The 53234-nt window shown below is 71.0% G+C and carries 69 protein-coding genes and 4 pseudogenes (2 of these 73 only partly in view); 55 read left to right on the top strand and 18 right to left on the bottom strand.

The genetic code is table 11. From position 1 onward, the window contains the following. From ACFO3J_RS24380 to bldG, 3 genes are all read right to left on the bottom strand, one after another. Positions 1-2053, bottom strand: partial view of a sodium-translocating pyrophosphatase gene (locus ACFO3J_RS24380; protein ID WP_386432952.1) — the 5' portion only. The gene continues 341 nt to the left of window position 1, outside the view; the window shows 2053 of its 2394 coding nt (coding positions 1-2053); its start codon is at positions 2051-2053; its stop codon lies beyond the left edge, outside the window. Positions 2054-2247: 194 nt separating this feature from the next. After that, positions 2248-2661, bottom strand: a complete 414-nt coding sequence (locus ACFO3J_RS24375) for an ATP-binding protein (protein ID WP_386432949.1) — start codon at positions 2659-2661, stop codon at positions 2248-2250. A gap of 84 nt (positions 2662-2745) precedes the next feature. Then, the gene (bldG, locus tag ACFO3J_RS24370) at positions 2746-3087 is read right to left on the bottom strand and encodes an anti-sigma factor antagonist BldG (RefSeq protein WP_031520166.1); all 342 of its coding nucleotides are present in this window, start codon (positions 3085-3087) and stop codon (positions 2746-2748) included. A gap of 185 nt (positions 3088-3272) precedes the next feature. Here bldG and ACFO3J_RS24365 point away from each other — a divergent pair, with 185 nt between their 5' ends. Then, a complete protein-coding gene (locus ACFO3J_RS24365; protein WP_386432946.1) occupies positions 3273-5840 on the top strand; it encodes a DEAD/DEAH box helicase in 2568 nt (855 codons plus the stop codon). 72 nt (positions 5841-5912) lie between these two features. On the opposite strand, the pseudogene ACFO3J_RS24360 reads toward ACFO3J_RS24365, so the two are convergent. From ACFO3J_RS24360 to ACFO3J_RS24335, 6 genes and pseudogenes are all read right to left on the bottom strand, one after another. Beyond that, positions 5913-6131, bottom strand: a pseudogene (locus tag ACFO3J_RS24360) (Rv3654c family TadE-like protein); the annotation flags it as partial. A gap of 65 nt (positions 6132-6196) precedes the next feature. Then, positions 6197-6583 carry a TadE family type IV pilus minor pilin gene (locus ACFO3J_RS24355; RefSeq protein ID WP_386432944.1) on the bottom strand — a complete coding sequence of 129 codons (387 nt, stop codon included), beginning with the start codon at positions 6581-6583 and terminating at the stop codon, positions 6197-6199. After that, positions 6570-6761 carry a DUF4244 domain-containing protein gene (locus ACFO3J_RS24350; protein ID WP_386433087.1) on the bottom strand — a complete coding sequence of 64 codons (192 nt, stop codon included), beginning with the start codon at positions 6759-6761 and terminating at the stop codon, positions 6570-6572. The genes ACFO3J_RS24355 and ACFO3J_RS24350 overlap by 14 nt, the downstream gene beginning before the upstream one ends. 269 nt (positions 6762-7030) lie before the next feature. Further along, on the bottom strand, positions 7031-7834 hold the full coding sequence (locus ACFO3J_RS24345) for a type II secretion system F family protein (protein WP_386432941.1): 804 nt from the start codon (positions 7832-7834) through the stop codon (positions 7031-7033). Beyond that, positions 7831-8700, bottom strand: coding sequence for a type II secretion system F family protein (locus tag ACFO3J_RS24340; protein WP_386432938.1), 870 nt, complete (start codon positions 8698-8700; stop codon positions 7831-7833). Before ACFO3J_RS24340 ends, ACFO3J_RS24345 begins: the two co-directional genes overlap by 4 nt. A 113-nt stretch (positions 8701-8813) precedes the next feature. Next, a pseudogene (locus tag ACFO3J_RS24335) lies at positions 8814-9404 on the bottom strand (CpaF family protein); the annotation flags it as partial. A 29-nt stretch (positions 9405-9433) separates the two neighbouring features. On the opposite strand from ACFO3J_RS24335, the gene ACFO3J_RS24330 reads away from it, so the two are divergent. Beyond that, entirely contained in the window at positions 9434-10939 is a 1506-nt protein-coding gene (locus ACFO3J_RS24330) for a recombinase family protein (protein ID WP_386432935.1), read from the top strand. A 6-nt stretch (positions 10940-10945) separates the two neighbouring features. On the opposite strand, the gene ACFO3J_RS24325 is transcribed toward ACFO3J_RS24330, so the two are convergent. Further along, on the bottom strand, positions 10946-11482 hold the full coding sequence (locus ACFO3J_RS24325; protein ID WP_386433096.1) for a helix-turn-helix domain-containing protein: 537 nt from the start codon (positions 11480-11482) through the stop codon (positions 10946-10948). A 303-nt stretch (positions 11483-11785) separates the two neighbouring features. Continuing rightward, positions 11786-11941, bottom strand: a pseudogene (locus ACFO3J_RS24320) (helix-turn-helix domain-containing protein); the annotation flags it as partial. 168 nt (positions 11942-12109) lie between these two features. Between ACFO3J_RS24320 and ACFO3J_RS24315 the strand changes: the two are divergent. From ACFO3J_RS24315 to ACFO3J_RS24210, 22 genes are all read left to right on the top strand, one after another. Next, the gene (locus ACFO3J_RS24315) at positions 12110-12373 is read left to right on the top strand and encodes a helix-turn-helix domain-containing protein (protein WP_386432932.1); all 264 of its coding nucleotides are present in this window, start codon (positions 12110-12112) and stop codon (positions 12371-12373) included. Between the two features lie 17 nt (positions 12374-12390). Continuing rightward, the gene (locus ACFO3J_RS24310) at positions 12391-13149 is read left to right on the top strand and encodes a hypothetical protein (protein ID WP_386432929.1); all 759 of its coding nucleotides are present in this window, start codon (positions 12391-12393) and stop codon (positions 13147-13149) included. After that, positions 13146-13334 carry a hypothetical protein gene (locus tag ACFO3J_RS24305; RefSeq protein ID WP_386432926.1) on the top strand — a complete coding sequence of 63 codons (189 nt, stop codon included), beginning with the start codon at positions 13146-13148 and terminating at the stop codon, positions 13332-13334. The genes ACFO3J_RS24310 and ACFO3J_RS24305 overlap by 4 nt, the downstream gene beginning before the upstream one ends. Then, positions 13334-13669 (top strand): hypothetical protein, encoded by a 336-nt coding sequence (locus ACFO3J_RS24300; RefSeq protein WP_386432923.1) that lies wholly within the window; start codon positions 13334-13336, stop codon positions 13667-13669. The genes ACFO3J_RS24305 and ACFO3J_RS24300 overlap by 1 nt, the downstream gene beginning before the upstream one ends. 96 nt (positions 13670-13765) lie before the next feature. Beyond that, positions 13766-14092 (top strand): hypothetical protein, encoded by a 327-nt coding sequence (locus ACFO3J_RS24295; RefSeq protein ID WP_386432920.1) that lies wholly within the window; start codon positions 13766-13768, stop codon positions 14090-14092. Next, entirely contained in the window at positions 14089-16647 is a 2559-nt protein-coding gene (locus ACFO3J_RS24290) for a DUF3987 domain-containing protein (RefSeq protein WP_386432917.1), read from the top strand. The genes ACFO3J_RS24295 and ACFO3J_RS24290 overlap by 4 nt, the downstream gene beginning before the upstream one ends. 226 nt (positions 16648-16873) lie before the next feature. Next, a complete protein-coding gene (locus tag ACFO3J_RS24285; protein WP_386432914.1) occupies positions 16874-17242 on the top strand; it encodes a hypothetical protein in 369 nt (122 codons plus the stop codon). Continuing rightward, positions 17239-17886 (top strand): hypothetical protein, encoded by a 648-nt coding sequence (locus ACFO3J_RS24280; RefSeq protein ID WP_386432911.1) that lies wholly within the window; start codon positions 17239-17241, stop codon positions 17884-17886. Before ACFO3J_RS24285 ends, ACFO3J_RS24280 begins: the two co-directional genes overlap by 4 nt. A gap of 61 nt (positions 17887-17947) precedes the next feature. Beyond that, positions 17948-18262 (top strand): hypothetical protein, encoded by a 315-nt coding sequence (locus ACFO3J_RS24275; protein WP_386432908.1) that lies wholly within the window; start codon positions 17948-17950, stop codon positions 18260-18262. A gap of 67 nt (positions 18263-18329) precedes the next feature. After that, positions 18330-18878, top strand: a complete 549-nt coding sequence (locus tag ACFO3J_RS24270; RefSeq protein ID WP_386432905.1) for a hypothetical protein — start codon at positions 18330-18332, stop codon at positions 18876-18878. Beyond that, positions 18875-19081: a hypothetical protein gene (locus tag ACFO3J_RS24265; RefSeq protein ID WP_386432903.1), complete on the top strand. Its 207-nt coding sequence runs from the start codon at positions 18875-18877 to the stop codon at positions 19079-19081. The genes ACFO3J_RS24270 and ACFO3J_RS24265 overlap by 4 nt, the downstream gene beginning before the upstream one ends. Then, positions 19078-19770, top strand: a complete 693-nt coding sequence (locus ACFO3J_RS24260; RefSeq protein WP_386432900.1) for a hypothetical protein — start codon at positions 19078-19080, stop codon at positions 19768-19770. The genes ACFO3J_RS24265 and ACFO3J_RS24260 overlap by 4 nt, the downstream gene beginning before the upstream one ends. Positions 19771-19783: 13 nt before the next feature. Further along, on the top strand, positions 19784-20026 hold the full coding sequence (locus ACFO3J_RS24255; RefSeq protein WP_386432897.1) for a hypothetical protein: 243 nt from the start codon (positions 19784-19786) through the stop codon (positions 20024-20026). 105 nt (positions 20027-20131) lie between these two features. Next, positions 20132-20281: a hypothetical protein gene (locus ACFO3J_RS24250; protein ID WP_386432894.1), complete on the top strand. Its 150-nt coding sequence runs from the start codon at positions 20132-20134 to the stop codon at positions 20279-20281. Continuing rightward, a complete protein-coding gene (locus ACFO3J_RS24245) occupies positions 20281-20745 on the top strand; it encodes a hypothetical protein (RefSeq protein WP_386432891.1) in 465 nt (154 codons plus the stop codon). Before ACFO3J_RS24250 ends, ACFO3J_RS24245 begins: the two co-directional genes overlap by 1 nt. Continuing rightward, positions 20742-21203: a DUF6907 domain-containing protein gene (locus tag ACFO3J_RS24240; RefSeq protein ID WP_386432888.1), complete on the top strand. Its 462-nt coding sequence runs from the start codon at positions 20742-20744 to the stop codon at positions 21201-21203. The genes ACFO3J_RS24245 and ACFO3J_RS24240 overlap by 4 nt, the downstream gene beginning before the upstream one ends. Continuing rightward, complete coding sequence (locus ACFO3J_RS24235; protein ID WP_386432885.1) at positions 21200-22054, top strand: DUF2637 domain-containing protein; 855 nt, start codon at positions 21200-21202, stop codon at positions 22052-22054. Before ACFO3J_RS24240 ends, ACFO3J_RS24235 begins: the two co-directional genes overlap by 4 nt. Further along, on the top strand, positions 22051-22206 hold the full coding sequence (locus ACFO3J_RS24230) for a hypothetical protein (protein WP_386432882.1): 156 nt from the start codon (positions 22051-22053) through the stop codon (positions 22204-22206). The genes ACFO3J_RS24235 and ACFO3J_RS24230 overlap by 4 nt, the downstream gene beginning before the upstream one ends. Before the next feature lie 9 nt (positions 22207-22215). Beyond that, positions 22216-22725, top strand: a complete 510-nt coding sequence (locus tag ACFO3J_RS24225) for a hypothetical protein (RefSeq protein ID WP_386432879.1) — start codon at positions 22216-22218, stop codon at positions 22723-22725. Beyond that, on the top strand, positions 22722-23387 hold the full coding sequence (locus tag ACFO3J_RS24220) for a hypothetical protein (protein WP_386432876.1): 666 nt from the start codon (positions 22722-22724) through the stop codon (positions 23385-23387). Before ACFO3J_RS24225 ends, ACFO3J_RS24220 begins: the two co-directional genes overlap by 4 nt. Positions 23388-23577: 190 nt before the next feature. Further along, positions 23578-23769, top strand: a complete 192-nt coding sequence (locus tag ACFO3J_RS24215; protein WP_386432873.1) for a hypothetical protein — start codon at positions 23578-23580, stop codon at positions 23767-23769. A 66-nt stretch (positions 23770-23835) separates the two neighbouring features. After that, positions 23836-24027: a hypothetical protein gene (locus ACFO3J_RS24210; protein ID WP_386432870.1), complete on the top strand. Its 192-nt coding sequence runs from the start codon at positions 23836-23838 to the stop codon at positions 24025-24027. A gap of 223 nt (positions 24028-24250) precedes the next feature. Here the strand turns inward: ACFO3J_RS24210 and ACFO3J_RS24205 are convergent, their stop codons facing one another. Next, the gene (locus tag ACFO3J_RS24205) at positions 24251-24583 is read right to left on the bottom strand and encodes a DUF732 domain-containing protein (protein ID WP_386432867.1); all 333 of its coding nucleotides are present in this window, start codon (positions 24581-24583) and stop codon (positions 24251-24253) included. A gap of 77 nt (positions 24584-24660) precedes the next feature. On the opposite strand from ACFO3J_RS24205, the gene ACFO3J_RS24200 reads away from it, so the two are divergent. From ACFO3J_RS24200 to ACFO3J_RS24065, 28 genes are all read left to right on the top strand, one after another. After that, complete coding sequence (locus ACFO3J_RS24200) at positions 24661-25053, top strand: holin (RefSeq protein WP_386432864.1); 393 nt, start codon at positions 24661-24663, stop codon at positions 25051-25053. Next, a complete protein-coding gene (locus tag ACFO3J_RS24195) occupies positions 25050-25328 on the top strand; it encodes a hypothetical protein (RefSeq protein ID WP_386432862.1) in 279 nt (92 codons plus the stop codon). Before ACFO3J_RS24200 ends, ACFO3J_RS24195 begins: the two co-directional genes overlap by 4 nt. After that, on the top strand, positions 25325-25576 hold the full coding sequence (locus ACFO3J_RS24190) for a hypothetical protein (RefSeq protein ID WP_386432859.1): 252 nt from the start codon (positions 25325-25327) through the stop codon (positions 25574-25576). The genes ACFO3J_RS24195 and ACFO3J_RS24190 overlap by 4 nt, the downstream gene beginning before the upstream one ends. Positions 25577-25749: 173 nt before the next feature. Then, positions 25750-26214 (top strand): phage terminase small subunit, encoded by a 465-nt coding sequence (locus tag ACFO3J_RS24185; RefSeq protein WP_386432857.1) that lies wholly within the window; start codon positions 25750-25752, stop codon positions 26212-26214. Next, on the top strand, positions 26201-27835 hold the full coding sequence (locus tag ACFO3J_RS24180; protein WP_386432854.1) for a hypothetical protein: 1635 nt from the start codon (positions 26201-26203) through the stop codon (positions 27833-27835). Before ACFO3J_RS24185 ends, ACFO3J_RS24180 begins: the two co-directional genes overlap by 14 nt. Positions 27836-27847: 12 nt before the next feature. Beyond that, positions 27848-29311 carry a phage portal protein gene (locus ACFO3J_RS24175; protein ID WP_386432851.1) on the top strand — a complete coding sequence of 488 codons (1464 nt, stop codon included), beginning with the start codon at positions 27848-27850 and terminating at the stop codon, positions 29309-29311. Beyond that, positions 29308-30294 carry a hypothetical protein gene (locus ACFO3J_RS24170; protein WP_386432848.1) on the top strand — a complete coding sequence of 329 codons (987 nt, stop codon included), beginning with the start codon at positions 29308-29310 and terminating at the stop codon, positions 30292-30294. Before ACFO3J_RS24175 ends, ACFO3J_RS24170 begins: the two co-directional genes overlap by 4 nt. A 45-nt stretch (positions 30295-30339) precedes the next feature. Beyond that, positions 30340-31080 (top strand): hypothetical protein, encoded by a 741-nt coding sequence (locus ACFO3J_RS24165; RefSeq protein WP_386432845.1) that lies wholly within the window; start codon positions 30340-30342, stop codon positions 31078-31080. A 19-nt stretch (positions 31081-31099) separates the two neighbouring features. Beyond that, a complete protein-coding gene (locus ACFO3J_RS24160; protein WP_386432842.1) occupies positions 31100-31954 on the top strand; it encodes a P22 phage major capsid protein family protein in 855 nt (284 codons plus the stop codon). A gap of 16 nt (positions 31955-31970) precedes the next feature. Next, positions 31971-32336 (top strand): hypothetical protein, encoded by a 366-nt coding sequence (locus tag ACFO3J_RS24155; protein ID WP_386432839.1) that lies wholly within the window; start codon positions 31971-31973, stop codon positions 32334-32336. Further along, positions 32336-32662: a hypothetical protein gene (locus ACFO3J_RS24150; protein ID WP_386432836.1), complete on the top strand. Its 327-nt coding sequence runs from the start codon at positions 32336-32338 to the stop codon at positions 32660-32662. The genes ACFO3J_RS24155 and ACFO3J_RS24150 overlap by 1 nt, the downstream gene beginning before the upstream one ends. Positions 32663-32672: 10 nt before the next feature. After that, positions 32673-33260 (top strand): hypothetical protein, encoded by a 588-nt coding sequence (locus ACFO3J_RS24145; RefSeq protein ID WP_386432833.1) that lies wholly within the window; start codon positions 32673-32675, stop codon positions 33258-33260. Next, positions 33253-33678: a DUF6093 family protein gene (locus ACFO3J_RS24140; protein WP_386432830.1), complete on the top strand. Its 426-nt coding sequence runs from the start codon at positions 33253-33255 to the stop codon at positions 33676-33678. The genes ACFO3J_RS24145 and ACFO3J_RS24140 overlap by 8 nt, the downstream gene beginning before the upstream one ends. Beyond that, positions 33678-34067: a hypothetical protein gene (locus tag ACFO3J_RS24135; RefSeq protein ID WP_386432827.1), complete on the top strand. Its 390-nt coding sequence runs from the start codon at positions 33678-33680 to the stop codon at positions 34065-34067. The genes ACFO3J_RS24140 and ACFO3J_RS24135 overlap by 1 nt, the downstream gene beginning before the upstream one ends. Beyond that, entirely contained in the window at positions 34064-34486 is a 423-nt protein-coding gene (locus ACFO3J_RS24130; RefSeq protein WP_386432824.1) for a hypothetical protein, read from the top strand. Before ACFO3J_RS24135 ends, ACFO3J_RS24130 begins: the two co-directional genes overlap by 4 nt. A gap of 13 nt (positions 34487-34499) precedes the next feature. After that, positions 34500-34829 carry a hypothetical protein gene (locus ACFO3J_RS24125; RefSeq protein WP_386432821.1) on the top strand — a complete coding sequence of 110 codons (330 nt, stop codon included), beginning with the start codon at positions 34500-34502 and terminating at the stop codon, positions 34827-34829. Positions 34830-34897: 68 nt separating this feature from the next. Beyond that, the gene (locus tag ACFO3J_RS24120; RefSeq protein WP_386432818.1) at positions 34898-35380 is read left to right on the top strand and encodes a phage tail tube protein; all 483 of its coding nucleotides are present in this window, start codon (positions 34898-34900) and stop codon (positions 35378-35380) included. After that, positions 35380-35925, top strand: coding sequence for a hypothetical protein (locus ACFO3J_RS24115; protein WP_386432815.1), 546 nt, complete (start codon positions 35380-35382; stop codon positions 35923-35925). The genes ACFO3J_RS24120 and ACFO3J_RS24115 overlap by 1 nt, the downstream gene beginning before the upstream one ends. Positions 35926-35945: 20 nt before the next feature. After that, positions 35946-36236 (top strand): hypothetical protein, encoded by a 291-nt coding sequence (locus tag ACFO3J_RS24110; RefSeq protein ID WP_386432812.1) that lies wholly within the window; start codon positions 35946-35948, stop codon positions 36234-36236. Positions 36237-36255: 19 nt separating this feature from the next. Beyond that, the gene (locus ACFO3J_RS24105; protein WP_386432809.1) at positions 36256-41028 is read left to right on the top strand and encodes a phage tail tape measure protein; all 4773 of its coding nucleotides are present in this window, start codon (positions 36256-36258) and stop codon (positions 41026-41028) included. A 13-nt stretch (positions 41029-41041) separates the two neighbouring features. Beyond that, on the top strand, positions 41042-41905 hold the full coding sequence (locus ACFO3J_RS24100; RefSeq protein ID WP_386432806.1) for a hypothetical protein: 864 nt from the start codon (positions 41042-41044) through the stop codon (positions 41903-41905). A gap of 9 nt (positions 41906-41914) precedes the next feature. After that, positions 41915-42958, top strand: a complete 1044-nt coding sequence (locus ACFO3J_RS24095) for a hypothetical protein (RefSeq protein ID WP_386432803.1) — start codon at positions 41915-41917, stop codon at positions 42956-42958. After that, positions 42958-44040 (top strand): hypothetical protein, encoded by a 1083-nt coding sequence (locus ACFO3J_RS24090; RefSeq protein ID WP_386432800.1) that lies wholly within the window; start codon positions 42958-42960, stop codon positions 44038-44040. The genes ACFO3J_RS24095 and ACFO3J_RS24090 overlap by 1 nt, the downstream gene beginning before the upstream one ends. Next, positions 44040-44480, top strand: a complete 441-nt coding sequence (locus tag ACFO3J_RS24085; protein WP_386432797.1) for a hypothetical protein — start codon at positions 44040-44042, stop codon at positions 44478-44480. The genes ACFO3J_RS24090 and ACFO3J_RS24085 overlap by 1 nt, the downstream gene beginning before the upstream one ends. 43 nt (positions 44481-44523) lie before the next feature. Next, positions 44524-45726, top strand: a complete 1203-nt coding sequence (locus ACFO3J_RS24080; protein WP_386432794.1) for a sialidase family protein — start codon at positions 44524-44526, stop codon at positions 45724-45726. Positions 45727-45799: 73 nt separating this feature from the next. Further along, entirely contained in the window at positions 45800-46699 is a 900-nt protein-coding gene (locus tag ACFO3J_RS24075) for a glycoside hydrolase domain-containing protein (protein WP_386432791.1), read from the top strand. 51 nt (positions 46700-46750) lie between these two features. Continuing rightward, complete coding sequence (locus tag ACFO3J_RS24070) at positions 46751-47017, top strand: hypothetical protein (protein WP_386432788.1); 267 nt, start codon at positions 46751-46753, stop codon at positions 47015-47017. A 1-nt stretch (position 47018) separates the two neighbouring features. Continuing rightward, positions 47019-47279 (top strand): hypothetical protein, encoded by a 261-nt coding sequence (locus ACFO3J_RS24065; protein WP_386432785.1) that lies wholly within the window; start codon positions 47019-47021, stop codon positions 47277-47279. Positions 47280-47459: 180 nt separating this feature from the next. Here the strand turns inward: ACFO3J_RS24065 and ACFO3J_RS24060 are convergent, their stop codons facing one another. Genes ACFO3J_RS24060 through ACFO3J_RS24050 form a run of 3 tightly spaced genes read right to left on the bottom strand, consistent with a single transcriptional unit; the run spans position 47460 to position 49069 of the window. Continuing rightward, on the bottom strand, positions 47460-48311 hold the full coding sequence (locus ACFO3J_RS24060; RefSeq protein ID WP_386432782.1) for a helix-turn-helix domain-containing protein: 852 nt from the start codon (positions 48309-48311) through the stop codon (positions 47460-47462). 19 nt (positions 48312-48330) lie between these two features. Continuing rightward, positions 48331-48855 (bottom strand): DUF6879 family protein, encoded by a 525-nt coding sequence (locus ACFO3J_RS24055; protein ID WP_386432779.1) that lies wholly within the window; start codon positions 48853-48855, stop codon positions 48331-48333. Further along, complete coding sequence (locus tag ACFO3J_RS24050) at positions 48821-49069, bottom strand: hypothetical protein (protein ID WP_386432776.1); 249 nt, start codon at positions 49067-49069, stop codon at positions 48821-48823. Before ACFO3J_RS24050 ends, ACFO3J_RS24055 begins: the two co-directional genes overlap by 35 nt. Positions 49070-49337: 268 nt before the next feature. Between ACFO3J_RS24050 and ACFO3J_RS24045 the strand changes: the two genes are divergently transcribed. Together ACFO3J_RS24045 and ACFO3J_RS24040 are read left to right on the top strand one after the other, a co-directional pair. Continuing rightward, positions 49338-49652, top strand: a complete 315-nt coding sequence (locus ACFO3J_RS24045; protein WP_386432773.1) for a hypothetical protein — start codon at positions 49338-49340, stop codon at positions 49650-49652. Between the two features lie 107 nt (positions 49653-49759). Next, entirely contained in the window at positions 49760-49963 is a 204-nt protein-coding gene (locus tag ACFO3J_RS24040; RefSeq protein WP_386432770.1) for a hypothetical protein, read from the top strand. A gap of 294 nt (positions 49964-50257) precedes the next feature. Here the strand turns inward: ACFO3J_RS24040 and ACFO3J_RS24035 are convergent, their stop codons facing one another. The 3 genes and pseudogenes from ACFO3J_RS24035 to ssd form a co-directional block, all read right to left on the bottom strand. Then, entirely contained in the window at positions 50258-50437 is a 180-nt protein-coding gene (locus tag ACFO3J_RS24035) for a hypothetical protein (protein ID WP_386432767.1), read from the bottom strand. Positions 50438-50762: 325 nt separating this feature from the next. Beyond that, positions 50763-51350: pseudogene (locus tag ACFO3J_RS24030) on the bottom strand (ATPase, T2SS/T4P/T4SS family); the annotation flags it as partial. Then, positions 51347-52456 carry a septum site-determining protein Ssd gene (gene ssd, locus ACFO3J_RS24025; protein ID WP_386432764.1) on the bottom strand — a complete coding sequence of 370 codons (1110 nt, stop codon included), beginning with the start codon at positions 52454-52456 and terminating at the stop codon, positions 51347-51349. The gene ssd and the pseudogene ACFO3J_RS24030, both read right to left, overlap by 4 nt. Positions 52457-52895: 439 nt before the next feature. Between ssd and ACFO3J_RS24020 the strand changes: the two genes are divergently transcribed. Then, a protein-coding gene (locus tag ACFO3J_RS24020; protein WP_386432762.1) for an HAD family hydrolase crosses the window boundary here: on the top strand, positions 52896-53234 show its 5' portion. 507 nt of this gene lie beyond the right edge of the window; only the first 339 of its 846 coding nucleotides appear in the window; it begins with the start codon at positions 52896-52898; its stop codon lies beyond the right edge, outside the window.

Here is a 53234-nt window from a genome sequence, read left to right as displayed (position 1 = left end):
CGTCCTCCACCAGCTTCTTGGCGTTGTCCCAGGCGCCGCCGGAGTTGGCCAGGAACACCGCCATGAGGGTGCCGGCGCCGATCGCTCCGGCCAGATACGACGCCAGCGAGCCGACGCCGAGTGAGAAGCCGACCGCGACGGGCGCCAGGACGGCGAGCAGACCCGGGGTGGCCAGCTCGCGCAGCGCGTCCTTGGTGCAGATGTCCACCACTCGGCCGTATTCCGGCAGCTCGGTGCCGTCCATGATCCCGGGATGTTCGCGGAACTGCCGCCGCACCTCGTAGACCACCGCGCCCGCCGAGCGCGAGACGGCGCTGATGGCCAGCCCGGAGAAGAGGAAGACCACGGCCGCACCGAACAGCAGCCCGACCAGGTTGCTGGGCTGCGAGATGTCCAGCGAGAGCCAGCGCGCGTCGGAGGTGGACGGGTGCGCCTTGGTCACCGCGGTGTCGACCGCCTCCTTGAAGGAGCCGAACAGGGCGGTGGCGGCCAGCACGGCGGTGGCGATGGCGATGCCCTTGGTGATGGCCTTGGTGGTGTTGCCGACCGCGTCCAGGTCGGTGAGCACCTGGGCGCCCTCGCCGTGCACATCGCCGGACATCTCGGCGATGCCCTGCGCGTTGTCGGAGACCGGGCCGAAGGTGTCCATGGCGACGATGACGCCGACCGTGGTGAGCAGCCCGGTGCCCGCCAGCGCCACCGCGAACAGCGCCAGCCAGACGGAGGTGCCGCCGAGCAGGAAGGCCCCGTAGACGGACAGGCCGATCAGCACCGCCGAATACACCGCGGACTCCAGGCCGAGCGAGATGCCGGAGAGCACCACGGTGGCCGGTCCGGTCAGCGAGGACTTGCCGATGTCGCGCACCGGACGCCGGCTGGTCTCGGTGAAGTAGCCGGTGAGCTGCTGGATCACCGCGGCCAGCACGATGCCGATGGCCACCGCGACCAGGGCCAGCACCCGCGGGTCGCCGTGGTGGGTGGAGATGTCGGCGCCGACGCCCTTGAGGTCGGCGTAGGACGACGGCAGGTAGGCGTAGACGGCGACGGCCACGCCCACCAGGGAGATCACCGCGGATATGAAGAAGCCGCGGTTGATGGCCGTCATGCCGCTGCGGTCGGAACGGCGCGGGGACACCGCGAAGACGCCGACCATGGCGGTGATCACCCCGATCGCCGGGATCAGCAGCGGGAACGCCAGCCCGGAGTCACCGAAGGTGACCTTGCCGAGGATGAGTGCGGCCACCAGGGTGACGGCGTAGGACTCGAACAGGTCGGCGGCCATGCCGGCGCAGTCGCCGACGTTGTCGCCCACGTTGTCCGCGATGGTCGCGGCGTTGCGCGGGTCGTCCTCCGGGATGCCCTTTTCCACCTTGCCGACCAGGTCGGCGCCCACATCGGCCGCTTTGGTGAAGATGCCGCCGCCGACCCGCATGAACATGGCGAGCAGCGCCGCCCCGAAACCGAATCCCTCCAGCACCTTCGGCGCGTCCGCCCGGTAGATCAGGACGACGGCGGAGGCGCCCAGCAGTCCGAGCCCGACGGTGAACATACCGACCACGCCACCGGTCCTGAACGCGATCCTCATCGCCCGGTGCGAAACGGTGGTCAGGTCGGCGGCGGGTTCACCGGGCGCCGGTGTCGCCGCCCTGGCCGCGGCGGCCACCCGCACATTGCTGCGGACGGCGAGCCACATTCCGATATAGCCGGTGACCGCGGAGAAGATCGCGCCCACCAGAAAGAAGATCGACCGGCCGATTCGCTGCGACAAACTGTCGGCCGGCAGCAGCATGAGCAGGAAGAATGCCGCGACCGCGAAGATCCCCAGGGTACGGAACTGCCGTGCGAGGTAGGCATTCGCGCCTTCCTGCACGGCAGCGGCGATCTTCTTCATGCTGTCGGTGCCTTCGTCCGCCGCGAGTACTTGGCGTACCAGCACCGCGGCGAGCCCCAGAGCGGCCAGGGCGACGGCCGCGATGATCCATACGAGCACCTGATTACCGCTGGTCAATACCGGCTCGGCGGCAAGCGTTCGGTGCGTGAGTGGCCCCGCCATACGTCCTCCTTGACGTTTGGCGCATGGGCGTGCGGCTCCTACGGCTCACAAGCCGCCACGCTCAGGCGAGCTGAGCAAGATGGACGGGATTGTAGGGAGGAGCCAAAGATCAGAAAAGGGGCCGGTAAAGAATTCCCACGCAATGCGCGGGAATCCCGTGGTAAATGAAGGCCGGGAATCCGGATGATCGGCGTTCAGGCGGAGACGGTGGGCCAGCTCATGCGAATGGTGCCGCCGGTGTCCCCCTCGATCACCTCGACGTCGTCGACCAGGCCGCTGATGACGGCGAGGCCCATCTCACCCTCGTCGTCCGCGGCCGTGTCGTCACCGGTGTCGGGGGCCGAACCGGTGGCGTTGCCGGGCACCTCGTCGACCACCTCGATGGAGAATTTCTTCTCCTCCTCGTTGAGCAGCACCCGCACCGGCTCCTGCACGCCATTGCTGCGGTGCAGGCCGACAGCCCGACTGCAGGCCTCGCCCACGGCAAGCCGCACCTCGTCGAGAGCCGCCTCGTCCACCCCCGCCCGGCGCGCCACTTGTGCCGCTACGAGCCGTGCGGTCCGCACGTGCTCGGGCTGGGCGCTGAAGAGCAGTTCTACGGTGGGCATGGCCTGGCCTCCCCCTCGGTCCTATGGGTGGGCATCACGGGGGCCCGGACGGCGACCCCGCCCGGTGCCCCTCTCGGCGAAAGGTCAGTCGGTCGCCGCGACAGCCTCGTCGACCGAGGTGTGGATGGGGAACACCTTGGTCAGACCGGTGATACGAAAAATCTTGAGGATGCGCTCCTGGTTGCACACCAGACGCAACGATCCTTCATGAGCACGCACCCGCTTGAGGCCGCCGACGAGCACACCCAGGCCGGTGGAGTCGAGGAAGTCGACCCCCTCCATGTCCACGACCAGGTGGTAACTGCCGTCGTTCACGAGCTCCACCAGCTGCTCACGCAGCTTGGGCGCGGTGTACACATCAATCTCGCCGCCGACCTCGACGATCGTTCGATCGCCGACGGTTCGGGTCGACAGGGACAGGTCCACGGATCCTCCAGCACCTTGCATCGACGCGGCTCCCCCCAGAGCCCCTCCCACCGAACGGTAGTAGGGGCCTCCCCACCGAAGGTAGGGGATGGTTGGCAGCCGCGATGGCATTCAATCACTTCGCGGTGGGCGAGCACGACGCCTTACTGCGATTGTCGGTCACACCGGTGACACACTGAGTGCCGATGGCCCAGGAACATCTTCCGCAGTCGGCGCACGGTCGCCCGTCCCCCCGGACCGCTTTGGAGCGGCTCGCCGAGGGGGCGGACCGCGCCGTACGCATCACCCATACGGAGCACGTGCCCGCGCGGGTCGGTCGCCATGCATCCTGGCCGGCGGCCATCCGGCCCGAGGTCATCGAGGCGATACGGGCGGCCGGGATCGACCACCCCTGGGAACACCAGGCCCTCGCCGCGGCCCACGCGGCCCGCGGTGAATCGGTGGTCGTCTCCACCGGCACCGCCTCCGGGAAGTCGCTGGCCTACCTCGCGCCGGTGCTCAGCGCCCTGCTGGACGGCGCGGACGCCGGTCCCCGGGGCGCGACCGCGCTCTACCTGTCGCCCACCAAGGCGCTGGCCGCCGACCAGCGGCGCGCGGTGAGCGCGCTGGCCGCCCCGCTGGGCACCGCGGTCCGCCCGGCCGTCTACGACGGCGACACGCCCTTCGAGGAGCGGGAGTGGGTCCGCCAGTACGCCACCTATGTGCTCACCAACCCCGACATGCTGCACCGGGGCATCCTTCCCGGCCACGCCCGCTGGGCCTCCTTCCTGCGCGGACTGCGCTATGTGGTGATCGACGAGTGCCACACCTACCGCGGGGTCTTCGGCTCCCACGTCGCCCAGGTGCTGCGCCGGCTGCGGCGGGTGTGCGCCCGCTACGGCGCCGACCCGGTCTTCCTGCTGGCCTCCGCGACCTCCGCCGACCCGGGCCGGGCGGCCGGGCGACTGACCGGGGTGCCGGTCGCCGAGGTCACCGAGGACACCTCGCCGCGCGGCGAACTGGCCTTCGCCCTGTGGGAGCCGCCGCTGACCGAGCTGTCCGGCGAGCACGGCGCCCCGGTCCGCCGCACCGCCACCGCGGAGGCCGCGGAACTCCTCACCGACCTCGTCCTCCAGGGCGTGCGCACCGTCGCCTTCGTCCGCTCCCGGCGCGGCGCGGAACTCATCGCCCTGATCGCCCAGGAACGCCTCGCCGCGATCGACCCCTCGCTCCCCGGCCGGGTCGCCGCCTACCGGGGCGGCTATCTCGCCGAGGAACGCCGGCGCCTCGAACGCGATCTGCACTCCGGCCGCCTGCTCGGCCTGGCCTCCACCTCCGCCCTGGAACTCGGCGTCGACATCTCCGGCCTCGACGCGGTGCTGCTGGTCGGCTACCCCGGCACCCGCGCCTCGCTGTGGCAGCAGGCGGGCCGCGCGGGACGCTCCGGCCAGGGCGCCCTCGCCGTCATGGTCGGCCGCGACGACCCGCTGGACACCTACCTCGTCCACCACCCCGAGGCGATCTTCGAGCAGCCGGTCGAGTCCACCGTCCTCGACCCGGACAACCCCTACGTGCTCGCCCCGCACCTGTGCGCCGCCGCCGCCGAGCTGCCGCTCACCGACACCGACCTCGCCCTCTTCGGCCCTGAGGCCCCCTCCCTGGTGACGCAGCTCGTCACCCGCGGGCTCCTGCGCCGCCGGGCCGGCGGCTGGTACTGGACCCGGCGGGAGCGGGCCGCCGATCTCACCGACATCCGCGGCGAGGGCGGTACGCCCATCCAGGTCGTGGAGTCCGCCACCGGGCGGCTGCTCGGCACGGTGGACGCCGGCGCGGCCCACACCACCGTCCACGACGGCGCCGTCCACCTCCACCAGGGCCGCACCTATGTCGTACGGCGGCTGGACCTGGACGACCACGTGGCCCTCGTCGAGCGGGCCGAACCGCCCTATTCCACGATGGCCCGCGACACCACGGAGATCAGCGTCCTGTCCGACGAGCTGGAGGAGCCCTGGGGCGAGGCCCGCATCCACTTCGGCTCGGTCGAGGTCACCCACCAGGTGGTGTCCTTCCTGCGCCGCCGGCTGCTGACCGGCGAGGTGCTGGGCGAGACCAAGCTCGACCTGCCGCCGCGCACCCTGCGCACCCGGGCCGTGTGGTGGACCGTGACCGACAGCCAGTTGGACGCGGCCGGCATCCACCCCGAGGAGCTGCCCGGCGCCCTGCACGCGGCAGAACACGCCTCCATCGGCCTGCTGCCCCTTTTCGCCACCTGCGACCGCTGGGACATCGGCGGCGTCTCGATACCGCTGCACGGCGACACCGGTCTGCCCACCGTCTTCGTCTACGACGGCCACCCGGGCGGTGCGGGCTTCGCCGAACGCGCCTACCGCACGGCCCGCAGCTGGCTGGCCGCCACCCGCGAGGCCATCGCCGCCTGCGAGTGCGACTTCGGCTGCCCCTCCTGTGTCCAGTCCCCCAAATGCGGCAACGGCAACGACCCCCTCGACAAGGCCGCCGCCGTCCGCCTGCTGGACTGCCTCCTCTCGGCCGCCCCGGACGACAAACCCGGTGAGGTCGGCGGCATTGGCGAAGTCGATGACACCGACGACACCGACAACATCGGCGAGGTCAGCGGTGCCGATGAGGCGTCCCGGGGTGCCAGGACCCACGGGGGCGTCGCGGCCGAGGGCACCGCCGACCCGGGAACAGGGCCCTGGGCGGCCCCGCAGGACGACCCGGACCCCGGACGCCTGGTGGACCCCGCCGGCGCGTAGGAGGTCGTCTGCGGCCCTCCCGGCGGCGAGCGACGGTCCCGCCCGCGAAGCGACCCGCGCTCCTCCGACCTCGGCCACGACATCCGCCACTTCCCCGGTCAGCCGGCAACCGCTCAGCGATGCTCCCTGGGCCGTGGCCACCCGGGCGGCGAGCCCGCAGGCCGTCTCCTCGCCGTCCAGGGCATGATCGGCGGCGGCCAGGGCCGCCAGGTCGGCCGCCCCGCCCGCGCGGTGCCGGGCGATCACCACCCGGTCCAACTGGAGCAGGGTGCCGAAGAGCGCGAGGAGCACCCCCACCAGCCCGAGCGACCACACGGTCGCCGAGCCCCGGTCCGTCCGCCGCACGGCACGGTTCCTCACGGCCCGCCACCTCCGCCCGCGCGCTCGACGGCGCTCTCGTCCAGCGCGGCCGCCTCGGCGGCCAGCGCGACCGGGAAGCGCGGCATCGGCACCGCCACCTTGACCCGCACCAGATCCCCGTCCCGGCCGACGCTCACCTCGGCGCCGGCGGGGGCGGCGGCCCGAGCCACCCGCAGCACATCCGCCGCGGTCTCGGACCGGGCCGCCGCCCGCGCCCCCGCCCGGGCCGCGTCCACGCACCGCAGCTGCGCGGCCCCCGCCATCAGGCCCCACACCAGGAACGCCGCCAACGCCACCAGCGTCGGAATCACCACCGCCGCCTCCGCCGTGACATACCCGTCCTCGCCGCGGCCGGGCGGCCCGGCCCGCTCAGAACGGCACATGGAGGGCCTTCTCGATCACCCCGGTGAGCGCGGTCCGTACCAGCCCACTCGTCACGATCTTGTAGAGCACCGCCGCGAAACCGCACGCCGCGATGGTGCCGACCGCGTACTCCGCCGTACTCATCCCGGCCTCCGCCGCCCGGCACCGCCGCACCCGCCGCGCCAAGCGGGGGGTCAGCGCCCCGCCTCCCGTCGCCCGCTTCGACGCGCCAGCCGGGCGCGTCGTGTTCACCGTGTTCGCGGTGCTCGTCGTCCTGATTGTCTTGTCGGTGCTGGTCGTCCTGGTCGTGTTCATCGTGTTCGTCATCGGGGTCCTCCCGTTGTGTCGGTTCTCCGGCTCGGCTGCCGGATCGAAGGTTCTGGTCGAGAAATGGGCAGGCCGGAACTCGGGGTGGCCTGCTGGGTGGATTGCTGCAGAGGTGCGCGATGCGAGATGCGGTCGGCCGGTCAGCTCATCGGTGCTCCCAGGACTGTCCCGGCCAGGCCCATCACCACCGGGGCCACGCCGACCAGCAGGAAGGCGGGGAGGAAGCAGACGCCCAGCGGCGCGGTGGCAAGTACCGCCGCACGCCTGGCCCTGGCCAGGGCCGAACGGGCCCGCAGAGCCCGGCAGTCGGCAGCCAGCCGGGCCATCTCCGCGACCGGAGCGCTGCCGGTGGTGGCCGCCCTCGCCAGGCAGCGGCCCATCTCCCCGGCCGCCGGCAGCCGACCGAACCGGTCCCAGCACTCCGACGGTTCCGCCCCGAGCCGCAACTCGGCCCGTGCCTGTATCAGCGCCTCCCCCAACGGCCCGCCCAGACAGCGGCCCACGGCTCCCGCCGCCTCCCCCGGCGTGGCCCCGGCCGCCAGGCAGGCAGCCATCAGGTCGGCGCACAGGGGGAGTTCGGCATCCTCACCCTCCCGGTCTCCCCCGAGCCGCTCAGCCGCCGCCTGTCGCCGCCTGAGCCACCTTCTGGCCCCGAGCCCCGCCCCGGCTCCTGCCAGGGCGCCCAGCGGCCCGCCGATCAGCACGGCGAGCCCGACCCCGGTCGCCACCACCGGGCCCCACTCCCCCAGCCGCCTTCGCAGCCGTCGGAACCGGTCCGTCGTCACCCGCGCCCGGCGCCCGGCTCCCAGGGCCTTCCGCAGCCGCCGGGCACCGCGGACCCGCCGCTGCACTTCGCCCAAGGCGAGCAGCCCCGCGGCCACGGCCGCCGAAACAGCTCCGGCTGTCCCCAGGCTGTGGACAGCCCAGCCCGCTCCGCCGTTCATGACGGCCCCCTCCCGGTCAGTACCACCACCGAGCCGCCGACCGCCTCTCCCCGGTCCTCGCGTTCCTTCGGCGTTCCCCCGCCCGGGCCGTCCTCGGCTGCTCGGATGATCCGCGCCGTCCAAGCGAGCCCCGCCCATTCCAGGGCCGCACCCGCCAGCAGGCAGGCCGTCCCGGCCGGGGTGTGCAGCAGCATCGCCGAGGGGTGCGCGCCGAGCCCCGTCCCCAGGACGAGTCCGAACAGCGGCAGCAGGGCGAGCAGTACCGCGGTCGAACGCGGGCCCGCCAGTTGGGCGCGCAGGTCCTCCCGTTGGTCCGCCTCGGCGCGCAGCGCGGCGGCCACCCGGTCCAACGCGGCGGCCAGCCCCGCGCCGCCGTCCACCGCCACTTGCCAGCAGGCGCCGACCGCAGCGAGACCGCGGGTACCTTCCTGGAGCCGAGAGGCCGCGCGCAGGGCCCGCGGGACGTCCCCGCCGAAGCGCGCGGCCGACAGCAACAGCGCGGCTGACCCGGCGAGTTCCGGCGTCCGGGCCCAGCCCGCCGACTCCACGGCATCGGCCAGCGCCGCATGCGGCGGTCGCCCGGCCCGCAGATCCCCGGCCACTCTTGAGCACAGGGCGCCCACCGCGACGGCCCCGCGCTCCGCCGCGGCCCGGTCGGAACGCCTTCTCAACGCCCGCGCTGCCAAGGGCGCGCCGATCGCACCGGCAGCCAACGGCAGCGGAGACCGGGTCACCAACCCCAGCACCAGCCCTGCCGCCACACACAGCGCGCCGGGGCGCTCGGTCGCTGATCGGCGCAGCCGCTCGGCCGGCTCCCGCAGCCGCTCGCCCACCGGTCGGCTGACCCGGTGCTCCGCCTCACCCACCAGCCGCAGAGCCCGGCGGCGAACCGACGCTCGCGGGCGCGGTGCCCGAAGGAGGAGCGCCGCGACGCACAGAGCAGCGGCCCAGCCGAGAGTCATCGGGGTGGGTCCGGGGTTCATCGCGCACCTGCCGCACACAGGTCGGTCAGCCGCTGCCAGCCGGGGCCGCGGTCGATCCGGCCCTGTCCGTCGCGGACGAGGGCGGGAACGGTGGTGACCAGCCCGTCGGATCCGCGCCGCAGGACGTGGACCTCGGCCAGGCGGCGACGCCCCGATCCGTCCCTCACCAGATGGACGACAACCGACAGAGCGGCCGCCAACTGGCTGTGCAGGGCGGCCTGGTCCAGGCCCGCGGTCGCACCGAGCGCTTCCAGCCGGGCCGGCACATCCGCCGCCGCGTTGGCGTGCACGGTCCCGCAGCCGCCCTCGTGCCCGGTGTTCAAGGCTCCCAGCAGATCCAGGACCTCGCTGCCGCGCACCTCGCCGACGACCAGTCGGTCCGGACGCATCCGCAGTGCCTGCCGCACCAGATCCCGCAAGGTGACCTCGCCGGCGCCCTCCTGGTTGGCGGGCCTGGTCTCCAGCCGCACCACATGCGGGTGGTCGGGGCGCAGTTCGGCCGAGTCCTCGGCGAGCACGATGCGCGCCGCCGGATCGACCAGTCCGAGCAGGCAGCTCAGCAGCGTCGTCTTCCCGAAACCGAGACCGGGGCACATCTGAGTGTCATGCTGGGGGCATGAGCCCAACTCTCCGGTCCGCGATTGGTGTTGCCGCAGGCGTCCCGACCCGCGCGGTCATCTACGTCCGGATCTCGCAGGACCGGACCGGCGCAGGCCTCGGCGTCGAGCGGCAGCGCGAGGACTGCGAGGCCCTCGCCGTCCGGAACGGCTGGGAAGTCGTCGAGGTGTACGTCGACAACGACATCTCCGCCTTCAGCGGGAAGAAGCGCCCGCGGTACCGGCAGATGCTCGCCGACCTCGACGCGGGCACCGCCACCATCGTCATCTCCTGGCACACCGACCGGCTCCACCGCTCGCCGACCGAGCTGGAGGAGTACATCGCCCTGTCCGAGAAGCGGGGCGTGGCGACCCATACCTGCCAGGCCGGGATCATCGACCTGTCCACGCCGTCCGGCCGGATGACCGCTCGCATCCTCGGCGCGGTCGCCCGCCAGGAGTCGGAGCACAAGGGCGAGCGCGTCGCCCGCGCCCGGCTCCAGAAGGCCCAGGCCGGCGAGTGGGCCGGCGGCATCCGCCCGTTCGGCTGGGGCCTGCCCACCGGGGAGACCCGGAAGCTCACCGACGCCGAGAGCGGCGAAGAGTACGAGGTGCCGATCCTCGACTACGACAAGGCCGTCCCCGACGAGGCCGCCCTGGTGCTCCAGTCCAGCGAGGACATCGTCGCGGGCAAGTCACTGCGCGGCTGGGTGCAGCTGCTCGCCGACAAGGGCGTGCTCTCCACGATGGGCAACCCGATCGGCGCGATCGAGTGGCGGGACATCCTCCTGCGGCCCCGGAACGCGGGCATCGCCGTCTACAAGGGCCAGGAGATCGGCGAGGGCAAGTGGGACAGGATCGTGCCCGTCCCGACGTTCCGGGCGGCGGTGGTGGTCCTCAACGACCCAGCGAGGCGGACGACCCCAGGCAACCAGCCGCGCTGGCTGGGCAGCCTGCTCTACCAGTGCGGCAAGGAGGGCTGCCTCTGCCCCGGGCCGATGAAGGTCTCCGGCACCGGCAACAGGGACCACCGGCCGGCGTACCGGTGCCAGCTCGGGCAGGTCACCCGAAGGGCTGACGTCCTGGACGCCTTCGTCCGTGACGTGGTCCTGGAGCGGCTGTCCCGGCCGGATGCGGCGGGGCTGCTGCTGCCCCTGGCCGACGAGACCGCGGTCGCGGAGTTGCAGCGGCAGCATGTGCTGCTGCGGCAGCGGCTCACTGATCTCGCCGCGGAGTTCGGCGCCGGCCGGGTCGACGCGTCGCAGCTCGCCACGGGCTCCGACGTGATCAACGCCCAGTTGCGGACGACCCTCGCGAAGCTGGCCGCCGCCGCGTCCAGGGACCCGCTGGTGGACCTGGTGGGCGCGGCCGACCCGTGGGCAGCCTGGGAGGGCATGGAGCTGGAGCAGCGCCGCAACGTGCTGCGCTCCCTGGTCACCGTGCGGGTCAGGCCCGGCCGCAAGGGCCGCATGCCCGACGGGTCGTACCAGGATCTGGAGAGCATCGACTTCGAGTGGAAGCGGTAAGCATCTTTATTTTTTATCCCTGAATTCCAAAGTTTCAATCCGCTCACCCCGAGCCGCCCGCATTGTGTCAATACGCCCAAGCAGATAATGATACTCGCGTTCCAGCTCAATCTTCTCGGTATCAAATTGATGAAACATTGCTTTGGCCATTTGCTCAGACCGATGCGCATCCTCGACCTGACGGCGGGCAGCTTTTAGCATTTGATTTGCACTATTTAGACTGCTGCCGACCTCAAGGATCCGTCGCTCGATAGCCTTAGCTTCCGCTTCTAGTTCAGATTCATTCGGGGGCGCCAGTAGCGCAGGATCGCTGTCTGGCCGGAAGGCGGAGGACAACAACCACTCAACGGTGACGTCGAGCGCTCGGGCGATAAGCTTGCCGTCAGCCATCCGCAGGGCCCGCGTGCCGTTCTCCAGGCGAATGATGTCGTCTTCCACAAGGCTTCCACCCTGTTCGACAACGCGCTTGGCCAGCTCTCCAGCAGATACACCCTTCAGTTTGCGATATCTATGCATTTGTTGCACGAACAAATTCTCGGCCATACGCCCCGAGTGGGCTGGATCAAAATCCTCCGGACTCAAAAGCCCTGGGATTGGCTTAAATTCGAAAGTTGACCCCCGATCATTCTCCGAACTCCCCCGCCTGACAGGGGGAAGTGTTCCTGGAATTCTCTTATCATCTTCCTCGAAGAGATATACCTGGTCGTCAAGGCCAGCAATTCCGCCACCTGCCTCAATATTAGTCCGGCGGCGTAGTGAGGAATCCAAGATTTGCCTAGCGTTGCCTTCCGCCCACCCCAGCGACCTCTCGATGGGCGCAAGGGACCCGGGCCAGCGGGACGGCACTCGACCTTCCTCTGTGATCTGGATGCTCTTCTCGGAGACCCCGGAAACCTCAGCCATTTTTCGCCGACTCCATCCCCGAGCCTCCCGGGCAGCCCTGATCCGGCGGCCTAGGTTCACCCAGTCCTCGGGCGAGAACTCCGTGCCTGCCGACGCCATGGCAACTCCTGTCAATGATTGGCAACGTTCCCCCAACCATAGGGACGGGGTGCCTGGCAGGCAATGACCTGGCTTCGGCTGGTCGCATCTGACTCAAATCTGGCTACCTTTGGTAGTTACCGATGAGTATTGCTTGGCCATTGCCAGATGATGCCATAGCCTCTGGTCATGAAGACGAACGGACCTCTGATCCGGCGTCGTCGGGTAGCACTCGGCCACGGCATGAACCGCTTCGCGGAGATCGCCGGAATCAGCGGCCCGGCCTTGAGTCGGATCGAGAACGGCCAGCGCAACCCGAGGCCGGAAACGCTCAAGAAGATCACTGACGCGCTCGGCTGCCAGATCACAGACGTGGCAGCCGACGCAGACGGCGATGCCGGGGTTGCAGCCCCGGCATCTGTCGAGCGCACCACCGCACCTACCGCTAAGTAACGGGACGGAACACGCTCATGTCCAATCTTCCCACGGCGCAGCCAGCGCCGCTCAGCCCTACACCGCAGCAGGTCGCCGACGCCGCCGAGATCACCCGCATCGTGATGGAGTCCGCCGACCCGGCGGCCACTGCGGCCCGGGTGCTCGACCTGATCGCGGCCGAGAAGAACCAGCCCCTCGTCGGTCACGCCGCGATGAGGTGCGGCGTCCTCGCCTGGTGCGTCCAGACCGGCGACCACGAATGGCACGAGTCCGCCCACGTCCAGGTCGCCCAGGAGTGCGGCTACGAGAGCAGCGGGCACGACCACGCCGCCAATCCGTACATCGACGTCAAGCTGATCGCCGAGGACGACCGAGAGACCGGCGTGCGAGGCGCGGGCGCCACCGTGGCTCTCGGCGACTGCGACCTGACCGCTGACGGCCTGCGGCGCGAGGCCGCCAAGATCCTCGCTGCAGTCCCCCGCCTGCTGGCCATGGCCGCCATGCTCGATGGGAAGCCCGCGTACGTCCCGCCGACCACCTGGATCGACGCGGCCGAAGTGCGCACGGCCGGCGCGAACGGTCCGGTGTTCTCCGCGTACCTGCACACCCCGACCGAGCACGAGACGGGTACGGCGGACAACGCGACCAGCCTGGTCGTCGTCCCTGGGGCGACCATGGACGCGGAACTCGACGTGGACGGCGGGCGGGACCTGCGCGAGCAGCTGGTGACGTTCCTCCCCCGCCTGGACGCGATGATCGCTGTCCTCGCCGCGAAGGCGCGGGTGAGCGCGTGACGGCCGCCACTGCGACCCAGGCGCGTCGCGGTCCGTCCACCTGCCGCCCGGCCCGGCCCGGCGGCGCCGCGTACTGGGAACGTGTCGAGGCCATCGTTGACCAGGCCCCGCCGCTCACGGACGAGCAGCGCCTCGCCATCCGCCTCGCCATCTGGGGCGGCGTCACGCGGAAGGCTGCCGCCTGATGGCCACCGCCGACGGCGCCGCATCGATCCGGCCCGGCGGCCCGCTCCTGCGTGGCGTGGTCACCATGCGGCTGCCCAATGACCACGGCAGCGTCACCACCCCGCAGCCCACCATGGAATACGGCGGCCTGCCGTACTGCCCGGTCGGCTCCATCGTCCGCATCGACATCGGCGACGCTCAGCGCTGCCTCTCCTGGGACGCCGACAAGGTGGCCGGCGCAGTCCGCGACGCCGCCGAGGTCGAGATCACCGGCACCGACTGGCAAGGCGTCGCCGAGATGCGCACCGAACTCGCCGCCGCCCTCGACCGCCTCCAGCGGCGCCGCCCCGGATAGGGCCCGCGAACGCGCGGGGCCCGGTACGCCACCCGGCGCCGGGCCCCGCGCGCACCACGAACCATCACCGGCGCGGACAGAAAAGAGCCACCGTTCGTGAAAAGCACCACCGCGGGGAAGCTCTCCCTCTTCACCATCGGCGAAGAGCGCGCCGAGAGCCCCACACCGACCGCCGGGCCCGAGCCCGAGCGCACCCCGCTGGGCATCCTGGCCGCCACCGCGCGCCTCGTCGCCACCACCAGTCCGGACCGGCTCGACCGGCAGCAGCGCCCGCTCGTGCTGCTCGTCATCGACTGCCCGTTCTGCGAGCACCGCCACGTCCACCCAGCCGGACACGCCGACCGGCCCCGGCTGTGCCCGCGCCGCTCCCGCTGCGTCGGCCGGCCCGGCGGGACGTACTACTTCCCCGAGGTGCAGCGGTGACGGACACCTCACCCGGCGCACCGCCGGTACGAGTCCGGAAGATCGCCGAGGCGCAGAAGTACGCCGTCCGCGGCTGGCGGGTTCTGCCCCTGCACCACATCGCCAACGAGCGCTGCACCTGCGGCAACCCGAAGGAGATCGCCGATCACGACTACCGCCAGGGCGGCAAGCACCCCGTGCACGCCAGTTGGCAGAAGGACGCCACCACCGACTGGGCGCAGGTGGCCAGCTGGTGGCAGAAGCGCCCCGAGGCGAACGTCGGCATCGCCACCGGAGAAGCCTCCGGGATCTTCGTCCTCGACGTCGACCCGGACAGCGGCGGCCTGGACAGCCTGACCGAGCTGGAGAACGAGCATGGTCCCATGCCCGCGACGTGGCGGGTGGAGACCGGCTCCGGCGGCATCCACTTCTACTTCGCCTGGCCCGGCTTCAACCCCCGCAACTCCGCCGGGAAGCTCGGCGCGGGCCTCGATGTCCGGGCAGACGGCGGCCAGGTCGTGGCGCCCCCTTCGGTGTCCGCCAAGGGCCCATACACCGTGCGGGACGACACGCCCCCCGCACCGGCGCCACCCTGGCTGGTTGACATGCTCCGGCCGCCCCCGGCCGCCGCACCGCGTCCGGCCGGTTCCTTCACTCCCGCGGCCGGTAACCAGGACGCGTACACCCGCAAGGCTGTCCAGGCCGAGTGCGACGCGATCGTCGGCGCGCTCGACGGCATGCAGAACGACACGATCAACCGGGCCGCGTTCAACCTCGGCACCCTTGTAGGTGCCGGCGCGCTCAGCGAGAGCGAGGCCCGCGAGACGCTGCTCTCCGCGGCGATCGCCGGGAACCACCCGGAAGGGCGTGCCCGCCCGACGATCGAGTCCGGGCTGCGCAAGGGCATCATGCAGCCGCGGCACCCCTGGCCCCCGGTGAGCCGACGCGACGAGGCGGCCGAGCTGCGGGCGCCCATCGTCCCGGACGACGCTCCGCCCGTCGACTGGAGCGATATCGGCCAGCCCGCCGACGCGACAAGCGAGCAGCATCCAGACTGGTCGTCCGGCATCCACGCCGAGGACAGGCTGGGATGGGACGAACCCGTCCCCCTTGCGCCACCGGCACCGCTGCCGCTCGATTCTGCGCGGCTGCGCGGCATCGGGGTCATGGCGCAGGCGGTATCGACCAGTCTCCAGGTCCCCGTCGATCTCCCGGCCTGGCTCGGGATGTCGACTGCGTCCACAGCGATCGGCGGCCGGCGAGCGGTCAGCCCGAAGCCTGACTGGACTGAGCCGGTCACCCTGTACACGATGCCTGTCGCCGCCCCGGGAGAGATGAAGTCGCCAGCCCTGAGCCTCATGGGCAAGCCGATCTACGCAGAGGAGAAGCGGCGCCGAGAGGCCGACAAGGTCGCCGTGGTCAAGGACCGGCGAAACCGGAAGATGGTGGAGTCCGCCGTCACGGAAGCCGAGAACCGCGTGATCAAGGCGAGGGATTCATCCGCCCGCGCCAAGGCCAAGCAGGACCTGGACGCCGTCTACTCGGAACTGGAGGAGCTCGGCGACCCTCTGGTGCACACACAGCTAGTGGCCGACGACACTACAGCCGAGGCGGCCGTCGAGCTCATCGCGCAACAGGGCGAACGCCTCGCGGTGCTGTCCACCGAGGGGTCCTTCCTCGGAAACGTCGGAGGCCGCTACTCCAAGCAAGCCAACCCCGAGATCGTCCTGAAGGCATGGAGCCACGAGACGCACTCGGTCAACCGTAAGAGCGGCCCGCCCATACTTCTCGAACGCCCGAACCTTAGCCTCGGCCTGGCCGTCCAGCCCGGCTTCCTGACTGGTATGGGAGAGACCGGCGACGTCTTCGAGGCCCGCGGACTCATGGCCCGGTTCATCTTCGCCATGCCGACCAGCCGCGTCGGCGACCGGTCCTACGACAGCGAGCCCATCCCGCTAGAGGTGAGCGCCGCCTACAACCACGCCATCATCCGCATGATGCAGGCCATCCACGATGACCCCGAGTACCGAGTGATGAGCCTGGACCCGGCGGCGCAGGCCCTATTCCGCGCCTTCTGGGAGGCCCTGGAGCCACGGCACAAGGCACATGGCGACCTTGCCGCAGTCGAGGGCTGGGCGAAGAAGCTGCCGGGGCAGGTGCTGCGGATTGCCGCAGTCCTGGCGCTGTTCGAGGAGCCGACGACGCTGATCGTGAGCGGCGGGGTGATGGACGACGCGATCTCCCTCGTCCCGTACCTCATTCAGCACGCACGCCTGGTCGCTGACCTGATGTCGGAGGAACGACAGTCCAAGCTCGGCCCTGCTCGCGCTGTCCTGGACTGGGTACGCCGAGCCGACCAGCGCGGCCGGTTCGCGGCGAAGGATGTCGAGAAGGCTGTGCGGGGCCAGAAGTGGTGTACGGCGATGGACGACGTGGACGCGGCGCTCGGTGTGTTGGAGCACGCGGGGTGGGTCCGCAGGATCGACCCGCCGCCGAGGCCGGAAGGTGCCCGAGGAAGGCCGCCGAAGGCCCGTTTCGTCGCACACCCCGAGGCGTTCAGGGCGAAGAGCAGTTGACTTCTTTCCATTAATTCCATGTCTCGGAGGGCGCCCAGAACCGCCGTTGATTACTTACAGGTCTCATAAAAAGCCATTTCTAGACTAATTATTACTCTCTGTAATTAAATGAAGGAGTGATCATGCACGGTCCGTGGACGGAGGCTGGAGCGAACGCACTCCTCTGCCCCGCACGGCATGGAAAAAAGGGAAACAACCCGCCCCGCTGCTCCGAGAGGAACCCTTCGTGATCGAGTACGTAGCCCGCTCTGGGCCGCCCGAGGCCATGAACTGCCCCGCCTTCATCTGCGACACCTGCCGCAACCAGGTCGTCGCCGAAGGGATCGTCACCTGGGCCACCACAATCGGCCGCGACGGCGACCGGGGCCCACACCAGCAGACGCCCGTCTACGTCGCCCACAAGGGCCGCTGCGGCCGTGGCCTGGAGCTGTGGATCGAGCAGCACTACCCGGCGGCGGACGGCTGGATAGACCTCTGGGACGACCTGGAGGACTTCGTCTGCCAGCTCACCCACAACCTCACCAACGCCTTCGCCGACGACACCGAAGGCACCTACCACCCGCACCGCCTCGTGCACCCGAAGGAGCGCCGATGACCAAGCAGCTCACCACCCAGAACGCCACCATCACCACCGCGAGCGTCGAGGTGAAGACCCTCACCATCAGCGGCAAGCAAGTCACCCTCGCCGTCTTCCGCCAGCTCCGCGAAGAAAACGTGCTGCACCCGCTCAACGCCACAGTCGACGGGGACCTATGGGGCACCGTGAACTACCACCCCGACCGCTGCGCCGATGCGCCCGAGCACCTGCACGTCGTCTGGCAGAAAGGCAGCGAACTCCGGCGGGCACACATCCCAGCCCCCAGCCACGCAGCCTTCCGGCACCTGTACGCAGGTCTTCACGTCGAAGCACTCATTGCAGACGGTCTCGGGCCCGGCGACATCCGTACCAAGGCCGGACCCCAGTGCATCCAGGTAGTGGGCAACAACCGCCCAGGCACAACGGGCTTCGCTCGCTTCACCCACCGCGGCGTGCACTTCCACGGCCCCGTCCGCAGCGAGTTCATCGATGCCTACTACCGCAGGGAGAAACTCCCCACGGATGAATTGTGGGGACGGATCCGCCATGTTGCGGGCCCCGAGGCGACGGCGGAGACCATCGCCGACAAGCTTCCGGCCTTTGCCTACACCGAGGCGTGGAGGCAACTCCGCGCCCTGCCCCAGCTGTTCATCGCAGTCTGATCGCCGGCCCCGTCCGAACCGGGGCCGGCAGCCACCAGCATCACATCGAACGGAGCCCGACATGCCGCTGCCCGACGCCTGCGATCTCGAACTCAGCCCCGGCGACTTCTGCAACCAGCCCGTCACCCACATCGCCCTGTCCGCCACGGCCCCGGAGATGTGGCTCGGCCGCGAGGACGCCAACGCCTGCCTCGCCGGCTTCTGCTCCCCCGAGCACGCCAACGCCGAGCCCCGCCCCACGCTCGCCGCCGCCAAGCACGCCCACGCCACGGTCGCCGACATGTGCGACGAACAGCCCGTACTCGACGCCTGGCAGCGCGCCATCGTCGCCTACCCGGCGCCGGTCGAGCTGCACGAGAACGCCCCAGCGAACTGACGGCGCCGGCCCGGCCGTCACCGCGGCGGCCGGGCCCGCGTAGCTACACCCACGAACGGAGACCCAGGTGCCCTCGCGCATCTACCGCAACCTCATCCCCGGCGAGCAGTGCATCCATGTCGAGCTGACCGCCCACGACATCCTCGACATCCTCGACGACGACCTGCGCGCCCCGCGCTTCGCCGCCGGCCGCCAGCTGCTGCGGATCCTCAACGAGACCGCGGACGTCTTCGGCGTGGCCGCCACCGGCACGGCGCCGGGAGGCTGCCCCGGTCATGAGGACTGCCCCCGCTGCGACGTGACGGACCCGTGCCCGTGCTGCGGGCTCCACTACGTCGGCGCGGGCCGCTGGGCTCCGGCACTGAAGCTGTGCGGTGCGCAGCACATTCGCTGGCCCGAGACCGTGTGCACCGAGCAGGCAGGGCACGGTGCGGGGGCGCCTCACGCCGGACCGATCGTGGCCGACGGACGGCGGATCGACGGCGGGGTGGCCTGGGGCGGCCCGGTCGCACCCACACCGGACCGGACAGAAACCGGTACGACAATCCACAACCCGCAGGTCAGCCATCCCGGATCTGTGGACAACCCGGCGGACACCGAGAAGGCGGAGGCATGACCGACGACTTCCTGCCGCTGATCCGCGGCATCTGCGCCCGGCTCGGCATCGAGACCCCCATCGTCACCGACGCGTTCGGCCTGCCCACCGCCCTCATCGACCGGGTGGGTATGGAGAAGATCCGCGACACCGCCCGCGCGACGGGCTTCCCCGACCTCGCCGACGGGATCCAGCAGATGCTCGACAAGGGGGGCCGCCAGTGAACCAGTGCGAGCTGTGCTCTGCGGAGATCGAGGGGTACCTGCTGTGCTCCGGGTGCGCACGGGCGACGCTGGAGCGGCTGCACGACATGCCGAGCCTGTACCGGGCGCTGGCGATGCTGCTCCCGCCGGCCAGCCGCGCGCAGGGCCACGGCGGCACGCACTCGGCTGAGGCCCCGATGCCCATAGCCGAGTCGGTGCTGACGATGCGCGGTCCCGGCGGGATCGTCGGTGTGCTGGAGGACTGGTACGCCGCACTGGCGGAAGACCTGGAGGACCGGCGCGGCCTGCCGACCGCTGGCCGGCCGGTGGCCCTGGGCAGCATCGAGTCGCGGATCAGCTTCGCCGTGGGGAAGCTGGTGGCCAATCTGGAGTTCATCGCGGCGTCCTGGCCGGCGGCCGGGGAGTTCGCCCGGGGGATCCGGGACCTGGAGCGCGATGTGCTGACGATGATCAGCCCGCCGGAGCGGCCCGCGGTGCGGATGGGCAAGTGCCCTGCGACGCCCGGTGGCGTGCTCTGCGGCGCGATGCTGAGCCTCTCCGCGGGGGAGACGGTCCTACGCTGCGCTTGGTGCCGAGCCACCTATCCGACGGGCACCTGGGCGGCGCTCCGGCAGGAACAGCGGGCGGTCAGGCGGTCGGAGGTGGAAGACGATGCAGCGCGAAGCCCTGCTATCACACCCTCTGTGTGATACTCTCGTTCCGATGGACACGAAGCCCTGGCGGGACCGTGTACGCGAGGAAGACGCGCTGCTGGAACAGCTCCAAACCCTCACGTCACAGTCCGCCGCACGCCGCGCCGCCGCCCTCATCGAGGGCGTCGCGGAACTCGGCAGCGTCTACGCCGTCGCGAAGGACGTCGGCAAGAGCTGGACCGCCGTGGACAACGCGATCAAACGCAACAAGAAGAAGGGGCCCACCAAGGCGGACCCCACCACAACCGCATAGCAGCGAGGGCCGGACAGCAGCTCCCGGGGACTGGAATCCCCAGGGCGCGCGCGCCGCCCGACCCTCTGACCAAGCACTTCCTGACCTAACCAGGAGGACTCGGCCATGCCGAATCTTATGCCGTACGACACAAGTCGTCCGCCCGGCCGTCGCCTCGTCGCGGCCGGCATCATCCGCCGCGCTGGCGGTCGCACCACCCGGGGCACCATCACCCAGGCCGGCGTCACCGGCAGCATCCGCCCGGCCGGTGCCTGATGACCGACCCTGCACCCCTGACCCCGCGCCAGCGGCTGACCGAGCTCTACGCGCTGGCCGGGTACGGCCGCCGTTCCGAGCAGCTCGCCGCCGACCTGCTCGCCGAGCACGAAGCCGAGACCGCCGCCGCGAAGGTCAGCCCTGCCGGGGCCGAGGCCACGTTGTCCAGCGACGTCCTGGCGTTCCTCACCGCAGTGCGCGATGCCCTCACCGTCCCCCATGCCGCCCGGGCCGCCGACCTCATGGAGACCCTGGAACGCCGGCAGCGCCGCGACGAGCTGGTCGCCGACCGGGCCGCCACGGTCCGCATCGCCGCCAACGTGGCCATCGACCTCGCGGGCCGCCCCGCCGACGGCGACCTCCTCTGCTACCTCACCCAGACGATCCGGGACGGCATCGCCGCTTTCCCTGTCGACTACCAGGTGCGGCAGGACAAGCAGCCCGCCGGGGGTGAGCAGGCATGACCGAGCCCCGCCTCATCGAGATCGACACCCGGGACCACGGCATCGTCGTCCTGCCGGAGCCCGAGTGGTGCACCGGAGTCATGCATGAGACGTTCCAGCCCGAACCCCTGCGCGGATGGCGGCGCCTGCGGGCCCGCCTGCGCCGCACCCCCGCCGTGGACTACCGCCCGCGCCGTAGCGAGATCGTCCACCAGGGCCCCGGCATCGACATCACCGTGGACACCGGGGACGGGCCGCAGCGGCTGATGGAACTCACCCTGTGGCAGGACCCCTTCCCCGAGCCGACGTGGGAGCAGGGCACCGACGTCTACATCAACGCGTACATGCTCGACGACGGCAGCGCCGACTACGACGTCGACGGCCTTCAGCGTCTGGTCACCGGGCTGCTGGAAGCCGCCGGGCAGGTCCGCCTGGTCGCCCGCCAGCTCGCCGACGAGCGCCGCCGCGGTGGCCGGTGAAGCCCCAGCAGTGGGCCGCGGCCGGTGCGGCCACCGCCACGGTGCTGCTCACCGGCTTCGCGTTCTGGCTGTCCTACGAGCACCTGCACGACGTGTCCGCCGGCAACGGCCTGAGCGGTGCCCGCGCCTGGGCCTGGCCCGCGTGCCTCGACCTGTTCATCGTCATCGGCGAGCTGCTCATGCTCCGCGCGTCCCTGCTCCGCAGCGGCATGGACTGGTGGGCGGTCGCCCTGATGGTGACCGGCTCCGGCGGCTCGATCGCCCTCAACGTCGCCGGGGTCGGCTCGGGTGCGCCGAAGCTCACCTACGTCGTGGCCGCCGTGCCACCCGTGGCCGCACTGCTGGCCTTCGGCGCCCTCATGCGGCAGGTCCACGACCACCTCGCCGTCGAGCCGGAACCGGCCGTGTCTGGAGTTCCAGACACTTCGGAACTGATCGAGGTTCCGGCGGGACCGGCACCGGAACCGGTGGTGATCGAGCGGGTCACGGAGACCGAGGACGCTGGTGCCAGATTTGCACCAGCGCTCACCCTCGGCCCGCTCGTCCCGGTGGCGGAACTGCTCGCCGGAACCGGCCGTGAGCAGGGCGATAGGGGTTCGTTCGCCGGTACGAACCCCTACGCGGAACCGGTGGAACCATCCGCAGCACGGACGGAACCCGAGCCCGTGGCTCCGGAACCCGAGGCGAAACCGCAGACCAGTTCCGGCGGAGTTCCAGCCGAGCGCATCAGGGCCGCCCGCGAGTGGCTGGCCGCCGAGCCGGAACTGACCGGAACCGAGATCGGCCGGCGCCTCGGAACCAGCGACAGCTACGGCCGCCGCGTCCGCACCGCCGCCCTGGCCGCCGGGTGAACGCCGCAGCGCTCGCCGTCTTCCTGCTGCTGATGCTCGGCGCGTTCCTCGGCCTCGCCCGAGTCGACCGCCGCGCCCTTCCGCCCGCTCTGGGCACCGCCGCGCTGCTGATCGTCGCCGCGGCCTACGTCGCCTTCCTCTTCGCGCTCTAAGGACTTCCCGTGCCCCTGCCCTACGCCGTATCCCTCGGCGGTGTCACCGTCGGCGCCGCCATCTTGATCCTGTTCCTGCTGCGCTGGTGGTTCCGCGAGAAGCACCGGCCCGCCGCCCTCGTCCCGTTCCTGCTGTCCCTCGCCTACGGGATGCTGATCATCCTGTCCGCTGGCAGCGCCCTCAGCCTGCTCGGCGTCGGCGGCTGGGTGGTCCTCTGGGCCGGCAACCTGGCCGGATACGCCGGGCTCGTCTACGGCGTCGGCGGCACCTCTCCATCCGTCACCCGCCACCACGCCATCGCACTGAGCGAAGGCGGCCACGTCGTGGTTCTCCTGCTCACCGTCGTCCTGGTCGGCCTGTGGGTCTGGGCCAAGAAGGTCCCCAACGGGAAGATCGCAGCCGGGATCTCCAGCGGCATCTGCCTCGCCCTGTCCGGCACCCTCGCCGGGATCGCCGCCGTCCCCCTCGGCTCCGGTGCCAACCTCCTGGGCCTCGGCTTCACCCGGAGGTTCTCGTGAGCGACGACGAACTCACCGCCTGGGAAACCCGGATCGGTGCCGGCTGCTCCAAGCTCGGCCGCTCGTGCACCGCATGGCTGGCAGCGGGGGAGTACGAAGGCCGCAAGCGCGCCGGCGCCGTCCTGGGGCGTGCCGCCGGGGGAGCGGTCACGACCTGGTTCGTCGGCGGCATCGCTTACGCGGTCGGCCCTTGGGGCTGGGCGGTCGAGGGCGCGCTGCTCGCCGTCTCCGTCTGGGGCGCTGGGCGCCCCGGTGCGGACGACGAGGAAGAGCCGCTGGAAGAGGAAGGGATCGACGTGGACACCTTCCTGGAGCTGGTGCACGACGTCGCCCAGGGCGGCAATGTCCACCTGTCCGCGATCCGCGCGCAGCTCGCCGAGGAGTTCCCCGGTACCGACTGGCACGGCCCCGCAACGACCGCGCTCTGTGAAGCCGCCGGCATCCCCCTGCGGAAGGGAGTGCGCGTCGCCGGCGCCAACCCGCCGGTCACCACCGGCATCCACTGGGCGGACCTGCCCCCACTCCCCCAACTCCTCTCGGAAGGGGCTGTTGACGATGTTGCCGCAGGCCACGGCGACAACAACAACACCAACACCCCGACCGGGCAGCAGTCGGAGGCGGTCACGATCGTGCCCGACATGATGCTGAAGGCAACCCGGTGATCCGCCGCCTGGCCCGCCTCGCCAACACCTACTGTGCCAAGTGCGGATGGTGGGTCACCGGCTGCAAGCATCAGCAGTAGACCGCCCCACGCCGGCCCCGGGCCGCATCACTCGCCTTCAGCGCGTAGGTCCCAACGCTGAGTTGTCAGCGCCGGCAGTAGCGTGGCGAGAACAGCCATACCCACCAGCAATGCGAGTTAGGACCACCATGACCGACCAGCAGCCCGACCCCGAGAACGAAGCCCGCGACGAGGTCTTCAGGCAGATCGCCGCCACCGCAAAGAGCACGGAGGACTTCACCAACCAGGCGAGCCGGGCCGAAGCGCTGAAGAACCTTGCGGAGGCGTGGGCGTTCCTCGTGTCGCCGAGCAACTCGCACTGACCGAACTGCCACCAGCGCCCCGTCAGCCCACCGGCCGGCGGGGCGCAGCGCTGCCACACTGAGCCAATGGAACCGCTCATCCTGCCGCCCGGCTACATGACCGCCCACCAGACCGCCCGGACCCTCGACATCACCCTGTCCGGCGTCCGCGACCTCGTCCACCGCAGCAAGCTGAAGCGCGCCGGCGGATCACCCCGGCAGCCCTGGTACGACAGCGAAGCGGTCCTCGCCCTGCGGGACGCCCGCCAGCCTGCTTGACGGCAGGTCACAGCGGGTGCGACGATCTCTCCGCAGACGTATGTCCGGACAAAGGACAGCAGGCCCCGGCTCAGTGAGCACGGGGCCTTCGTCGTCGGCCACAGTTGTCCCGCACCGGCGTCCGGCTCTCCTGCCATGTGGTGCACCCGGGCGCGCGGCGGGATGCGGTATCCGAGAGGACCGTGGCGGCGCCCCGTCCTAGGCAACGGGGCGCCGATCAGCCTCAGTGGAGATAGCCGACAGTCGACTGGAACCGCGGGCAGTACAGCACGGCGGACGCCTTCGTGAAGTAGTCCGCATCCGACATACCGACCGTTGCTCGATCCATCTCCGCACGCCATACGTCAGCCAGCGACCTGTGCGCTGCCAGATCGGCGCACACCGCCTTCGCCTGAGCAACGGCGCCCGCCTCGGTAACTGCCGCCCACCCGGAACCGCCGCCACCGTTCAGCGGATCAGCCAGCCCCTGCATCAGCAACGCGCCCCGCGTGTCGGCTGGCGACGGTACCGACTCCGGTGTCCTCACTGTCGAACCACAGCCGGTCAGCAGTAACACCGCTGCCACGGCAAGACCTATGCGCATGTCCACCCCTCACTTAGACCCATCACCGTAGGGCTGACGAGGTGACCACCGTGGCAAGACGAACAGGTTGGCGGGTGTGCTCCGTACCCGGGTGCCCCGAGTTCACCCAGACCGGCAGGTGCGACGAGCACCGCCGTGAGGCAGAGCAGCGCCGCGGCACCGCCCGCCAGCGCGGCTACGGCCAGCAGCACGAGCAGCGGTTCCGGCCGGGCGTCCTGCGGCGCGACCCCGTCTGCACCTGCCCCGGGTGCGCGAGCTGCCTGCGCACGGGCAGCGGGCGCTGCAACCGCGAGAGTCTCCACGCCGACCACTGGCCCCTGAGCAGACGCGAGTTGGTCGCCGCTGGCGATGACCCCGACGATCCTAAGCACGGCCGCGGACTGTGCGGCCCGTGCCACAGCAGCCACACCGCGAGCGAGCAGCCAGGAGGCTGGCACCAGTGAGCGAACCCACAGCACCCCGCACCCACAAGGTCAGCGTCCAGGGCACCGGGCCATTTCACCACCGGGTGATCGTTGACGGTGTCGACCTCAGCCGTGGCCTCACCGGCCTCAGCCTCCGGATCGGCATCGGGAGCGTTCCCGAGTTGACCTTGGACGTCCAGCTGATCGACATCAGCGAGCTGAAGGACATCGAGGCCAAGGTGCTGATCGCCCCGGCCACCCACGACGCCCTCGTGACCCTCGGCTGGACACCGCCCGAGGAGACGTCAGCGTGACCGAAGACGACTCCGCTGCGCCGATCGGCCAGGTGCTCGACAGCCTCGGCATCGTCGCCACCGTCGGCCCTGACGACCTGGTGGCCGGCGCGGTCGTGCTGCTGAAGGTCATCGAGACTGACGGCTCCGAACGGCTGTCCCTGGCCGTGAGTGAGGGCCTGGGCTGGATCGAGAAGCTGGGCATGATCCAGGTCGCCAGCACGGTGGAGAACGCGGCCTGCGCCGACCGGCGGGCTGACGGCTCCTGACGATCACGGATCGTCACCACCCCTGGGGGGTGACCCCCAAGATCAAAAAGACGGCGGACCGCCGGGGAGGGCGCCGCCCGGTCTGTCGGGTTCAAAGGCTTGTTGATCAAGGTCGCCGTCACGCAATGTGAGGGCGGATTCGGCCGCGCAACGCGGCAGTTGGAGTGATCGCTATGCCGAAGGGCGGAGCGCGTACCCGGTCCGGACCGGCCCCTGACCCGACCGCCCTGCGGCGTGAGCGGGACGCCGGCGAGTGGACCATCCTGCCCGCCGAGGGCCGCCAGGGCGCAACGCCCGACTGGCCCCTGACGGACTCGAACCTTCGCGAAGGCGAGTTCTGGGAGCGCCTGTGGTCCAAGCCGCAGGCCCTGATGTGGGAGCGGTACGACCAGGGTCTCGAAGTGGCCTTGTACGTCCGGCGGTTGTGTGAGGCGGAGAAGCACGACGCGTCGGTGGGGCTGTCCACACTGCTGCGGCAGATGGCCGACAGCCTGGGCCTGACGACGCCCGGCATGAGGGCGAACCGGTGGAAGATCGACCGGTCCGAGGACGAGGCGGAAGAGGCCGGCGCGGCGCCGCTGGTCGAGCCGAACTCGGCGCGGGCCCGCTTGAGGGCGGTGCCCGGTGGTAGCGGCTGACGACGGCACCTGGCCGCTGGACTTCCCGACGCTCTACGTGGTGCCAGACTGGATCGCACGGCACTGCCGGATCAAGTCAGTCGGCGGACTGGTCACCGAGCCGCAGCCGTTCGAGATGTACGACTGGCAGCTGCGGTGCACTGCCCAGTTCTACCGGGTCAAGCCGGAGGCCGAAGTCGGTCAGCTCGCGTCGGCGTTTCATTTCCGCCGGGCGCAGGTGGTGGCGCCGCAGAAGTCCGGCAAAGGGCCGTGGACCGCGACGATCGTTGCCGCCGAGGCCGTGGGCCCGGTGCTCTTCAACGGATGGGCTCGGGGCGGGGAGCGGTATGAGTGCCGGCGGTACGGTTGCGGCTGCGGTTGGGGCTACGTCTATGAGCAGGGCGAGCCGATGGGCCGGCCGTGGGGCGAGCCACTGTTGCAGATCACGGCGACCAGCGAGGACCAGACCGACAACATCTTCCGTCCGCTGCAGGCGATGATCCGTAACGGACCGCTGGCCGAACTGATGAAGGTCGGCGAGCAGTTCATCCGGCTCCCGAACGACGGCCGCATCGACGTGGTGACCTCGTCGGCGCAGTCCCGGCTGGGCAATCCGGTCACGTTCGTGGCGCAGGACGAGACGGGCATCTGGACCGAGGGCAACAAGATGACGAAGGTTGCCACGACCCAGCGGCGCGGCCTGGCGGGCATGTCCGGCCGGTCGATGGAGTCAACGAACGGATGGGATCCGACCGAGAACTCGGTGGCCCAGAAGACCGCCGAGTCCAAGGTCAGGGATGTCTATCGCTACCACCGGCTCCCACCGAAGGGTCTGTCGTACAAGAACAAGGCGGAACGCCGGAAGATCCACGCCTTCGTCTACCAGGGCAGCCACCACATCGACCTCGACTCGATCGAGGGCGAGGCCGCAGAGTTGCTGGAGAACGAACCCGCCGAGGCCGAGCGCTTCTACGGCAACCGCCTGGTGGCTGGCATGGGCACCTGGTTGCAGCAGGACCACTGGGATGCCCGCTTCGCGAAGGGCGTCGTCGTCCCCGCCAAGACCCGCATTGTCCTGGGCTTCGACGGCAGCGACGTGGACGACTGGACCGGCATCCGCGCTGAGACCCTGGACGGCTATCAGTTCACCCCCACCTACGGACCCGACAAGCGGCCGACGATCTGGAACCCGGAGGACTGGGAAGGCCAGGTCCCGCGTCTGGAAGTCGACGCTGCGGTGGACGAGCTGTTCGCCTGGTACGACGTGGTGCGGATGTACGCGGACCCCCCGTACTGGACGAGCGAGGTCGCCCAGTGGCAGGCCAAGCACGGGGAGAAGCGCGTCACCGAGTGGCAGACCTACCGGGCGGTGCAGATGCACGCGGCTGCCGAACAGCTGCTGACGGACGTCACCAAGAAGGACAGCACGTTCCGCCACGACGGCTGCGAGACGACGTCCATCCACATCCGGAACGCCCGCAAAGCGGCGAGGCCGGCGAAGCGGTACGTCCTCCGGAAGGCCGCGGTGCACCAGAAGATCGACCTCGCAGTCTGCTCGATCCTCGCCCATGAGGCCGCCAGCGACGCGATTGCCGCCGGCTCCGCCGAACCCCCGAAGCGCTACTACGCCTACACGGGATGAGAGGGGGTGCCCGTGGCGACGATCGAGCAGGCGCGCCGCCTGGTGGACGTCCTGATGACGGAGCTGACCGTGCGGGCCGTTGTGGCACTCCGGCACGACAACTACTACCGGGGCCAGCACCGCCTGCGGTTCGCGTCGGAGGAGTTCCAGAAGTACACCGCGGAGCGGTACTCCGGCTTCTCGGACAACTGGGTCCAGCCGGTGGCCGACGCGCCCGTTGAGCGGCTGACGGTGACCGGCTTCCAGGCTGCCGGGGAGCAGAAGGCCGACGAGGATCTGTGGGGGGTGTGGCAGCGCAACGGCCTCGATGCCGACTCGCAGCTGGGCTTCCTGGGCGCCGGCAACGCGGGCCGGTGCTTCCTGCTGGTGTGGGGCGACCCCGACGACGAGGAAACCCCCTGCGTGACGTTCGAGGACGCGTCGTCGGCGATCGTGATGTACGAGCCCGGCTCGCGGCGGAAGCGGAGGGCGGCGCTGAAGTCGTGGCAGGACGGCTTCCGCGAGTACGCGACGCTGTACCTCATGGACGAGGTGTGGAAGTTCGAGCGCCCGCTGTCCCCGGGCAACGCGAAGTCGCCGCAAATGGCCGAGGCGGACGAGGTCGTGCGCGGCTGGGAACCGCGCGAGACCGGCGGCGAGCCGAACCCGCAGCCCAACCCCATGGGTGTGGTGCCGATGGTGGAGCTGCCCAACAGGCCGCTCCTGGCGGCCGATCCGATCTCGGACGTGGCCGGTGTGATCGCGATGCAGGACGCGATCAACCTCCTGTGGATGCAGCTGTTCACCGCATCCGACTACGCCTCCCTGGCCCAGCGGATCGTGATCGGCGCCGAGGTCCCGAAGGTCCCGGTCCTGGACGCGAACGGACAGGTGGTCGGAGAACGGCCGATCGACCTGCGGAAATTCGTGAAAGACCGGATCCTGTGGCTGGAGAACCCCGAGGCGAAGGTCGAATCATGGCCGGCTGCAGCGCTGGAGCCGTACACCGGCGTGATCGAGGTGGCGGTGGGGCACATCGCCGCGCAGACCCGCACCCCGCCGCACTATCTGATCGGCCGCATGGTCAACATCGCGGGCGATGCGCTGGTGGCCGCCGAGACGGGCCTGGTCAAGCACTGCGAGGAGAAGCAGCTCTGGTACGGGCAGGGCCTGAGGGAAGGCGCCGAGCTGATCGCGCTGGCCCGGGGCGAGACCGCCAAGGCGACGGCGCTGCGCGGGGGCAGCGTGCTGTGGAAGGGTGCGGAGTCCCGCAACATCGCCCAGCTCACCGACAGCCTGCTCAAGCTGAAGCAGATCGGGTTTCCCTTCGAGTTCCTCGCCGCGCGCTTCGGGCTGACGCCTACCGAGGTCGCCAACCTGATGCTGATGCGGGAGCGCGAGGCCGAGCTGGACCCGGTGTCGGCCATCATGGGCGGCGGGGCGACGGCCATCGAGCGCCCGCCGCAGCGGGAGCCTGATCCGGCGGCCGGGGCGTGAGCGATGTGGACGCGGTCGCCGAGCGGCACGCCGACCGTCAGCGGCGCATCGTGGCCGGGGTCGTGCGGACCGGCGCGCGGGAGTGGGCGGGCCTGGACCAGGCCGACCTGTCCGGCTCGTGGCGGCGTGTGGGGCCGCGGCTGGTGGCGGTGCTTGCCGCCGGGCAGACGGCGGCTGCGGCGGACGGCGCCGACTACGTCGGGCGGGCGGTGCGCGCCCAGGACGTCGACCCGGACCCGCAGGGCCGGGTGGTGCCGGAGGCGCTGGCCGGGTGGGCGGCGGATGGGCGGCCGTTGGACACGCTGCTGCTGCGGACCCTGATCACGACCAAGGAGGGCATCGGCCGCGGCATGCGCGTCGGGGACGCCCTCGACCTCGGCGGGAACCTGCTGTCGATGTACCTGGCCACCGAGGTCGGCGATGCCGGCCGCGGCGGGGAGGGCGTGGCGATGCACGCCAGCCCCCGGGTGGGCACCTATGTCCGGGTGATGGGCGGCCGGGGCTGCGCGCGGTGCGCGATCCTGGCGGGCGGGATCTACCACGTCTCCACCGCGTTCCTGCGGCATCCGTGCTGCCAGTGCCGCAACGTCCCCATCGCCGAAGGCGGCACTCAGACACCCGCCACGGTCGACGCGGCCTCGTACTTCCGCGGGCTGTCGCGGGCCGAGCAGGAACGGCTGTTCACGATCGGGGGCGCCCGCGCGATCCGCGACGGCGCCGACATCACCAGCGTGGTCAACGCGCGACGCGGCGTGTACACCGCCACCTCCTACGGCCGGCGGCTGGCCGCGACCCGGGACAGCACGACCCGGCGCGGTCTGTTCCACCAGGCCGAGCGGCGCCGGGCGGTCGCCCGCGGCGACACGACCCCCGAGGCGTTCCGCCTGCGGACCCCGCGGCTGCTGCCGGAGGAGATCTACCGGCAGGCCGACACCTTCGAGCAGGCGCTGGAGATGCTGCGCCGCTACGGCTACCTGACCTGACCTGCGCGCAAGGCGCGGTCACCGACTCCTGCAACGGGAGAGCGAATGCACACCACCACCCTGCCCCGTCACCCCCGCACGGGCGTACTCGCTGTCGGCTGGCGCAAGGCCCGCACCGGCGAGACCGAGGGCGAGCTGTACCCGGTCTGGCCCATCCTCGGCGCCGCGGAGGACGACGAAGAAGACGAGGACCCGCAGGAGGACCCGGACCCGGCCGGCGATCCCGAAGACGACGACCCGGAGGACGACCCGGAAGGCGCCGACGACCTCGGCGACAAGGGCAAGCAGGCCCTGGACCGCATGAAGGCCAAGTTCAAGACGGAGCGGGACAAGCGCCGCCAGGCCGAGGCCGAACGGGACCAGCTCAAGGCCGGGCCGGCCGAGGGCGACGCGGCCGCCATCCGCGCCGAGGCCGACACGGCCGCAACCGCAAAGGCCAACAAGCGCATCGTGCGGTCCGAGGTCAAGGCCGCCGCCAAGGGCAAGCTCGCGAACCCCGGCGACGCCCTGGTCTTCCTCGACCTCACGGCATTCGAGGTCGACGGTGACGGCCAGGTCGACGAGGACGAGGTGGCCGAGGCCATCGAGACCCTGTTGACCGAACGCCCTTACCTGGCCACCCCAACCGGGAAACAGCCCAGGTTCCAGGGCAGCGGGGACGGCGGCGCCCGCAAAGGCACCGCCGGGCCCAGGCAGCTCACCGAGCAGGAAGTCAAGAAAATGACGCCCGAGCAGATCGACGAGGCTCACCGCAAGGGTCAGCTGCGCGACTACCTCGGCGGATAACCCACCCGAGAGGAAACCGATGTCCATCAGGCGTTTCCGGCCGGAGATTTGGTCCGCCAAACTCCTGGTCGCACTCCGCAAGCAACTCGTTTACGCGGGCCCCGGCATGGTCAACCGCGACTACGAGGGCGAGATCGCCGACGCCGGCGACACCGTCCGGATCACCTCGATCGGCCGGCCGTCCATCGGCACCTACAACCCCAACTCGACCGTGATCACCCCCGAGGAACTGACCGACGCCCAGCGCACGCTGGCCGTCGACCAGGCGAAGTACTGGGCCTTCAAAGTCGACGACGTCGACAAGCGGCAGGCCAAGGGCGACGTGATGCCGCAGGCCATGTCGGAGGCCGCCTACGCCCTGGCCGACGTGGTCGACCAGTACGTCGCCAACCTCTACACCCAGGTCCAGGCCGCCAACCAGCTCGGCACGATCTCCGTCCCGGTCGCGCACCCGGAGTACTTCTACCAGCAGATCGTCGTGCCGATGGGCGTGGTCCTGGACCAGGCCAACGTGCCCTCCGAAGGCCGGTGGATGGTCGTCCCGCCGTGGCTGCACGGGCGGGCACGACTGGACCCCAACTTCATCAACGCCGAGAAGTCCAGCGACAACGGCGCAGCCTTCCGCAACGGCATCGTCGGCGAGGCCGGCGGTTTCACCATCATGCGGTCCAACAACGCCCCCAACCCGACCGGTGACGACTACGTGGTCACCGCGGGCAACGGCACCGCGATCAGCTTCGCCGAGCAGATCAACAAGACCGAGGCGTACCGGCCCGAGTCCAGCTTCTCGGATGCCGTCAAGGGCCTGGCCCTGTACGGCGCGAAGGTCATCCGCCCCGACGCGCTGGCGACCGCGGTCGCCTCGCAGACCTGATCAGGAGGAACAGTCGATGGCACGCACCGCTGTCCCCTACAGCAGCCTCGTCCCCAACGGCCAGTTCGCCGACCCGGCCGGCACCGCGGTCACCTCCGGCGCGGGCAACGGCGGCCAGGTCGCCGCGTCGTTCCCGGAGCTGACCGTCCTGCGCGTCGCGAACGCCTCCGGCGGCTCGGGCACGGTCAGCGTCCTTCCCGGGTCGCTGCCCCTGGCCGCGGCCGGCGGCCAGGGCGCCTTCACCGCGACCGTGGCCAACTCGGCCACCGCGTGGCTGGGCCCGTTCGAGTCCGGGCGGTTCATCCAGAACGACGGCTCGCTCATCATCGAGACGTCCGTGGCGATGACCGTCACCGCGTTCAAGATCCCGAGGAACACCTGATGGCACACGGCACCGAGACGATCTACGTGCTCGGCGAAGGCGGCGGCGTCCACCCGATGGACATGCCGCTGCCCGAGCCGATCGAAGAGCGCCTGCGCAAGGGCATGCTCGTCCGCGTCAACCAGGACGGCAGCCCCTACGCCCCGCCCGCCGAACTTGACGGCGGCTCCGCGCCCCCGGCGCCCCCGCTGACCGAGCCCGCCAAGAGCGCATCCAAGCCGGACTGGGTCGGCTGGGCAGTCGTCCGCGGCGCCACCGCGGAAGAGGCCGACGGCATGACCAAGGCCGACCTGATCGAGAAATACGCCTCGCCGACCAACCCGTGAGGAGGCCGCCGTGACGCTCGATCCCCTGGCCACCCTGGCCGACGCCGAGCGGTTCGGCTACACCCTCCCCCCGGGCGAGGCCGACTCCCTGCTCGACAGGGCGTCGGTCAGGGTGCGGCGCGCGGCCGGCCAGCCGATCACCCCGAGCGTCGTCAGCATCGAGATCAGCCCGGACAGCCGCCGCGTGCAGCTGCCGGCACCGCCGGTCATCGAGGTGCAGTCCGTCGCCGAGGTGGCCGAGGACGGCAGCACGACGCCGCTGACCGGGTGGCGGTGGGACGGCACCGTGCTCCGCCTGCCGCACCACCACGGGCACCGCTGGGACCTGTTGGTCACCTACCGGCGCGGCTGGGACCCGGTACCGGACGGCGCTATCGAACTGGTCTGCCAGGTCGCCCACCGACTGGGCAACACCCCACTCGGGATGGACGTCGGGATCCGGTCGCAGTCCCAGCAGATCGACGACTACCAGACCTCGACGACGTTCGCGGCCGAGCAGGTGCAGGTGGCCGGCGACCTGCTGCCCGGCGAGCTGACCGCGCTCAAAAGGGCGCTGGGCGCGGTGCCCGCGGTCTGGGTGGTGAGTACCAGTGAGTGACCTGGCCACGCTGCTCGCCCAGGCCCGCACCGCTCACGAGAACCTCATGGCCGGCGCCGGCGATCAGGTCCGGATCCACCGGCCCGGCCCGGCCGTCTTCGACCAGGCCACCGGCGGCGAGACACCGGGCGCCGACCTGGTGCTCTACGAGGGCATGGCCCGGGTGAAACCGGCCGGCCTCATCAAGGGAACCGAGGTGCAGGCGGGCGAGCGTGAGATCCGGCTGCGGGACTACGAGGTGGCCGTGCCCTGGGCGGCAACGGTTCCGCCGGGTGAGGTGATCCGGCCAGGAGACGAGCTGCTGGTGCTCGCCGGCGCCGACCCGCGTATGACCGGCCTGGTGCTGCACGTCACCGGCAGGCAGTTCAGCAGCCTGGCTACGGCCTGGCGGATCTACGCGGAAGACCGGGAGGCCTGATGAGCGGTATCGACCTGTCCGAGCTGGAGGCGCTCACCGCGTCGATCGCGGCGTCGACCGCGATTGTCCAGCGCGAGGGCGCGGCGATCGTCAAGCGGGGCGCGCAGAACATCAAGACGGACTGGCGGGCCAACGCCGCGGCGACGGCCGGCGCGCACGCCCGGCTCTACCCCGCCTCGATCTCCTACGACGTCACCGAGGCGCCGGGCGTCATCGAGGCGGAGATCGGCCCCGACAAGGCGAAGCTGCAAGGGCCTTTGGGCAACCTGCTGGAGTTCGGCTCGGCCAACAGCCCCCCGCACAACGACGGCGGGAGGGCGCTGGGCGAGGAGGAACCGCGGTTCCAGGCCCAGGTGGACGCGCTGCGGCTGCGGGCGCTGGGCCCGTGAGCACCCCGCTGGCCCTGCCGCACCGCAACGCCATCATGGCCGCCCTGGCCCCGCTCGCCACCCGACCGACCGGGCCGATCGCGATCGGGGAAGGCGGCGCCCCCGACCCGGTCCCCGCCAGCCGGCTCTACGCCGTGCTGTACGTATCACCCGGCCGGGCCGCCGCCGCGTCGCTGGCCGGCGAACGCACCGACCTGGCGCTGCTGTTCCAGGTCACCTCGGTCGGCCCCAGCGCTGAGCGGGCGCTGTGGGTCGCCGACCGGGTGCGCGAGGTGCTCGCGGTCCGCCTGGCCGTCGACGGCCGCGCGACCTGGCAGACCGAGGAACTAGGCGGCCCGCCCGTAAGCCGGGACGACGGCGTGACCCCGCCGCTGCATTTCCTGCCGGTGCAGTACCGGCTGATGTCCATCACCGCCTGAACGGAGGCCCGTCGTGGCCACACTCATCCCGCAGGTCGTCTCGCTGGCCGGCCTGACTCCCACCTACGCCAGCGCCGCCGTCGGCGGCGACAAGGTCCCGCCCAGCGACCGGACCTTTGTCCACATCAAGAACGGCGCCGGCGCCCCGGTCACGGTCACACTGACCGCGACCGCCAAGGTGCGGGGGCAGGCCGTCGGCAACCTGACCGTCAGTGTGGCCGCGTCCGGCGAGCAGATGATCGGCCCGCTGACCGCCGACCTGCTCGCCGGGGTCTCCGACGGCCTGGTCGCCATCGGCTACAGCTCCAACACGTCGGTCACGGTGGCCGCGCTGCGTATCTGACGCCGCGCCATCTCCCTGCCAGTGGGCCCTGACCGGGCCCTTTTTTCATGCCCGAGGAGGGCCACCAGATGTCTGACCTGATCAGCGACGGCAAGACCCGAGCGGCCTGGCTCACCAGCCTGGCCAATATCCACGCGCCGACCGTCGCGGAACTGAATGCCGGCATGGACCTGACGCCGCGGCTCACCCCGGACGGCCTGCAGACCAACCCGACGACCGCTGACGTGGACACCGGCAGTCTGGCCTCCACCACCGACACCAACGAGGTCGGCCGTGTCGGCTACGACAACATGCTCACCTGCAAGCGCGGCACGACCCCGCAGGAGGACGCCCCGTATGCCGTGCTGGTCTACGGCGCGCACGGGTTCCTCGTGGTGCGCCGCGGCGTCCCCTACGCCACGGCGTGGGCGGCCGGGCAGCAGGTCGAGGTCTACCCCTCGGTGTGCGGGGAGCGCGTCAACGTCGCGCCGGCGAAGAACGAGGTCATGAAGTACCAGGCCCCGCTGAAGCTGACCGACCAGCAGGACTCCAACGCACTGGTGGCCGCCTGATGCCTACCGACATCGACGCCCTGCTGAAGAAGGCCAAGCCGCGCGAGACCACCGTGGCGGTCTACCTGGACGGCGCCACCGGAGCCGAGATCGAGCGCCTGGAACGCCAGCTCGCCCAGGTAGGCGCCGACGAGTGGGCGCCCAGCCTGGCCGACACGGATCTCCGCCGGCCGATCGCGGAGAAGATCGCCGCCGCCCGGAGGAAGCTCCGGGCATCCGAGGCGGAGTTCCGGTTCCGGGCCCTGCCGGACTGGAGCGACGATCCGGAGGTCAAGACGTGGTCCGACCTGCTGGCCGCGCACCCGCCGGAGAACCCGGCCGAGGTCGTCTTCAACGTCAAGACGTTCCCCCGGGTGCTGATCTCCGCCTGCGCGATCGACCCGGTGATGACCCCGGAGCAGGTCGACCGGCTGTTCGCGGTCATCAACCAGGCCCAGCGTGACGCTGTCTTCCAGGCCGCGTACGACGCGAACACCGAGGCGTCCTCCGTCCCTTTTTCCGTGAGCGCCTCCGCGATCCTCGCGGCCCATGGCGACGGGAAGTAGAGGCAGCCCGGGCCTGGGGCGTGCCGCGCAGCATCTTCATGGGCCGGGGGGTGCCGGCACCGGGTAAGCCGCTGTGGCTGCCGGAGGACCGGGCCTGGGCGCGGGCCCTGCTCGATGTCGAGGCTGAGGCGTGTCCGGACTGCGGCCAGCCCTGGACCGAGTCATCCGATCCCGCCGCCGCCCACGGGGCCCGCTACGAGGCCGACCTGGTCCGCTGCCACGCCTGCGCCACCGGCGCGGCGGCTGTCCAGGCCCACCAGGACGGCCGGGGCGACATGCCCGGCCTGCACGTACTGATCAAAAAGCGCTGACCGAAGGGGGTGATCGGTCATGGTCGACCGGACCGTCACCACCCGGCTCCGCCTGGACACCACCGGCTGGCTCACCGGGCAGCGCGCCGCGGTGAACGCCAACAGCCAGCTCGCCGCGTCCGCGGCGAGCACAGCGGCAGGCGCCCAGCGGGACGCCGACCGCACCGCCGCGGCCATCCAGGGCACCTTCACCGGGATGGCCCGCGCGGGGCAGACCGCGCTCGGGCAGCTCGACGCGGCCGCGCTGCGGTCCTCGCAGGCCCTGGCCAACAGCACCGCGGCGATGACCCGGCAGACCGCCGCCGCAGCGGCAGCGGCGGCGCGCACCACCACCCAGGCCGGGGCCGCCACCACCGCCAGCACCCGCCGGATCGTCACCACGGCCGGCGAAATTCCCGCGGCTTTCCGGGCGGCGGCGACCGCCGGAGCCTCCGCGCTGGGCACCCTGGACGTAGCGTCGGCCGCGTCCCGGGCCCAGATCACCAGCACCCTGCTCGCCCAGCGGCAGTCCCTGACCGCCGCGGCGGCCGCCGTCACCCAGACGTCCACCGGGATGAACGCGGCCACCGCCGCCGCGGCGGCCGGCACCAACCGCCTGTCCCTGGCCGCCCGGCTCGCTCTCGCCGAGGCCACCCAGGCCTCGCGGACCGCGGCCGCCGTACCCGCCCGCATCTCGACCGCGGACTCCCTGGCAGCCTCCGGTGCACGCAGCGCGGCGGCGGCCGCCGCGGCCGCCACCGCCCGGGCCGACGCCAACGCCCGCGCGCTGGCGGGCACGTTCGGCGCGGCCGGGGCCCGGGCCCGCACGATGGGCTCGGCGGTCGTCACCGCCGCCGGCAGCAGCGAGAAGTCCCTCAAGGGAGCGCGCACCGCGAGCCTGCTGCTGGTGGCCGCGCTGGGCCTGGCCGTCTACGCGTCCAGCAAGTTCGAGACGGCCATGTCCGGGGTGAAGGCGGCCACGCAGTCCAGCGGCGCCGAGCTGGCGTCGCTGCGGCAGGCCGCGATCGACGCCGGCGCGAGCACCCAGTACAGCGCCACCCAGGCCGCCCAGGCCGAGACGGAGCTCGCCAAGGCCGGTGTGTCCACGGCGGACATCCTCGGCGGTGCGCTGCGGGGCACCCTGTCCCTGGCCGCGGCCGGCGAAATGGACGTCGCCGACAGCGCTGTGGTGGCCGCGAAGGCGATGAACTCGTTCGGCCTGACCGGCAAGGACATGGCGCACATCGCCGACGTCATCGCCGCGGCCGCCGGCAAGAGCGCCACCGACGTACACGGCATGAGCCTGGCGTTCGCGCAGTCCTCGCTGCTCGCCCACCAGACCGGCCTCACCCTGGAACAGGCCGCCGGGTCTTTGGCCTTGTTCGCGCAGAACGGGCTGGTCGGCAGCGACGCGGGCACGTCGCTCAAGACGATGCTGATGAGGCTGACCCCGCAGTCGCAGCAGGCCCGCGACGTGATGGACAAGCTCGGGTTCTCCGCCTACGACGCGTCGGGCCGCTTCATCGGCTGGTCGGCGACCGCCCAGGCCCTGCAGAACTCGCTGAAGGACCTCACCCCCGAGGCCCGCAACAGCGCGCTCGGCATCATCTTCGGCAGCGATGCGATCCGCGCCGCCACCATCGTGTCCCAGGCCGGCGCGGCCGGCATCGACACCTGGACGAAGGCCGCCAACGACCAGGGGTACGCGGCGAGGTACGCGGCCACCCAGACCGACAACCTGCAGGGCGACGTGCGCCGTCTGGGCTCCGCGCTGGAGACCGCCCTGATCCAGTCGGGCACCGCCGCCAACGGCGTGCTCCGCGACATGGCCAAGGCCGTGACCGACGCTGTGCGCTGGTACAGCAGCCTGCCGCCGGAGGTCCAGAAGAACGTCACGATCCTGGGCGGCCTGGCCGGCATGATCGGGCTGGTGGCCTCCGGGCTGCTGCTGATGCTGCCCCGCATCATGGCGGTGCGCACCGAACTGGTCGCCCTGGGGCTGACCGCCGAGCGGACCCGGATACTCATGTCGGGCCTCGGCCGGCTCGGTGTGGTGGTCGGTGTCCTCACCGCGATGTCCTACGCCTCCGACAAGATCTCGGCCAGCTTCCGGGCGGCCAGCCCCGATGTGGACCGGATGACCAGCGCGCTGGTCGACCTCGCCGGCACGGGCAAGGCCGGCGGTGAGGCGAGCAAGGCCTTCGGCGACGATCTGGACGGTTTCGGCGAGGCCGTCCAGCGCATCGCCCACGCCGGCGGCCTGACCAAGGTCGTCGACGAGATGCAGAAGCTCCCCGTCATCGGCGGCAAGGCCGGCAGCCTGCAGAAGGCCACCGACCAGCTCAACTCCGTCGACAAGGCGCTGGCCGCGATGGTGGAGAGCGGCAACGCGGACGCCGCCGCCAAGGCCCTCAAGCTGCTGTCCGACGACGCCGAGAAGCACGGCACCAGCACCAAGAAGCTCTTGACGCTGCTGCCGCAGTACAACAACGCCCTGGCCGCCGCCGACACCCAGCAGAAGCTCACCGCCGGCAGCCAGAAGGCCCTGGGCGACACCTCGGAAATCACGGCGGATGCCATCCAGGACACCCGCACCGAGACCGAGAAGCTCACCGACGCTCTGGACGCTCTCAACGGCGTCAACATCGACGTCGCGACCAGCTCAATCGACTTCCAGAGTTCGCTGGCGGACCTCAAGGCGTCGGTGAAGGACAACGGGCACCAGCTCGACATCCACACCGACAAGGGCCGCAAAAACATGCAGTCCTTCCTCGACGCCGCATCCGCGGCCGAGAAGAACGCCGAGGCCATCACCACCCAGACCGGGTCCCAGCAGGCCGGCACCAGGGCCCTGGCCGCGAACATCGAGCAGCTCCGCAAGAAGATGATCGCGGACGGCTACGCGGCCGACGTCGTCGACAAGCTGCTGCGCGCCTACGCGCAGGTGCCCGGCAGCGTGTCCACAACGGTCAAGGTCAAGGACGACTCCAGCGCCGAGCTGGAGGCGATCTACAAGCGGCTGGCCGCACTCCCGCCCGGCAAGACGCTGACGCTGAAGGCCCCGTCGGCCGCCGTCCTCAACTCGCTGAAAGAGGTCGGCTACAAGGTCACCACTCTGCCGGACCACACGGTACGGATCAGCATCCCGACCGACGCGCAGAAGAAGGCGCTGGACACTCTGCGGGCCCGGATCAGCGCCATCCAGAGCAAGACGGTGACCCTGACGATCCGGCAGAACGTCGCCAAGGGCCTGATGTCGCCGCAGGCCGGGAAGAACGCACTCCAGTCCTCGGCCAACGGGAACATCTTCCGGCGCTACGCCAACGGCGGCACGGAGAACCACGTCGCGCAGATCGCGCCCGGCGGGGCGTGGCGGATGTGGGCGGAGCCGGAGACGGGCGGCGAGGCGTACATCCCGCTTGCGCCCGGCAAGCGGGACCGGTCCCGGGCCATCGCCGAGCAGACCGTGCGCCTGCTCGGCGGCAAGGGCATCGCCTGGTACGCCACCGGCGGCATCTCCTACACCCCCACCGCGTCGCCGACGCTCGGCGGCAGCACCGACGCGATGGACCGCTACAACACCGCCAATGACCGGCTCAAGTCCGCCTGGGACACCCTCAACAAGGCGATGGCGGATGCGGCAAAGAAGGCGTCCGCGCTGCGCGACGCCGAGACGAACCTGTCCCGGGTACGCAACGGCCACCACACCGCGACGCAGATGGCCGCGGCCGAGAAGAAGCTGACCGACGCCCGCAAGGCCGACCAGGTGGCGACCCGGGCGGTGAGCACGGCCAAGGGCGGCGTCTACAGCGCGGATGCCGCCCTCGGCGTGACCCGCGGTGCCCGCCCGCCGGCCTTCAGCCTGACCGCCTACCAGAAGCAGCTCACCGCGTCGGTCGCGGCGACCAACGCCTGGCGGGCCAGCCTGAAGACGATCGCCGGCCGCGGCGGCCAGGAAGTGGCGGACATCCTGGAAGGGATGGGCCAGGACGGCTACGCCCTGGTCCAGTCCCTCGGCAAGGCCAGCAACAAGCAGTTCGCGGACATCACCAAGAAGCTGCTCGCGACGGCCGGCGTGGCCAAGGCATCGCTCGCCGACTTCGACCGGCAGGTGAATGCGTCCACCAAGGTCAACTCGACCTTCGCCAGCGACCTCCAAAAGCTGGCGCGGGAGGGCTACGGAAGCCTCGCCCAGGCGCTGGCCGCTCAGGGCGACGACGCCGCTCAGGCGTTGGCGCACCAGGCGGCAGGCAGCTCGAAGGGCGCGGCGGCGGCGAACGCAGCCGTGAAGGCCAACGCCAACGCGCTCACCGGAGACGACCTCACCAATGCCCTAATCCTGCTCACGACCTTGCGGAGCAAGCCCGGCCTGGGCTTCGCGGCACTGGCCAGCGCGGGTCTGGACACCGCGACCGTGCGGGCCCTGGTGCCGAAGATCATGGGGCAGATCAAGGCGCTGGCGCCCCCGTACCGCAATGAGCTGCTCAAGGAGGTGACCGGGCAGGGCGGGGCGACCGCGATGGCCCGAGGCGGCATCCTCACCCGGCCTACCGCCGTGGTGGCGGCTGAGGCTGGCCACACCGAGTCGTGGATCCCCTGGAATGGGAGTGCCCGGTCGGCTGCGCTGCTGGCCAGTACGGCGGCGGCCATGGGCTACCAGCTCGTCCCCGCAGGCCGGTTTGCGGGCGGCAGTGGCGCGGTCGGTGGGGAGACCCATGTCGATCGGTCCAACCACATCCACCTCGACGGCGCCCAGCAGTCGCTCGGCGAGCAGCGCGCGGACCTGCTACGGCACATGACAGTCCTGGCCTGAGAGGGGGTGACGGATGGATCCGGGCACAGTGCTGAGCGGCCGGCGAGTGGACCTCGGCGGCGTCCAGTTCGGAATGGTCGACGGATTGGGGGTGGCCTGGCGGATCGGGGCGGACGGGCTCCAGGGGTGGGACAGCGCCGAAGTCCGCTCGACGGTGACGCAGCGGCAGTCGGCGCACGGCGCCTGGATGGGGCCGACATATCTCGGCGAGCGGGTCATCACGCTGGGCGGCACCATCACTGCCCCCACCGCCGGACTCCTCGACGGGGCCGTGGAGCAGCTGCTGGCCGCCGTCCCGCTCGACGACTACGCCACGCTGACGGTGTACGAGTCGACGCCGAAGCAAGTCTCGGTCCGGCAGTCGGGCAAGCCGGTCATCAAATACGAGACGGACACGATCGTCACCTGGAGCGTGCTGGTGACGGCCCCAGACCCGCGCCGCTACGGCGTCGATCTGCGGACGGCGACCACCGGGCTGCCGTCCACCACCGGCGGCCTGGTCCTGCCGGCCGCGCCGCCCTGGACGATCTCGGCGACCACCGTGTCCGGGTTCATCACCGCGGCCAACGAGGGCTCGATCGCAGCCCTGCCCGTTTTCACGATCGCCGGTCCGGTGCAGCAGCCGAGAGTCAACGTCCAGTACCCCGACGGCACGGTGGCGACCATCGCCTACTCGCAGACCCTCGTGGCCGGCGACGTGCTGGTCCTGGACTGCGCGGAGCACACCGCAGTCCTCGGCGGCGCGTCCCGGCGCCGCTACGTGTCCGGGGACTGGCCCGTCATCCCCGCCGGAGCGAGCGTGCAGATCCTCTTCGGCTCCGCCCTGTACGACCCCGCCGCGACCCTGACGGTCTCGTGGCGCCCCGCCTGGAGATAGGAGGAACCGATGGCATTCGCCGAGAACCCGCTGTGGATCAACGCCCTGTCGTACTCCGGTGCGCAGATGAGGCACGCCGAGGCGATGATTCTGGCGGCCACCGGAACAGCGGGGGGCGTCGGCGGCGGCGTGCGGCCGGGCGACCCGGGCTTGCTGGTGACGCTGACGGGCATGGCCGGGAGCGTCGCGTCCGGCGTCGCCGCGGTCCCCGGCCTGTCGGGGCAGGGGCTGTACCGGGCGTACACGGCGAGCACGAGCACGTTCACCGTGTCCACCGCGCACGCCTCGCTGACCAGGATCGACCTGGTGTACCTGAGGGTGTGGGACAACGCCGCCGACGGCAGCGGGCTGACGCAGGCCGACGTGGTCTACCTGGCCGGCACCGCGGGCTCAGGGACAGCGCCGACCCCGGCCGGGACGCAGCTCTACATCCCGCTGGCGACCGTCACCGTGCCTCCGGGCTCGACGACTCCGTCCGTGGCGGACGCGAGGCCCGCCGCCGTCGCCCCGGGCGGGATCGCCCCGGTGGCGTCCGCCGCACTGCCCACCGCCGGGCTGTATATCGGGCACGCCCGCTACAACCTCGTGCGCGGCATGATCGAGACCTGGAACGGCAGTGCCTGGGTCGCCCAGGGCGACTGGGTCACCTACACGCCAACCTGGACCGCGGCGACCACCAACCCCACGCTCGGCGGGGGCGCCACCCTTACCGGCCGGTACTCCCTCGTCGGGAAGCTGTGCACGGCCAAGATCGAACTCGCGACCTCATCGAACACCCTCTTCGGCAGCGGGGTGTACGCCTGGGCCATCCCGTTCGCCTCCAGCGCCAACGGGACCGGAGTGTCGATGGGTGCGGGACACGGCATCAACGCGTCCGGCCGGTGGGACCTGCAAGGGCTGGTCACGTCCGTGCAGAGCATCATGAACGTCTGGACACCCTCGGCCAGCGGTGACTGCCGTCTGGTGTCCCTGGCGTCCGGCCAGGGAATGGGCGGCGTCGCCTGGGCCACCGCCCAGACGATGCGCGTCCAGGTCGAATACGAGATCGCCTGATGGCCGCGGTCGAACTCGACTACTACGCCTGCGACCTCAAATCCGGTGTCGTCGTCGAGGAATTGCAGTCGCTGTCGCCGGGAACGATCGGCCGGACCCTCGGGTCGAGCACGACGGCGACCGCCGATCTGGCGCTGGCCGGGGCACCACCGGACTGGGTGTCCGCCACCCAGCCGGGCCGGTCCATGGTGGTCGCTGCGGACCGGCTCACCCACCAGCCCATCTGGCCGGGCATCGTCCTGACCCGCCAGCGCGGCTCGGACCCCACCGCGCAACTCGGACTCGTGACTCCAGAGGCGTACCTCGACCGCCGGTACACCGGAAGCTACGACGCCTCCGGCGGCGCCGACCAGGTCGCCATCATGACCGGCGTGTCCAGCGCGCTGCTCGTGGACGCCCCGCCCTTCGTCATCGACGCACCCGCCCTCGGCGTCAGCGGCGTCTACTCCCTCCAGGACGGCGACGACCGCACCGTGCTCTCCGCCCTCCAGGAACTCCAGCAGATGGACGGCTGGCCGGAGTGGACGATCGATGTCCAGTGGGCTACCGCCGACCGCAGCGCCGTCCAGCTTGTGCTCCGAATCCGGCAGCAGATCGGCGTGGTCCGCCCCGACCCCGAGGCGACCTTCGACCTGCCGGGCTGCATCACCAGCTACAACCAGTTGGAGTCCTACGAGGCTGGCAAGGGCGCCACCGACGTACTCGCCTGGGGCGAAGGCGAGGGCTCCGGCAGGCTCCACAGCGACAGCTACACCGCTGACGATCTGATCGCGGCCGGCTGGCCCCGCTGGGTCTACCGCTACACCCCGGCCAGCAACACCACCAGCCCCGCCGCCCTCAACGCCTCTGCGGCGCTGACCATCGCGCAGATGCGCCTGGGCTCCAGCGTGTGGACCGTCGAGGCCGCTGCCAGCGCGGCTCCCCGCCTCGGCTCCGACTGGGCCCTCGGCGACTCCGTCCGCACGAAGATCACGACCAGCGACGGACACCCCGACGGCGCCGATGTCGTCGCCCGCGCCTACGGATGGCAGCTCGATGCCGAGGGCAACACCGTCACCCCGATCATGGTGGAGGACGACTGATGCCGCTCCCCATCGACCGCATGCCCGCCGACGCCCGCACCGCCGCCGCCCGGACCATCGGCCTCGCACGGGACCTCAAAGAGCTGCGCGCGGCACGCCGGTCGGCGGTCCCCAACCCGTGGCAGCCCCTGGCCCTGGCCAGCGGCTGGATGCCGGCGGGCTCGACCTGGGCCGCCCCACAGGTACGCCAGCAACCCGATGGCACGGTGCAGCTACTGGGCAGCATCGTCCCGGGCACGCTCACCGCGGGCACCGTACTGGCCGCGCTGCCCGCTGGATTCGCCCCGCAGGACGACCTGGAGTGGCGCGTCGGCGGGGGCGCAGCCACCTCGTCCGCCGACCTGTACGTCATCGCCGCAACCGGTGCCGTCACCATCCAGAACATCAGCGGCACTATCACGCGCATCTCGCTGAGCGCGCTCATTTTCCCCGCCGCGTAGCCGTACCGCTCCCCTACTCCCACCCCGAAAGGGCTACTTCCGCATGCCCGCTCGCCGTACCGCAGCGCTCGCCGCTGCCCTCCTGCTCACCTCTCTCGCCGTCACGGCCGCCGCGCCGCACCCGACGGCCAGGCCGGCCAAAGACCTGGTGTGCGAGACGACACTGTGGGCGCCCAACACCTTCGGGAACACGGCCTACCGCATCCCCGCGGTGGTCCGCACCGGCAGCACCTTGGTGGCGTTCGCCGAGGCCCGCCGCAACTCGCCGTCCGACAGCGGCGACATCTCGGTGGTGGAGCGCCGTTCGACCGACGGCGGCTGTACCTGGACGCCCCAGCAGACCGTGGCCGACTACGGCAACGGTGTGATCGGCAACGAAGTCCCCCTGGTTACGGCCGCTGGGGGATTGGCGCTCATCACCGACAGCCAGGCCGGCGCGGTGACGCAGGACGACATCCAGGCCGGGACCGTCAGCGCGGCGGACGGGCGCCGCGTCTGGATCCAGGCCAGCGCAGACGCGGGCGCGACCTGGTCGCCGAGGCGCGAGATCACCTCGCAGGTGAAGCTGCCGGACTGGCGCTGGTTCGCGACCGGACCCGGCCACGGGATCACCGTGCAGTACGGCGCAGCCCTCGGGCGTTTCGTGGTTGCCGCGGACCACACGGGCGAGACCCGCAACGACCGGGGCATCGAAGCGATGATCTCGGACGACAGCGGCCGGACCTGGCGCATCGGCGCCCTCGATGACCACAGTGCGGCCGATGACCCGGTCCGCCCGGACGAGACCACGGCCGCCGAACTGCTGGACGGCCGGATCTACCTGTCCTCGCGCAACGTCGACGGGTCGCTCCAGGACCCGCCGCTCGGCCGCGGCTACACCTACTCCCTCTCCGACGGCTCGACCTTCAGCGCCCCATCCCGGCCGATGCCCGGCCTGGTCGCTCCCGAGGCGGAGGGCAGCGTGCTCCAGGACCCCGGGCTGCCCGCCGGAGTCTCGTGCCACCCGCTGCTGTACTCCGGCCCCGAGGACCCCGCGGTCCGGCAGCACCTGACGATCCGCCGGTCCGACGACGGCGGGATCACCTGGTACGACATCGCCGAGATCACCGCCCCGGACGGCCCGGCGGCGTACAGCGACATCGTCAAGGTCGACCGCACGCACCTCGGCATCGCCTACGAGACGTGGGACGGCCCTGGTCAGCCCGCCCGCATCGCCTGGACGACCATCACCCTCGGCTGCCCCTGACCTGCAACCGCATCACCGCAACCACCGACGCCCCGTGCCTGCTGGCCGGGGCTTTCGCACGCCCGGAGGCAACATGACCACGATCCTCGGCGTCGACTACGCCTGGTCGCACCCCGGCGGCGCCGCACTGGCAGCGGCCGGGAAGAAGTTCGCCGCCCGGTACCTGTCGGGCGACACCTCGAAGAACCTCACCCGCGCCGAAGCCGACGACCTGGCCGCGCACGGCGTCGCGTCCGTCGTGGTCTGGGAGTCCACCGCCGACCGCGCCGGGCAGGGCTACGCGGCCGGTGCCGCCGACGCCGAACGCGCCGTGCTCCAGGCCCAGGCCGCGGGCAAGCCCGACAGCAGGCCCATCTACTTCGCCGTCGACTACGACGCCGACTCAGCCATCGTCGCCCCGTACTTCCGGGGTGTGGCCTCGGTCATCGGCCTCGCTCGCACCGGCGTCTACGGCGGCTATCGGACCGTGAAGTACATGCTCGACTACCAGATCGCTACCTGGGCCTGGCAGACCACGGCCTGGTCCGGCGGCCGGTGGGATCCGCGCGCCCACATCCGCCAGGGCGGCACGGTCACGATCCACGGCGTCTCCTGCGACCTCAACACCGCCACGACCACCGACTACGGCCAGTGGACCCCCGCCCACACTCCCACCGTCCAGGAGGACGACATGCCCCTGAGCAAGGCAGACGTAGAGCTGTTCCTGTCCACCGAGATGGACGACCCGACCAAGCCCGGCTCGGCGACCGTCACCGTGCGCGGCGCCCTGTGGGCCGCCTACGGGCAGGCCAACGCCGCCAACGCCGCCGCGCAGAAGAACGCCGCGCAGGTCGGCGCGCTCCAGGCCGTCGTGACGCAGCTGCTCGCCGCGGTGAAGAGCGGCTCCACCCTCACCCCGGCGCAGGCCACTGCGGCGGCCGAGACCGGCGCCAAGGCCGCGCTCGCCGAACTCGGCGCCGCCCTCACCAGTTGATCGCCTTCGCAGCACCGCGAAAGCGAACCTCACCAGCAGAAAGGTTCCACCATGAGCAGCATCGGACTCCCCTCCGGGACCACCGTCGTCAAGACCGCCCGCACCTACGCCATCGACCTCGCCGAGCGCGTCGGCGCCACCTTCGTCGTCGCCACCGGCGGTGTCCTCGTCACCGCCACCGCGGGCAACGTCGGCACCGTGTCGTTCTGGCAGGCCGTCGCCGCGGGCGGGGTCGCTGCGGCCGGGTCCCTGATCAAGGGCATCCTCGCCCGGGCGTTCGGCACCAAGGACAGCGCGAGCCTGGCCAAGGGCGTCTGACATGACGCCGGCGGACCCGGGCGTCTACATCTCGCCCGCCCAGACCCACGCGGAGGTGAGGCGCGTCGCCGACGGTCAGATCCGGATGGAAGGCAAGCTCGACGAGATCGTCCGGGACTTGCGGGACAGCCGGGATCATCTCGCCGACCACGAGTCCCGCCTCCGCCGACTGGAAGCCAACCGGTGGCCGCTGCCGACCATCGGTGCCATCGCCGGAGTCGGCGGCGCCGTCGCCGCGGTCGTGGCCCTGCTCCAGCACTGAACACCCTGCCCCCGTCTGGACCTCACGGTCCGGGCGGGGGCTTTCGTGCGTCCAGGCTCGAGTTTTCGCGTCACAGAGACGAGAACCTCGCGCCCGCTGTCCGACCCCGGCGGTACGGTGGAGACCCAATCCCATATGGCTGTGCGGTTGGTTGCCCCCGTCTTCAGCGGGACGGGGGCCTCAGCCCAGCGCGTCGATCGCCTTCACGATCAGGGCGCGGGCCTGGGCGCCGTACACGGCCTGCCGGTGGAACGCACCGAACGCCTTGACGTACTGGGCGACCTCGTCCGGCGCTGTGATCGTCACCGACGCGGACAGCGGCTCGTGGTCCACGCGCGCGTCGTCGAACACGCTGAACGACTCGACCGGCCACGTCTCGCGCTGGACAGCGAAGGGGATGACGCCCAGCGAGACCGCGGGCAAGTCCATCGCGGAGAGCAGTGAGCCGAGCTGTCCGGCCATCACGCTGGCGTCGCCGAGCTGGTAGCGCAGCACGCTTTCCTCGATCACTATGGCGAAGCGCCGCCCGCTCTCGCGGATGATCTGCGACCGGTTCACGCGGGCCGTGACCGCCTCGGCAACGTCGTCGGGCAGCCCCCGGAAGGCGGCGATGCCCCCGAGCAGGGCGCTGGCGTAGCCGGGCGTCTGGAGAAGGCCGGGCACGACATTGGAGCAGTACACCCGGAAGTGCTGGGTGCGCTCGTAGAGCGGCACGCTGGCCTGCTGCAACCGCTTCAGGCCGGTCCGCTGGAGGCGCCGCCACTGCACGTACATGGAGTCGGCCTGCCGGTTGGCGGCGATCAGGTCCGGCGCCATGCTCTCCGCCCCGCACGCACGGCACCACGCCAGGACATCGGCGTCTGAGGGTGCCGTGCGTGCGTTCTCGATGCGCCCCGACTTCGCCTCGCTCCACCCGCACCTCGCGGCGATCTCCCGCTTGGTCATGGCGGCGTCGAGACGGATCTCACGGAGCCGCGCGGCCAGCGCCTCTCTCGCGGCCTGGACGCTCGATGATGGGGATGTGGGAGGCATGTGGTGCTTGCGGGCCCTCTTACCGGATCTCGTACTGGGCGTGAGGGGTGGCGCGGTCCCAGACCCGCTCGAAGGCGGCGGCGTTGAGCCCGACGAGGGCGGCGTCGTCGAAGAAGTCCTCACCCAGGAAGTCGCCGTTGCCCGCGAAGTTGTGCACGCGGATCACCGCGCCGTCGAAGATCCAGAAGTCGCAGCCGGGCATCAGGAGATCGGCGGTGTGCTGCCGGGGCAGCCACCGCACCTGCTCGCCCGCCGCGATGTTGGCGTGGGTGACGTAGTGCTCCCAGCGGATGTACTCCGTCACCGGCTCCGAGACGACCCGTGCCCGGCGCACGACGACTCCCCGCCCGACCGCTTCCGCGATCTGGTCATGGAACGGACGCCACCAGCTCGCGTGATCGCTCCAGTCGACCCGGGCGCCCTGCCGCCACTCCTCGAAGCGCGGGTTGCTGTAGTACGTGTCCCGCATCTCCAGGTGCACGGCCGACTGCTTGGCGTCGGCCAGCAGTTCATCGAACGAGGCCGAAATGCTCTTCGGCGACATCGCACGCCTCCCTCACGATCTTGATCATCCGGGCGGGAATGCGGACGACGGCCTCATGGTCGGGCAGGGGTCCGCTTGTCCGGACCTGCTCGTTCAGTGCCTCGTCCGCCTTCCAGCCCTGGATGACGAACTCCTGCTTCTCGTCGTCCACCCAGACCCGCGGGCAGTTCTTACCGTCGGTGTTCGGGTCGATGCCGATGAACCGTAGCGTCACGATGCGCTCCCTTGCCGAGGTACTTTCACGGACTTGCATCACGGTCCGGCTCCGGTGAGGCCCCGTCAAGAGGGCGAAGCAGCCGTACCCGAGGCCAGGAACCCGGGTGCTAGTCGGTGCAAGTTCGTGGCGCCTGCAAGCCCCGCTTTCCTACCGTCATCGTCAGCGTCTCGTCCCGGTGCCGTCCTGGCCCGCGGCGGGGCAGCGAAATGCCCCCGCGGCTGGCAGGCCCGGGAGCGCGGACGACGCCTGTGAAGGGGCGACGACAATGACGGATGCTACAGGCGTTCGGCCGTACACGGTGCGGGACTTCCTCGACGCCGAGCTGCCGAGGTTCGACCGCGTACCGAAGCTGGAGTCGCTGGCCGGCGAGTTCACCGAGCAGCCGCTGGACGCCACGGTCGACGACATCCGCACCGTCATCGCCGCCCGGATCAGCATGGAGGACTACCGGCGCCTCCACATCCTCGTCAGTCACCTGTACCTGCGGTGCGATGCCGGCTTCCTCCTGACCCGCCAGCTGCGCGCCGAGGTGAACCGTGCCTTCGGCCGCCGCGGCCAGACACCCGCTGAGAGGAGGTGACCACCAATGTCCTGCCCGAATGAGAACTGCCGCAAGGGCGGCTGCACCACCGAGCCCAAGCCCGCAGTCGGCCAGCCCGGCCGGCGCTGAGCCCCCGGGATGACCCGATGTCCTATCGCCACGGGGCGTCCGTCGGCCCGTACTGCGTCGGCACCGGCCCGCTCGACACCCCCAAGCAGCACGCCAAGTGCTCCGGTACCAGGGCCCGGTACCTGCCCGGCACACCACCCGGCGGCGCACCCGTGCTGCCCGAGACCGTGTGCGGCTGCACCTGCCACCGCGACACCGTGGACCAGATCCGCCGCCACTAGCCGGGCCGCCGGCGGAGACACCTTGACAGGGGGTGCGCTATGGAACCGCCGGCGGCCCACCCAGTCCCCGTACCGCGTGCTCCCCCGCGGGCGGTATGGCGGACGCGGCGGCCGGCCGGACAGGAAGACGGTCGGCCGCCGTTCGACCGCCGGGGTCCTGGAACTCGGTGCCCCCCTCGCAGGGCCCCGGCGCCAGACGGCCCGCACGGACCCGCCACCTGTGGAGGCGCCCGGGACCGTGCGTGCCTCCGCCGTTCAGGTGGCAGGTGTGGTCCGCGCTGGAGACCTGCTTGCTTAACCTCTCCGGTTGGTGAGGTCGTATCCCCAGGCGATGAAGGGCCCCGTGACGGCGTACACCTCGGCGTCGCCCTGGTGGCCGAGGAGAACGAGGAGTACGGCGGCTCCGAGGGTCGAGCAGTACATGATCACCTGGTTGCGGGTGGGGCCTGGCTGGGCGGCCGGCAGTCTGGCCATACTGGAGTGCTCCCGTCTTGAGGGATGGCGAGCTAAGGGTCACCCGCTGCGCCTCGATAACGACGCGGGTGGCCCTTCGCCTTGACAGATGTGGTTATACCGCCGCCGGACCTCTGCGAGGGTGTCGCTGCCTGGCGGGCACCGGCGAACGGCGCGGGCTGCCCCGATGCGATCACACAAGAGGTCCCGCTCAAGGCTTTCTGCATAACCATTCACGGCCCATACAAGGCGCACGAATCCGGCCTTAGTGCCCTCCTGACCTGCGGAAACACCACGCCTCGCCCGTGGCGTATGCATAGGAAATCCAGGTGTGTCCCAAACTAGATGTGGGGTTGCCACAGCCCGTTCCCCCGCTGATCAGGAACGACAGCCGAGCGTCCAGCACCGCCCGCAGCAGCGCGGCGGTTTCGCGGTCCAGGGTCCCGGCGGCGACCAACTCGGCCAGGGCGAAGGCCCGGGCCCGCACGACTCGAAGCGAGAGGCACGGGGAGCCGACGACGACCGGTGGGAGGACGGCGTGCAACCGGGTGCCGTCCGGCAGCCGGGCGTCGACCCAGGGCCGGGCGTCGTCCAGGCGCCGGCCGGCTGTGGTGGCCAGTCGCTGGGCGAGGCGGCGCACCGAGGCGGCGTCGGCGAAGGTGATGCCGCTGCGTTCCAGGCCGCGGCCCCGGTCGATCCACACCTGGTCAGGCGCGTTGACCAGGATGTCGGTGACGTCGGGGTCGGCCAGCAGGGATTCCAGCGGGCCCGCGCCGACGAGCTCGGAGCGCAGCGCCGCCACTACGTCGAGCACTTCCGCGTCGCCGAGCAGCCGGCCCCGGGCCCGCAGCGCCGCGGCGACCCGGGCCGGGGTGGGTTCGCCACCCCGCTCGGCGAGGTGCAGCCTTACGGCATCGAGGAGTTCGGCGGTCATGCGGGCACGCTCCCGATACTGGGCGTGGCCTGCGCGAGGAAGGCTCCGCAGAAGCGTGCGAGGGGTCCGCGTCCGGAGGCGCCCGGTGGTCCGGTGCCGGACACCGCGTCCGCGAGGGCCGGTTCGGGCGGCAGCTCACCCGCGAGCGGCACTCCGACCAGACGGGCGATCTCACGGTCGCGGAGCCCGGAGTCGAAGGGGCCGCGCGCGACGACGCGCAGATCCTTCAGGACCATGCCGATCGCGGACGCCACCCGGGTGGCGGCGGCAACCGCCCGCAGCTCGGCCGGGACGACCAGCAGCCCGACATCGATCTGGGCGAGTGTCTCGGTGATTGCCTCGTCCACCCGCCGGGGCAGATCGACCACGACCACCCCGCCCCTACGCCGGGCCGCGCCGAGCACCGAGCGCATGGCCTGCGGCGGGATCAGCACCGAGTCGCCCCGGTCCCAGCTGAGCACGCTGAGTGAGTCGAGTCTGGGCAGGGACTCCTCCAGCGCACCGCTGTTCACCCGCCCGCGAGAGTCGGCGAGGTCGGGCCAGCGCAGTCCTCTGACACGCTCGGCACCGAGCATGATGTCGAGGCCGCCGCCGAGCGGATCCGCGTCGATGAGCATGGTGCGCCGGCCGGTCCGCGCCGAGGTGACCGCGAGCGCGCAGGCCAGGGTGCTGGCGCCGGCACCGCCGCGGCCGCCCACCACGCCAATGGTCAGCGCCGGTTCGCCGACTCCCTCGGCGATGTCCGCGATCCGGTCGACCAGCCAGCTCTCGGCGTCGGGCAGAAAGAGCACATGGTCGGCTCCGATCCCGACACCGCGCCGCCAGGCTTCCGGGTCGTCCAGATTCCGCCCGATCAGCAGCACGCCTTTGCGCCGGGGGGCGCCGCGCACTCTTCCGGACGCTTCCGCTCCGACCAGGACAAGGGGTGCATCGTCCCAACTCGTGGCGCGTGGCGGGCTTGCGAAGACGACTTCCGGTTCCGTACCGGCCGCCGCGCACAACCGCAGCAGATCGTCGAGGAGGCTTTCGTCCTCGGTGACAATCAGCGGTCCGCCCGATCGTTCCATCGGCGTCGACAACCGGTCGTTCTTGGTGGTTCCTGTCATTTCCCTGTCCCCCATCGCTTGAGATGCGAGCACGGCGTGCTTCGCCTGTGATCAGCTTGGGACAGAGCGAGGAATTGAGACGGTCTCGGTCGGAATCTGTGGACAACTCGGCCTTTGTGGATAACTCCGCCACCCGGACGGGTGAGTTCCGCCGAACCGAGAAACGATTACGGACAGTCACTCGTCATACACGGTGAAACGTACACACATGCGAAGGAGACCGAGATGAACGGCGGCATCGTGGGACACGGCCGAGAGCGGCAACACGTATCCGGACATGCGACGACCCCCGCCGGGGGGGAGAGCGGGGGTCGTCCCCACGATCTGACTCGGGGGGGGAGGAGCCAGACCGGGTTAGCACGGTCGCGAACGATCCGTGACTTCCATGGTGTACCCGGAGACGTCTCCAAGCAAACCCACGCGCCTGAGCTTACGCCGAATGGTGGTTGCCTATGCTCGTCCCGTGGAAAACCACCTGCCACCGCGCACCGCGGCGTTCTTCGATCTCGACAAGACCGTGATCGCCAAGTCCAGCACGCTCGCCTTCGGGCGCTCCTTCTACCACGGCGGTCTCATCAACAGACGAGCGGTATTGCGTACCGCCTACGCCCAGTTCGTGTACTTGGTCGGTGGTGCGGATCACGACCAGATGGAGGGCATGCGCAAATACCTGTCCGAACTGTGCCGGGGCTGGAATGTTCAGCAGGTCCGGGAGATCGTCGCGGAGACGCTTCATGACCTGATCGACCCGATCATCTACGACGAGGCGGCCTCGCTG

Source organism: Streptomyces polygonati, assembly GCF_042650325.1.
Classification (GTDB): Bacteria; Actinomycetota; Actinomycetes; order Streptomycetales; family Streptomycetaceae; genus Actinacidiphila; species Actinacidiphila polygonati.
The sequence above is the reverse complement of the archived record's forward strand: the minus strand, read 5'-3'. Positions and strand labels throughout refer to the sequence as shown.

Coding starts and splice junctions, on each gene's coding strand:
- ACFO3J_RS24310 (WP_386432929.1), top strand. CDS start 12,391: ATGTCCAATCTTCCCACGGCGCAGCCAGCGCCGCTCAGCCCTACACCG.
- ACFO3J_RS24165 (WP_386432845.1), top strand. CDS start 30,340: ATGCACACCACCACCCTGCCCCGTCACCCCCGCACGGGCGTACTCGCT.
- ACFO3J_RS24075 (WP_386432791.1), top strand. CDS start 45,800: ATGACCACGATCCTCGGCGTCGACTACGCCTGGTCGCACCCCGGCGGC.
- ACFO3J_RS24185 (WP_386432857.1), top strand. CDS start 25,750: ATGCCGAAGGGCGGAGCGCGTACCCGGTCCGGACCGGCCCCTGACCCG.
- ACFO3J_RS24135 (WP_386432827.1), top strand. CDS start 33,678: ATGAGCGGTATCGACCTGTCCGAGCTGGAGGCGCTCACCGCGTCGATC.
- ACFO3J_RS24040 (WP_386432770.1), top strand. CDS start 49,760: ATGTCCTATCGCCACGGGGCGTCCGTCGGCCCGTACTGCGTCGGCACC.
- ACFO3J_RS24345 (WP_386432941.1), bottom strand. CDS start 7,834: ATGAACGGCGGAGCGGGCTGGGCTGTCCACAGCCTGGGGACAGCCGGA.
- ACFO3J_RS24160 (WP_386432842.1), top strand. CDS start 31,100: ATGTCCATCAGGCGTTTCCGGCCGGAGATTTGGTCCGCCAAACTCCTG.
- ACFO3J_RS24325 (WP_386433096.1), bottom strand. CDS start 11,482: ATGGCCGAGAATTTGTTCGTGCAACAAATGCATAGATATCGCAAACTG.
- ACFO3J_RS24085 (WP_386432797.1), top strand. CDS start 44,040: ATGCCGCTCCCCATCGACCGCATGCCCGCCGACGCCCGCACCGCCGCC.
- ACFO3J_RS24365 (WP_386432946.1), top strand. CDS start 3,273: ATGGCCCAGGAACATCTTCCGCAGTCGGCGCACGGTCGCCCGTCCCCC.
- ACFO3J_RS24115 (WP_386432815.1), top strand. CDS start 35,380: ATGCCTACCGACATCGACGCCCTGCTGAAGAAGGCCAAGCCGCGCGAG.
- ACFO3J_RS24150 (WP_386432836.1), top strand. CDS start 32,336: ATGGCACACGGCACCGAGACGATCTACGTGCTCGGCGAAGGCGGCGGC.
- ACFO3J_RS24245 (WP_386432891.1), top strand. CDS start 20,281: ATGACCGACCCTGCACCCCTGACCCCGCGCCAGCGGCTGACCGAGCTC.
- ACFO3J_RS24070 (WP_386432788.1), top strand. CDS start 46,751: ATGAGCAGCATCGGACTCCCCTCCGGGACCACCGTCGTCAAGACCGCC.
- ACFO3J_RS24155 (WP_386432839.1), top strand. CDS start 31,971: ATGGCACGCACCGCTGTCCCCTACAGCAGCCTCGTCCCCAACGGCCAG.
- ssd (WP_386432764.1), bottom strand. CDS start 52,456: ATGACAGGAACCACCAAGAACGACCGGTTGTCGACGCCGATGGAACGA.
- ACFO3J_RS24095 (WP_386432803.1), top strand. CDS start 41,915: ATGGCATTCGCCGAGAACCCGCTGTGGATCAACGCCCTGTCGTACTCC.
- ACFO3J_RS24080 (WP_386432794.1), top strand. CDS start 44,524: ATGCCCGCTCGCCGTACCGCAGCGCTCGCCGCTGCCCTCCTGCTCACC.
- ACFO3J_RS24215 (WP_386432873.1), top strand. CDS start 23,578: ATGCGAGTTAGGACCACCATGACCGACCAGCAGCCCGACCCCGAGAAC.
- ACFO3J_RS24250 (WP_386432894.1), top strand. CDS start 20,132: ATGCCGAATCTTATGCCGTACGACACAAGTCGTCCGCCCGGCCGTCGC.
- ACFO3J_RS24100 (WP_386432806.1), top strand. CDS start 41,042: ATGGATCCGGGCACAGTGCTGAGCGGCCGGCGAGTGGACCTCGGCGGC.
- ACFO3J_RS24065 (WP_386432785.1), top strand. CDS start 47,019: ATGACGCCGGCGGACCCGGGCGTCTACATCTCGCCCGCCCAGACCCAC.
- ACFO3J_RS24105 (WP_386432809.1), top strand. CDS start 36,256: ATGGTCGACCGGACCGTCACCACCCGGCTCCGCCTGGACACCACCGGC.
- ACFO3J_RS24315 (WP_386432932.1), top strand. CDS start 12,110: ATGAAGACGAACGGACCTCTGATCCGGCGTCGTCGGGTAGCACTCGGC.
- ACFO3J_RS24210 (WP_386432870.1), top strand. CDS start 23,836: ATGGAACCGCTCATCCTGCCGCCCGGCTACATGACCGCCCACCAGACC.
- ACFO3J_RS24280 (WP_386432911.1), top strand. CDS start 17,239: ATGACCAAGCAGCTCACCACCCAGAACGCCACCATCACCACCGCGAGC.
- ACFO3J_RS24045 (WP_386432773.1), top strand. CDS start 49,338: ATGACGGATGCTACAGGCGTTCGGCCGTACACGGTGCGGGACTTCCTC.
- ACFO3J_RS24275 (WP_386432908.1), top strand. CDS start 17,948: ATGCCGCTGCCCGACGCCTGCGATCTCGAACTCAGCCCCGGCGACTTC.
- ACFO3J_RS24060 (WP_386432782.1), bottom strand. CDS start 48,311: ATGCCTCCCACATCCCCATCATCGAGCGTCCAGGCCGCGAGAGAGGCG.
- ACFO3J_RS24300 (WP_386432923.1), top strand. CDS start 13,334: ATGGCCACCGCCGACGGCGCCGCATCGATCCGGCCCGGCGGCCCGCTC.
- ACFO3J_RS24265 (WP_386432903.1), top strand. CDS start 18,875: ATGACCGACGACTTCCTGCCGCTGATCCGCGGCATCTGCGCCCGGCTC.
- ACFO3J_RS24240 (WP_386432888.1), top strand. CDS start 20,742: ATGACCGAGCCCCGCCTCATCGAGATCGACACCCGGGACCACGGCATC.
- ACFO3J_RS24375 (WP_386432949.1), bottom strand. CDS start 2,661: ATGCCCACCGTAGAACTGCTCTTCAGCGCCCAGCCCGAGCACGTGCGG.
- ACFO3J_RS24355 (WP_386432944.1), bottom strand. CDS start 6,583: ATGTGCCGTTCTGAGCGGGCCGGGCCGCCCGGCCGCGGCGAGGACGGG.
- ACFO3J_RS24120 (WP_386432818.1), top strand. CDS start 34,898: ATGTCTGACCTGATCAGCGACGGCAAGACCCGAGCGGCCTGGCTCACC.
- ACFO3J_RS24055 (WP_386432779.1), bottom strand. CDS start 48,855: ATGTCGCCGAAGAGCATTTCGGCCTCGTTCGATGAACTGCTGGCCGAC.
- ACFO3J_RS24035 (WP_386432767.1), bottom strand. CDS start 50,437: ATGGCCAGACTGCCGGCCGCCCAGCCAGGCCCCACCCGCAACCAGGTG.
- ACFO3J_RS24090 (WP_386432800.1), top strand. CDS start 42,958: ATGGCCGCGGTCGAACTCGACTACTACGCCTGCGACCTCAAATCCGGT.
- ACFO3J_RS24255 (WP_386432897.1), top strand. CDS start 19,784: ATGGACACGAAGCCCTGGCGGGACCGTGTACGCGAGGAAGACGCGCTG.
- ACFO3J_RS24330 (WP_386432935.1), top strand. CDS start 9,434: ATGAGCCCAACTCTCCGGTCCGCGATTGGTGTTGCCGCAGGCGTCCCG.